Source organism: Paraburkholderia sp. J7 (genome assembly GCF_905220155.1).
In the GTDB taxonomy this organism is placed as follows: Bacteria; Pseudomonadota; Gammaproteobacteria; order Burkholderiales; family Burkholderiaceae; genus Paraburkholderia.
In genome coordinates, this window is sequence record NZ_CAJMYZ010000011.1 from 115,217 (window position 1) to 172,887 (window position 57,671).

Annotated in this window: 48 protein-coding genes and 2 tRNA genes (2 of these 50 running past the window's edge); 19 read left to right on the forward strand and 31 right to left on the reverse strand. The window is 64.9% G+C overall.

The genetic code is table 11. The annotated features are described in order from the left end of the window. Window positions 1–285, reverse strand: the 5' end (the start) of a protein-coding gene (gene uvrB / locus U5A58_RS19155; protein ID WP_321962624.1) for an excinuclease ABC subunit UvrB. Its footprint begins 1,797 nt before the window's first position; 285 of the gene's 2,082 nt are visible here — the first part of the coding sequence; the start codon lies at window positions 283–285; its stop codon lies off the left edge, out of view. Between the two features lie 337 nt (window positions 286–622). Here uvrB and U5A58_RS19160 point away from each other — a divergent pair, with 337 nt between their 5' ends. Further along, the gene (locus U5A58_RS19160) at window positions 623–1,822 is read left to right on the forward strand and encodes an amino acid aminotransferase (RefSeq protein ID WP_321912412.1); all 1,200 of its coding nucleotides are present in this window, start codon (window positions 623–625) and stop codon (window positions 1,820–1,822) included. Window positions 1,823–1,939: 117 nt separating this feature from the next. On the opposite strand, the gene U5A58_RS19165 is transcribed toward U5A58_RS19160, so the two are convergent. Next, window positions 1,940–3,217, reverse strand: coding sequence for a patatin-like phospholipase family protein (locus U5A58_RS19165; protein ID WP_321962625.1), 1,278 nt, complete (start codon window positions 3,215–3,217; stop codon window positions 1,940–1,942). A 29-nt stretch (window positions 3,218–3,246) separates the two neighbouring features. After that, complete coding sequence (locus tag U5A58_RS19170; RefSeq protein WP_233882158.1) at window positions 3,247–4,050, reverse strand: 3-hydroxybutyrate dehydrogenase; 804 nt, start codon at window positions 4,048–4,050, stop codon at window positions 3,247–3,249. 271 nt (window positions 4,051–4,321) lie between these two features. Here U5A58_RS19170 and U5A58_RS19175 point away from each other — a divergent pair, with 271 nt between their 5' ends. Then, window positions 4,322–5,293 carry an aldo/keto reductase gene (locus U5A58_RS19175; protein ID WP_321912417.1) on the forward strand — a complete coding sequence of 324 codons (972 nt, stop codon included), beginning with the start codon at window positions 4,322–4,324 and terminating at the stop codon, window positions 5,291–5,293. A 252-nt stretch (window positions 5,294–5,545) separates the two neighbouring features. Next, entirely contained in the window at window positions 5,546–6,391 is an 846-nt protein-coding gene (locus U5A58_RS19180) for a 23S rRNA (adenine(2030)-N(6))-methyltransferase RlmJ (protein WP_321962626.1), read from the forward strand. A 32-nt stretch (window positions 6,392–6,423) separates the two neighbouring features. Here U5A58_RS19180 and U5A58_RS19185 read toward each other — a convergent pair whose 3' ends face one another. The 3 genes from U5A58_RS19185 to cueR all read right to left on the reverse strand — a co-directional run bounded on the left by U5A58_RS19185 (window position 6,424) and on the right by cueR (window position 7,883). Further along, complete coding sequence (locus tag U5A58_RS19185; protein ID WP_321912420.1) at window positions 6,424–6,816, reverse strand: hypothetical protein; 393 nt, start codon at window positions 6,814–6,816, stop codon at window positions 6,424–6,426. Window positions 6,817–7,010: 194 nt separating this feature from the next. After that, window positions 7,011–7,160 (reverse strand): DUF3563 family protein, encoded by a 150-nt coding sequence (locus U5A58_RS19190; protein ID WP_321912421.1) that lies wholly within the window; start codon window positions 7,158–7,160, stop codon window positions 7,011–7,013. Window positions 7,161–7,457: 297 nt separating this feature from the next. Continuing rightward, on the reverse strand, window positions 7,458–7,883 hold the full coding sequence (gene cueR, locus U5A58_RS19195) for a Cu(I)-responsive transcriptional regulator (protein WP_321912423.1): 426 nt from the start codon (window positions 7,881–7,883) through the stop codon (window positions 7,458–7,460). A 161-nt stretch (window positions 7,884–8,044) separates the two neighbouring features. On the opposite strand from cueR, the gene U5A58_RS19200 reads away from it, so the two are divergent. Both U5A58_RS19200 and U5A58_RS19205 read left to right on the forward strand, forming a co-directional pair. Next, window positions 8,045–8,251 carry a heavy-metal-associated domain-containing protein gene (locus U5A58_RS19200; RefSeq protein ID WP_321912425.1) on the forward strand — a complete coding sequence of 69 codons (207 nt, stop codon included), beginning with the start codon at window positions 8,045–8,047 and terminating at the stop codon, window positions 8,249–8,251. An 11-nt stretch (window positions 8,252–8,262) separates the two neighbouring features. Beyond that, the gene (locus U5A58_RS19205; RefSeq protein WP_321962627.1) at window positions 8,263–9,174 is read left to right on the forward strand and encodes an SDR family oxidoreductase; all 912 of its coding nucleotides are present in this window, start codon (window positions 8,263–8,265) and stop codon (window positions 9,172–9,174) included. 76 nt (window positions 9,175–9,250) lie between these two features. Here U5A58_RS19205 and U5A58_RS19210 read toward each other — a convergent pair whose 3' ends face one another. The 5 genes from U5A58_RS19210 to U5A58_RS19230 all read right to left on the reverse strand — a co-directional run bounded on the left by U5A58_RS19210 (window position 9,251) and on the right by U5A58_RS19230 (window position 17,283). Further along, a complete protein-coding gene (locus tag U5A58_RS19210) occupies window positions 9,251–12,733 on the reverse strand; it encodes an error-prone DNA polymerase (protein WP_321962628.1) in 3,483 nt (1,160 codons plus the stop codon). A 34-nt stretch (window positions 12,734–12,767) separates the two neighbouring features. Beyond that, complete coding sequence (locus U5A58_RS19215) at window positions 12,768–14,366, reverse strand: DNA polymerase Y family protein (protein WP_321962629.1); 1,599 nt, start codon at window positions 14,364–14,366, stop codon at window positions 12,768–12,770. Further along, entirely contained in the window at window positions 14,275–15,120 is an 846-nt protein-coding gene (gene imuA, locus U5A58_RS19220; protein WP_321962630.1) for a translesion DNA synthesis-associated protein ImuA, read from the reverse strand. The genes U5A58_RS19215 and imuA overlap by 92 nt, the downstream gene beginning before the upstream one ends. 300 nt (window positions 15,121–15,420) lie before the next feature. After that, window positions 15,421–17,043 carry an NAD(P)/FAD-dependent oxidoreductase gene (locus U5A58_RS19225; RefSeq protein WP_321962631.1) on the reverse strand — a complete coding sequence of 541 codons (1,623 nt, stop codon included), beginning with the start codon at window positions 17,041–17,043 and terminating at the stop codon, window positions 15,421–15,423. A 163-nt stretch (window positions 17,044–17,206) separates the two neighbouring features. Next, window positions 17,207–17,283, reverse strand: a tRNA-Pro gene (locus U5A58_RS19230). A gap of 182 nt (window positions 17,284–17,465) precedes the next feature. On the opposite strand from U5A58_RS19230, the gene sixA reads away from it, so the two are divergent. Then, window positions 17,466–17,930: a phosphohistidine phosphatase SixA gene (sixA, locus tag U5A58_RS19235; RefSeq protein ID WP_321962632.1), complete on the forward strand. Its 465-nt coding sequence runs from the start codon at window positions 17,466–17,468 to the stop codon at window positions 17,928–17,930. Between the two features lie 205 nt (window positions 17,931–18,135). Next, window positions 18,136–18,954, forward strand: coding sequence for a GNAT family N-acetyltransferase (locus U5A58_RS19240; RefSeq protein WP_321912437.1), 819 nt, complete (start codon window positions 18,136–18,138; stop codon window positions 18,952–18,954). 96 nt (window positions 18,955–19,050) lie between these two features. Here U5A58_RS19240 and ppx read toward each other — a convergent pair whose 3' ends face one another. Then, on the reverse strand, window positions 19,051–20,652 hold the full coding sequence (gene ppx, locus U5A58_RS19245) for an exopolyphosphatase (protein ID WP_415774255.1): 1,602 nt from the start codon (window positions 20,650–20,652) through the stop codon (window positions 19,051–19,053). A 214-nt stretch (window positions 20,653–20,866) separates the two neighbouring features. Between ppx and ppk1 the strand changes: the two genes are divergently transcribed. Further along, window positions 20,867–22,930 carry a polyphosphate kinase 1 gene (gene ppk1 / locus U5A58_RS19250; RefSeq protein ID WP_321962634.1) on the forward strand — a complete coding sequence of 688 codons (2,064 nt, stop codon included), beginning with the start codon at window positions 20,867–20,869 and terminating at the stop codon, window positions 22,928–22,930. 80 nt (window positions 22,931–23,010) lie between these two features. On the opposite strand, the gene phoR is transcribed toward ppk1, so the two are convergent. The 11 genes from phoR to U5A58_RS19305 form a co-directional block, all read right to left on the reverse strand. Next, the gene (phoR, locus tag U5A58_RS19255) at window positions 23,011–24,324 is read right to left on the reverse strand and encodes a phosphate regulon sensor histidine kinase PhoR (protein ID WP_321962635.1); all 1,314 of its coding nucleotides are present in this window, start codon (window positions 24,322–24,324) and stop codon (window positions 23,011–23,013) included. A 132-nt stretch (window positions 24,325–24,456) separates the two neighbouring features. Further along, complete coding sequence (phoB, locus tag U5A58_RS19260; RefSeq protein WP_042261377.1) at window positions 24,457–25,158, reverse strand: phosphate regulon transcriptional regulator PhoB; 702 nt, start codon at window positions 25,156–25,158, stop codon at window positions 24,457–24,459. A gap of 34 nt (window positions 25,159–25,192) precedes the next feature. Next, window positions 25,193–25,897 (reverse strand): phosphate signaling complex protein PhoU, encoded by a 705-nt coding sequence (gene phoU / locus U5A58_RS19265; RefSeq protein WP_321912443.1) that lies wholly within the window; start codon window positions 25,895–25,897, stop codon window positions 25,193–25,195. A 19-nt stretch (window positions 25,898–25,916) separates the two neighbouring features. Continuing rightward, entirely contained in the window at window positions 25,917–26,771 is an 855-nt protein-coding gene (gene pstB, locus U5A58_RS19270; RefSeq protein WP_407671808.1) for a phosphate ABC transporter ATP-binding protein PstB, read from the reverse strand. Between the two features lie 20 nt (window positions 26,772–26,791). Beyond that, window positions 26,792–27,688 (reverse strand): phosphate ABC transporter permease PstA, encoded by an 897-nt coding sequence (gene pstA / locus U5A58_RS19275; protein WP_321912447.1) that lies wholly within the window; start codon window positions 27,686–27,688, stop codon window positions 26,792–26,794. Further along, window positions 27,685–28,671 (reverse strand): phosphate ABC transporter permease PstC, encoded by a 987-nt coding sequence (pstC, locus tag U5A58_RS19280; protein WP_158758209.1) that lies wholly within the window; start codon window positions 28,669–28,671, stop codon window positions 27,685–27,687. The genes pstA and pstC overlap by 4 nt, the downstream gene beginning before the upstream one ends. Window positions 28,672–28,882: 211 nt before the next feature. Next, a complete protein-coding gene (gene pstS / locus U5A58_RS19285; RefSeq protein ID WP_321912449.1) occupies window positions 28,883–29,914 on the reverse strand; it encodes a phosphate ABC transporter substrate-binding protein PstS in 1,032 nt (343 codons plus the stop codon). A 383-nt stretch (window positions 29,915–30,297) separates the two neighbouring features. Beyond that, window positions 30,298–31,650, reverse strand: coding sequence for a phosphoglucosamine mutase (glmM, locus tag U5A58_RS19290; RefSeq protein ID WP_321912451.1), 1,353 nt, complete (start codon window positions 31,648–31,650; stop codon window positions 30,298–30,300). A gap of 171 nt (window positions 31,651–31,821) precedes the next feature. Continuing rightward, window positions 31,822–32,712 (reverse strand): dihydropteroate synthase, encoded by an 891-nt coding sequence (folP, locus tag U5A58_RS19295; RefSeq protein ID WP_321962712.1) that lies wholly within the window; start codon window positions 32,710–32,712, stop codon window positions 31,822–31,824. A 119-nt stretch (window positions 32,713–32,831) separates the two neighbouring features. After that, window positions 32,832–34,718, reverse strand: a complete 1,887-nt coding sequence (gene ftsH / locus U5A58_RS19300) for an ATP-dependent zinc metalloprotease FtsH (RefSeq protein WP_321936087.1) — start codon at window positions 34,716–34,718, stop codon at window positions 32,832–32,834. Window positions 34,719–34,910: 192 nt separating this feature from the next. Continuing rightward, window positions 34,911–35,573: an RlmE family RNA methyltransferase gene (locus U5A58_RS19305; protein WP_321912454.1), complete on the reverse strand. Its 663-nt coding sequence runs from the start codon at window positions 35,571–35,573 to the stop codon at window positions 34,911–34,913. Between the two features lie 273 nt (window positions 35,574–35,846). Between U5A58_RS19305 and U5A58_RS19310 the strand changes: the two genes are divergently transcribed. Further along, window positions 35,847–36,392 (forward strand): YhbY family RNA-binding protein, encoded by a 546-nt coding sequence (locus U5A58_RS19310; protein ID WP_321912455.1) that lies wholly within the window; start codon window positions 35,847–35,849, stop codon window positions 36,390–36,392. Between the two features lie 56 nt (window positions 36,393–36,448). Here the strand turns inward: U5A58_RS19310 and U5A58_RS19315 are convergent, their stop codons facing one another. The 6 genes from U5A58_RS19315 to gloB form a co-directional block, all read right to left on the reverse strand. Beyond that, the gene (locus tag U5A58_RS19315) at window positions 36,449–36,910 is read right to left on the reverse strand and encodes a DUF4149 domain-containing protein (protein ID WP_321962713.1); all 462 of its coding nucleotides are present in this window, start codon (window positions 36,908–36,910) and stop codon (window positions 36,449–36,451) included. A gap of 87 nt (window positions 36,911–36,997) precedes the next feature. Beyond that, entirely contained in the window at window positions 36,998–37,474 is a 477-nt protein-coding gene (gene greA, locus U5A58_RS19320; protein ID WP_158758216.1) for a transcription elongation factor GreA, read from the reverse strand. Between the two features lie 219 nt (window positions 37,475–37,693). Continuing rightward, window positions 37,694–40,948, reverse strand: a complete 3,255-nt coding sequence (gene carB, locus U5A58_RS19325) for a carbamoyl-phosphate synthase large subunit (protein ID WP_321962636.1) — start codon at window positions 40,946–40,948, stop codon at window positions 37,694–37,696. Window positions 40,949–41,097: 149 nt separating this feature from the next. Beyond that, window positions 41,098–42,234, reverse strand: a complete 1,137-nt coding sequence (carA, locus tag U5A58_RS19330; protein WP_321912460.1) for a glutamine-hydrolyzing carbamoyl-phosphate synthase small subunit — start codon at window positions 42,232–42,234, stop codon at window positions 41,098–41,100. Window positions 42,235–42,793: 559 nt separating this feature from the next. Next, the gene (locus U5A58_RS19335) at window positions 42,794–44,437 is read right to left on the reverse strand and encodes a transglycosylase SLT domain-containing protein (RefSeq protein ID WP_321962637.1); all 1,644 of its coding nucleotides are present in this window, start codon (window positions 44,435–44,437) and stop codon (window positions 42,794–42,796) included. Window positions 44,438–44,591: 154 nt separating this feature from the next. Then, window positions 44,592–45,428, reverse strand: coding sequence for a hydroxyacylglutathione hydrolase (gene gloB / locus U5A58_RS19340; RefSeq protein WP_321962638.1), 837 nt, complete (start codon window positions 45,426–45,428; stop codon window positions 44,592–44,594). Window positions 45,429–45,448: 20 nt separating this feature from the next. Here gloB and U5A58_RS19345 point away from each other — a divergent pair, with 20 nt between their 5' ends. The 7 genes from U5A58_RS19345 to U5A58_RS19375 all read left to right on the forward strand — a co-directional run bounded on the left by U5A58_RS19345 (window position 45,449) and on the right by U5A58_RS19375 (window position 51,873). Continuing rightward, on the forward strand, window positions 45,449–46,324 hold the full coding sequence (locus U5A58_RS19345) for a class I SAM-dependent methyltransferase (RefSeq protein WP_321962639.1): 876 nt from the start codon (window positions 45,449–45,451) through the stop codon (window positions 46,322–46,324). Then, window positions 46,321–46,770 carry a ribonuclease HI gene (rnhA, locus tag U5A58_RS19350; protein WP_321962640.1) on the forward strand — a complete coding sequence of 150 codons (450 nt, stop codon included), beginning with the start codon at window positions 46,321–46,323 and terminating at the stop codon, window positions 46,768–46,770. The genes U5A58_RS19345 and rnhA overlap by 4 nt, the downstream gene beginning before the upstream one ends. A gap of 55 nt (window positions 46,771–46,825) precedes the next feature. Further along, a complete protein-coding gene (dnaQ, locus tag U5A58_RS19355; RefSeq protein ID WP_321962641.1) occupies window positions 46,826–47,572 on the forward strand; it encodes a DNA polymerase III subunit epsilon in 747 nt (248 codons plus the stop codon). Between the two features lie 49 nt (window positions 47,573–47,621). Beyond that, window positions 47,622–47,696, forward strand: a tRNA-Val gene (locus U5A58_RS19360). Window positions 47,697–48,090: 394 nt separating this feature from the next. Continuing rightward, window positions 48,091–49,401 (forward strand): MFS transporter, encoded by a 1,311-nt coding sequence (locus U5A58_RS19365; protein WP_321962642.1) that lies wholly within the window; start codon window positions 48,091–48,093, stop codon window positions 49,399–49,401. Window positions 49,402–49,497: 96 nt separating this feature from the next. Next, window positions 49,498–50,412, forward strand: coding sequence for a TauD/TfdA dioxygenase family protein (locus U5A58_RS19370; protein WP_321962643.1), 915 nt, complete (start codon window positions 49,498–49,500; stop codon window positions 50,410–50,412). A gap of 30 nt (window positions 50,413–50,442) precedes the next feature. After that, a complete protein-coding gene (locus tag U5A58_RS19375) occupies window positions 50,443–51,873 on the forward strand; it encodes an aldehyde dehydrogenase family protein (RefSeq protein WP_321962714.1) in 1,431 nt (476 codons plus the stop codon). 137 nt (window positions 51,874–52,010) lie between these two features. Here the strand turns inward: U5A58_RS19375 and U5A58_RS19380 are convergent, their stop codons facing one another. Then, entirely contained in the window at window positions 52,011–52,373 is a 363-nt protein-coding gene (locus U5A58_RS19380; RefSeq protein WP_321962644.1) for a BON domain-containing protein, read from the reverse strand. Between the two features lie 90 nt (window positions 52,374–52,463). Next, window positions 52,464–53,579: a porin gene (locus tag U5A58_RS19385; protein ID WP_321912479.1), complete on the reverse strand. Its 1,116-nt coding sequence runs from the start codon at window positions 53,577–53,579 to the stop codon at window positions 52,464–52,466. 342 nt (window positions 53,580–53,921) lie between these two features. On the opposite strand from U5A58_RS19385, the gene U5A58_RS19390 reads away from it, so the two are divergent. The 3 genes from U5A58_RS19390 to U5A58_RS19400 form a co-directional block, all read left to right on the forward strand. Then, a complete protein-coding gene (locus U5A58_RS19390) occupies window positions 53,922–54,518 on the forward strand; it encodes a DUF2889 domain-containing protein (RefSeq protein ID WP_321962645.1) in 597 nt (198 codons plus the stop codon). Window positions 54,519–54,692: 174 nt separating this feature from the next. After that, entirely contained in the window at window positions 54,693–57,494 is a 2,802-nt protein-coding gene (locus tag U5A58_RS19395) for a LuxR C-terminal-related transcriptional regulator (protein WP_321962646.1), read from the forward strand. A 174-nt stretch (window positions 57,495–57,668) separates the two neighbouring features. Beyond that, window positions 57,669–57,671, forward strand: the beginning of a protein-coding gene (locus U5A58_RS19400) for a feruloyl-CoA synthase (RefSeq protein ID WP_321962647.1). It continues 1,878 nt past the right edge of the window; the window shows 3 of its 1,881 coding nt (coding positions 1–3); the start codon lies at window positions 57,669–57,671; its stop codon lies beyond the right edge, outside the window.

The following is a 57,671-nucleotide window of genomic DNA, read 5'->3' on the forward strand; positions in this document are numbered from 1 at the left end:
GGCGTAGAGCTGCGCGGCGAGCGTCTTGTTCGGCGCGAACACGATGGCCGGGCGGCCCAGGCGCGCGATGGTGTTCGCCATCGTGTAGGTCTTGCCCGAGCCCGTTACGCCGAGCAGCGTCTGGAACGAGAGGCCGTCCTCCACGCCTTCCACGAGCGTTTCGATGGCCGTCGGCTGGTCGCCGGCCGGCAGGTACGGCTGGTAGAGCTGGAACGGCGAGCCTTCGTACTGGACGAATTTCGACTCGTCGAGCGCGGGCGCGTCGGCGACGGTGTGGTCGGACATGGGGGGCATCCTGTGCGCGGAGCAAACAACTATTCTAGCGTCTTGCCGAATCTTGCCGATGGGCAAGCCTGGGGCGAGACGAGGCGGGGTCAGCCATACATGGGGCGCAACGGCAGTAGTGCAAGGCCCGCGCGTCGCGGCCACGGCGAACGCCCTGGCAGACGCCCAAGCGGGCGCGCGCCAGAAATCGCCCAATCGTGCCGGAAATAGCCCTGAAAGCGGCGCGGAGAATGGCAAATCCGCGGAAATCCAGCTTGAGGATTCGTTACAATAGCGAGTTCCGTGGCCGGTGCAGCATGCGGCCCAACCGATCTTCCTTCACTTTTGCCGAACGATCATGTCCCTCTTTTCCGCTGTCGAACTCGCCCCCCGCGACCCGATCCTGGGTCTGAACGAAGCCTATAACGCCGATGCGCGCGCGACCAAGGTGAACCTCGGTGTGGGCGTGTACACCAACGAAGAAGGCAAGATTCCGCTGCTGCGCGCGGTGCGCGAAGCCGAAAAGGCGCGTGTGGAAGCCGGTCTGCCGCGCGGCTATCTGCCGATCGAAGGTCTCGGCGCGTACGACGCCGCCGTGCAAAAGCTGCTGCTTGGCGACGACTCGCCGCTGATCGCAGCGGGCCGCGTCGTGACGGCGCAAGCGCTGGGCGGCACGGGGGCGCTGAAGATCGGCGCCGACTTCCTCAAGCGCGTGAACCCGAACGCCAAGGTCGCGATCAGCGACCCGAGCTGGGAAAACCACCGCGCCCTGTTCGAAAGCGCAGGTTTTGAAGTCATCGCGTATCCGTACTACGACGCGCAGACCAACGGCGTGAACTTCGAAGGCATGCTCACCGCGCTGAACGGCTACGCCGCCGGCACCGTCATCGTGCTGCACGCGTGCTGCCACAACCCGACCGGCGTCGACCTCACGGTCGACCAGTGGAAGCAGATCATCGAAGTCGTGAAGGCACGCAACCTCGTGCCGTTCCTCGACATCGCGTATCAGGGCTTCGGCGACGGCATCGCGGAAGACGGCGAAGTCGTGCGCCTGTTCGCCGCTTCGGAACTCAACGTGTTCGTTTCGTCGTCGTTCTCGAAGTCGTTCTCGCTGTACGGCGAGCGCGTGGGCGCGCTGTCGATCCTCACGAGCAGCAAGGAAGAATCGGCGCGCGTGCTCTCGCAGCTCAAGCGCGTGATCCGCACGAACTATTCCAACCCGCCGACGCACGGCGGCTCGGTGGTCGCCGCCGTGCTCGGCTCGGCCGACCTGCGCGCCATGTGGGAAGCGGAACTCGGCGAAATGCGCAACCGCATCCGCGCAATGCGCACGGGCCTCGTCGAGCGCCTCACGGCTGCCGGCGTGGACCGCGACTTCAACTTCATCAACGTGCAACGCGGCATGTTCTCGTACTCGGGCCTGACGGCTGCACAAGTCGACCGCCTGCGCGAAGAGTTCGGCATCTATGCCGTGAGCACGGGCCGCATCTGCGTGGCCGCGCTGAACACGCGCAACCTCGACGTCGTGGCAAGCGCAGTCGCACAAGTGCTGAAGTAAAGCCGTTCGTCGGCAAGATGCGCCGCTGCAACGCGGCAAGCTGATCCGATAAAAAAGGCGTCCGTTCGAAAGAACGGACGCCTTTTTCTTTGGCGAGTGACGAAAGCCGCGAATGACTCAGATGCCGTGGCCGCGCATGTCGCGATGGATATCGTGCGTGACGAAACCCGAGTCGTTATCGGGCTTGTCGAGCCAGCCCGGCTGCGCGAGCGAGGCGCGGATGTCCAGCAAACCGCTTGCCCAGTGTTCGCGCATGGTCGAGGTGCCGAACTGGTAGTCCTTGAAATGCCCCTCGTATTCCTTCTGCCGGTAGATGAGGTGGATCACGTTGTACTTCTTCGAGCACGAAAGCTCGTCTGCCAGCGCGACCCACGGATCATTGCGATGCTCGGGCGCGACGCGATCGAGCACCTCGCGCAGCACATGGCGGTAACGCTGCGAGCGCTGCAGGATGTCGGTCACGAGACGTGTGCGGCTCGAATACTGAATGTCCTTCACGCGGCCCTGAACGTCGATGAGGTTGTCGGGCACCGGCCCGCGTGCGCTCCAGAGATCGACCTGGAACGCGAGCGTGTCGCGCCGCGGCGTGGTCTGGATCACCTCGTAGAGCGGCGTGTTCGACATCAGGCCGCCGTCCCAGTAGTACTCGCCGTCGATCTCGACCGCCGCGAAGCCCGGCGGCAGCGCGCCCGAGGCGATGAAATGCTCGGGGCGCAGCTTCGTGGTCTTGTTGTCGAAATAGACGAAGTTGCCGCTGCCCACGTTGACCGCGCCCACCGACACGCGCGTTTCGCCCGAGTTGATGCGCTCGAAGTCGCACAGACGTTCCAGCGTCGCCTTGAGCGGCTTCGTGTCGTAGTAGCTGGCCGTTTCGGGAGAGCCCGACCCATGAGGCAGCGGCGGCGGAAAGCGCGGCACGAAAAAGCCCTTCTGCCCTTCCATGATCGCGCCTGCCGCCTGCATGGCCGTGAACGTCTTGCGCACGGCGGCATTCGCATTGAAGAGCGCGTGCTCGACGAAGGACGGCAACGGGAAGCTGTAGGCCGGCTGGCAGATCGTTTCCCAGAACTCGCGCAGACGCGCCACGCGATGCTCAGGCGCATTGCCCGCGATGATGGCGGTATTGAGCGCGCCAATTGAAATGCCCGCGATCCAGTTGGGCGCAATGCCGGCCTCGACGAGCCCTTCGTACACGCCCGCCTGATACGCGCCGAGCGCCCCGCCCCCCTGCAGCGTGAGCGCGATGGTTTCCCACTCCTTGGCCTGCGGGCCGCACTGGGAAACATGCGGATGCGGTGCGTTGCCGGCATGCGCGCCGGACTGTGCACCGGCATGCGCGCCGACTTCGTCGTCGACTGCGCTCGACTGGACCTGCCCTTTCTTGCGTTGCGCCATTGCCGCGCCTCCTGCGCTCGATGCCTGCGTTATTGCATGAACCAGCCGTGGCTCACCACGAAGGACTGGCCGGTGAACGCAGCGCTCGGGAACGCCGAGAGGAACAGCACGGTTTGCGCGACGTCCTCGACGGTCGTGAAAATACCGTCCACTGTGCCGCCGAGCATCACGCGCTTGACCACTTCTTCTTCGGAGATGCCGAGTTCCTTGGCCTGCTCCGGAATCTGCTTTTCCACGAGCGGCGTGCGCACGAAGCCCGGACACACCACGTGCGAGCGCACATTGTGCTTGCCGCCCTCCTTGGCGAGTACGCGCGCGAGGCCGAGCAGCGCGTGCTTGGCCGCGACATAGGCCGACTTCAGCGGCGACGCCTCGTGCGAGTGGACCGAACCCATGTAGATCACCACGCCGCCGCGGTCGTCCTTGTACATGTGCTTGAGCACCGCCTTGGTGGTGAGGAATGCGCCGTCCACGTGGATGGCCTGCATCTTCTTCCAGTCGGAAAACGCGTAGTTCTCGATCGGGTTCACGATCTGGATGCCGGCGTTCGAGATGAGGATATCCACCGGGCCGAGTTCGGCCGCGACGCGGTCGATGCCCTGGTTCACGGCGTCCTCATTGGTCACGTCCATGGCGACGCCGATGGCCTTGCCGCCTGCGCCCTTGATCTCTTCGGCCACGGCGTCCGCGCCGCTCTGGTTCAGGTCGGCGATGGCGACCGCAGCGCCTGCCTGCGCGAGCGTGAGGGCGATCTGCTTGCCAATGCCGCTGGCCGCGCCGGTAACGACTGCGACCTTGCCATCGAGTTTCGTGTTCAGTGAGAGAGACGACATCGGGCACCTCCAGGTGAGTGAACGGGACAGGATGAAACCTCGGAGCGCGCGCCGTCAAACCTGACGAATGGCTTATGCCATCCGGCCGGATGTTGCGTCGCGGCCAACCAGGCTATTGTGCATGAACCCGTCTCGTCCAAGCATCGAGCAAGACAAGCAAAAGCGATTTTCGCCGCAGTGCAAAGCGCAATGCGGCATGCCAGCCACCGCAAGGCCGTTCAGCAACAATGGCCAAGTCGTGCTAGCTTTATCGGCTCACAAGGAGGCGTTAATGAACTATCGGCGACTGGGCCGCTCAGGCCTGCAGGTAAGCGAACTGTCCATCGGCTCGTGGGTCACCTACGGAAACCAGGTCGACGCCAGGCTCGCGCGCGAATCGCTCGCGGCGGCGCGCGACGCGGGCATCAACTTCTTCGACAACGCCGAGGCTTATGCAGGCGGCAAGTCGGAAGAGCTCATGGGCCAGGCGCTCAAGGAGCTAGCGTGGCCGCGCGTGAGCTACGTGGTCTCGACCAAGTTCTACTGGGGCTTGAACGAAGCGCCCAACCAGTACCACACGCTCAACCGCAAGTACCTCATGAACGCGATCGACGGCTCGCTCAAGCGGCTGCAGCTCGAATATGTCGATCTCGTGTTCTGCCACCGTCCCGACCCGAACACGCCGGTCGAGGAAACCGTCTGGGCGATGAGCGACATGATCACGCGCGGCAAGGCGCTCTACTGGGGCACGTCGGAATGGAGCGCCGACGAAATCCGCGCCGCGTGGGAAATTGCGGAGCGTCATCACCTGCACAAGCCGGTCATGGAGCAGCCGCAGTACAACCTGTTCCATCGCACGCGCGTGGAAGACGAATACCGCCGGCTCTACGAGGACATTGGCCTCGGCCTCACCACCTGGAGCCCGCTCGCCTCGGGCCTGCTCACCGGCAAATATCGCGGCGGCGTGCCGTCGGGCAGCCGCGCGGAACTGCAGGGCTACGACTGGCTGCGCAAGAATGTTACCGACCCTGACAAGAACGAGATCGTCGGCAAGCTCGCCGAGTTCGCGAAACAGCTCGACTGCTCGGTGGGGCAGCTGGCGCTCGCGTGGATCCTGAAGAATCCGCATGTGAGCACAGTCATCACCGGGGCCTCGCGTATCGAGCAGATCGGCGAAAACATGAAGGCGCGCGACGTGGCGGAAAAGATCACGCCGGACGTCAAGGCGCAGATCGAGGCCATCGTCGGCGACGCTTACGACTAACGTCTCGCGCATGCCCGCAACGCGCGGCGCGCTCGCCGCCGTCGGATGGGCGCACGCCTGAGCGCATCCGGGAGGTTGGCGTACTGCGGGTGACTCGCGTTGCGGCTGCGCACTCGTGGTGACGTACAATACGCGGCCTCGCTGCGCGCACCGCTGCTTCGGTAGCGGTGTGCGTATGGCGCAGGCAGGCGGCGCAGCAATCGCGCCGCCGCCGTTTTCCCCGTTCTCACCGGACTTCGTGTCCCGTCCATCATGCTGAGCTACCGTCACGCCTTCCACGCCGGCAATCATGCCGATGTCCTGAAACACGCCGTCGTCGTGCAACTGCTGCATTACCTCGGCAAGAAGGACAAGGCGTACTGGTACATCGACACCCACGCGGGCGCGGGCGCCTACGCATTGCGCGAAGGCTACGCCACGAAGAACGCCGAATTCGACACGGGCATCGGCAAGCTGTGGGGCCGCAACGACCTGCCTGCGGCGCTCGCCGAGTACGTGGACGAAGTGGCGGCGCTGAACCCCGATGGCGACTTGCGCTTCTACCCGGGCTCTCCCTATCTCGCGTGGCGTCTCATGCGCGAGCAGGACCGCATGCGGCTCTTCGAATTGCACAGCACGGAAATCGACGTGCTGCGCCACCGCTTCCACGACGCGGGGCGCCGCGTGATGATCTACGCAGGCGACGGCTTCGACGGCATCAAGGCGCTCCTGCCCCCGCCGCCGCGCCGTGCGCTGGTACTGGTCGACCCGTCTTTCGAGGACAAGCGCGACTACGCGCGCACGCTGACCTGCGTCGAGGAAAGCCTCAAGCGCTTTGCGAATGGCACTTATGCGGTGTGGTATCCGCAGGTCACGCGTCCCGAGTCGCAGCGCTTTCCGGAGCAACTCAAGCGCCTGCAGGACAAGAACTGGCTGCACCTCACGCTTTCAGTGAGCAATCCGCCCGAAGACGGTTTCGGCCTTTACGGCAGCGGCATGTTCATCCTGAACCCGCCCTACACGCTCGAAGCGGCGATGAAAGAGGCGCTGCCCTGGCTCGTGAAAACGCTCGGCCAGGACGCCGGCGCACAGTTCAAGATCGAGTCGCGCGGCGACTGAGCCGCGCGAACCGCCTCACTCCGCTTGAGGCGTCACTGCCCGGCCGGCAACGGCTGGGGAAGCGGCGGCGTTTCGCGATGAGGCGGGCGTGGCGGCCGCGGCGGCGGATTCGGCCGACCGCCGCCCTGCTGCACTTCCACATACGGCGCGACGACATAGGGCTGCGACGAATCCGGCGCAAGACCCGCCGGCTGCGCCGCCTGCACCATCGGTTCGTGCGAGAGCGGCGCGTTTTGCAGAACGATGCCCGGTTGACCGTCGCTAATCCCTCTTTGCGTATCCAGAATCAGCGGCTGCCCCGCATGCACGCTGGCGCTGGCGCACGCCATGACGACGGCGATCAGCCCCGCACGCGCAACAGAAAAACGCCGCGGCGCGCGGCGCGGCGACACCAATGTGCGATGGGAAATGCGGTCTTGCACCATGAATGGCCCCCGGAGAGATAGCGACACCATTGCTATGACGGCTTGTCGCAAAAAAGACTTTACCTTACCGCGGTGGGAAGGCTCAGACTCTGCTCCATCGGTGGCGCAGAAATGACAAAGCCCCGCCAATGCGGGGCTTGAAACTGTGCTGCTCTCACCGGGTCGACACCCGGTCAGTGGCCTGCAGCGCCGGCTTACAGCGAGCTGTAGCCGTTCGACTCGATCGAACGAATGCGCTGTTCGAGCTGGACGATATCGGCCGACGATGCGAGATACGCTTCGCGGCGACGACGTTCAGCAGTTTCAAACCAGTTGCTCAGCTTTTCAAGAAGGAATGCAAACATGATGGTGTGCTCCAAGGATTCGGTTCGGCGATCCCCGGTGAATTCGCATCAGGGATAACCCTCATTAGGGATAACCCGCATTATAACGGTTGCACCGAACTTTGCTAGTGAATTGCCCGAATACCGTGCATTCCATTTTGGAATGATGGTGGGATACGAATCGGCAACATCATGTTTTATCGACACATTTTTCAGCATTTTCGCAGGCGATTGTCAGCAATCGCGCGCAAACGCACCAACATTGTGCAATTAGTCAGTGCGGTTGCGGCAATTTGCCCATGGCGGTTGCACCTGCGCTCAGTGCGCGTGGCCGGGCTCGTGGCAGTCCGTCGCGGCAGTGTCGGCAAGCCGTTCGATGATCGGGCAATCGGGGCGGTCGTTGCCCTGGCAGTGCGAAGCCAGATGGGCGAGCGTGTCGCGCATCTGGGTCAGTTCGGCGATCCGCTGGTCGAGTTCGGCGACATGTTCGAGCGCGATCGACTTGACCTCGGCGCTCGCGCGCGAGCGGTCGTGCCAGAGCGCCAGCAGGCGCCGAATGTCGTCCACCAGAAAGCCGAGCCGGCGCGCCTGACGGATGAAGCGCAGCGAATGCACCTCCTGCGCACCATAGACCCGGTAGCCGGACTCCGTACGCCCTTTGGGCGCCAGCAGCCCGACACTTTCGTAGTAGCGAATCATTTTCGCCGTGACGCCCGATTCGCGCGCCGCTTCGCCGATGTTCACGCCGTTCTCCCGCTGTCTGGTCAAGGGTTGATCAATGGTTCGATCGTACACCTTCCCATGATGGGAAGGTCCAGCGCGACAAGCGGCCCCGGCTGGCATAATCCGCCGGCGGCCTCATATCGAGTAGTAACTAGCCTCAATCTCTGAAAAAGGAACACACGATGATCCAGTTCAACGTCGAAGGCATGAGCTGCCAGCACTGCGTAGGCGCCGTCACACGCGCGATCCACGAACACGACGCGCAAGCCAAAGTCGAGATCGATCTGGCCGCCGGCCGCGTGAAGGTCGAATCGAGCCAGAGCGCCGAAGTCCTGAAGTCGGCGATCGACGAAGCCGGCTACACCGTGGTCGGCACGGCCAGCGTCTGACAGGCCGCGCCATGTTCAAGGTTGCCGTGATCGGCGCGTCCGGCCTGCTAGGTCGCGCCATCGTCCGCGAACTCGCCGCGCAAACGCCCTGGCAGGTCGTGCCGACCGCGTTCCGCCATGGCGGCCCGCAGCAGACCGTGCTCGATGTGCGCGACGCGCAGGCCGTGAGCGCATTCGTCGAGCGCGAGGCGCCCGACGCGATCGTACTGGCCGCCGCCGAGCGCCGCCCCGACGTGTGCGAGCACGATCCGGCGGCAGCGCGCGCGCTCAATGTCGATGCCGTGCGCAGCGTCGCTGCGGCGGCGCGCCAGCGCGGCGCGTGGATGCTTTCGATCTCCACCGACTATGTGTTCGACGGCACGCAACCGCCCTACCGTATCGACGACACGCCCAATCCGCTCAACGCCTACGGTCACAGCAAGCTCGAAGGCGAACAGGCCCTGCTCGAAACCAGCGACAACGCGCTCGTGCTGCGCCTGCCCTTGCTGTACGGGCCGATCGTCGGCTGGCATGAATCGGCGGTCACGAGCCTCGTGCCGGCTATCCGCGCGTCGGCGCAGCCCGGGGCGCAGGCGGCGCCGATGGACGCGTGGGCCACGCGCTACCCCACTTTCACGCCCGACGTGGCGTTCGTGATCCGCGAACTGCTGCTGCGCTGCGCGGACGGCGCGCCCGTGCGCGGCATTGCGCAATGGTCCGGCGACGAGCCGATGACGAAGTACGACATCGCCGCGCGCATCGCGCAGGCACTGGGCGTACAAGCGCGTCTGCTCGCACAGCCGACGCCCACCGACGCCACGCCGCGCCCACGCAATTGCCATCTCGATTCGAGCCGTCTCGAAACCTTGGGCATCGGCCGCCGCACGCCGTTCGACGCGGCGATTCGCGCCGTGCTCGACGCTTTCATGAAAGACGGCGCATAGCGCCGGGCACCACCGCAGCGGCCCGTCACGAGGCCGTTGCGCGCATGGTTTCTACGTAGAAACTCGCCGCGAACATTCAATGGAAATTCCGGCTCTCCGTTGCGAGCCGCCCAAGCAGCCGGCTGTGGTCCTCCAGCCGGTGCGCCACGAGGTGCACCACCTCGCCTTCACGCTGCACCACGCCCGCCACCGCCAGCAGCGAAGACCCGAGCAGCTCCTTGCGCTGCGACTCGACGAGCGCCGCGTGCACGATCACGTTGACGGTGCCGGTCTCGTCTTCCAGAGAAACGAAGATCGTGCCATTCGCCGTGCCCGGCCGCTGCCGCACCGTGACGATGCCGCACACGCGCGCGAGCATGCCGTGCCGGCAATGCGCCAGTTGCTCCGCCGTGCGAAAACGCTGCTTGGTGAGGCCGTGGCGCAGCAGTTCAAGCGGATGGCGATTGAGCGTGAGACGCAGGCTCGCATAATCGGCGACGATTTCCGCGCCCTCGGAAGCACGCGGCAACGCGAGCGGCGCCTCGGCAACGGGCGCATCGCGCAACAGCGCAGGCACCGCGTGCTGCGCCGTCACGGCCCACCACGCCTCGCGCCGGTGGCCCGCAATGCTCGCGAGCGCGTTCGACGCCGCCAGCGCCTCCAGTTCGCGCCGCGTGAGCGCCGCGCGGCGCGCGAGGTCGTCGACATCGGCGAACGGGGCGCGCTCGCGCGCCTCCATCACCCGCCGCGCGGCATCTTCGGAAAAGCCTTTGATGAGACTGAAGCCGAGGCGCACGGCCGGGCCGTCGCGACCATAGCGCCGCGGCGCGAGCGCAATGCGTGAGCGCACGACGCGCTTCGTGCCGTCCATGAACCTGTGCCGCCGGCCGCCGCGCTTGAGCATGCCGCGCAGCAACAGCGCAGCCGCGCCCAGCAGCGCGCGATACCGCAGCACCTCGGCATGGCGCACGCGCAGCGCCTCGGCATCGAGCCGCTCGCCGGGTGCGCCGCGCCGCTCCAGCACCGATGCCCAGTCGCTCAGCGCGATATCGGGCGCACGCACCTGCACGCCGTGACGCTTCGCATCCTGCACGAGCTGCGAAGGCGAATAGAACCCGAGTGGCTGACTGTTCAGCAGTCCTGCCAGAAACGCCGCGGGCTCGTAACGCTTGAGCCACGAACTCGTGTAGACGAGCAGCGCGAAACTCGCCGCATGACTTTCCGGAAAGCCGTAGTCGCCGAAACCCTCGATCTGCTTGCAGATGCGTTCGGCGAACTCCAGCGAGTAACCTTTCTTGAGCATGCGCTGCGTAAGATCCGCCTGATACGGACGCAGATCGCCGTCACGCCGCCATGCGGCCATCGCGCGGCGCAGCTTGTCGGCCTCCTCGCCGGTGTAGTCGGCGGCGACCATGGCGAGATGCATCACCTGCTCCTGAAAGATCGGCACGCCAAGCGTGCGCTCGAGCACCGGGCGCAATTCTTCCTTCGCATACTCCACCGCTTCGTCGCCGTGCCTGCGCTTGAGGTACGGATGCACCATGTCGCCCTGGATTGGCCCCGGCCGCACGATCGCCACCTGAATCACGAGGTCGTAATACGTGCGCGGCCGCAAACGCGGCAACATGCTTTGCTGCGCGCGCGACTCGATCTGGAACACGCCGACCGTATCGGCTTTGGCGCACATGCGATACACCGCCGGGTCCTCGGCGGGAATGTCCTGCACGCGCATCTCCGGCAACCCGCGCCTTAGCGCCACGAATTCGAGCGAGCGCCGGATCGCCGAGAGCATGCCGAGCGCGAGCACGTCCACTTTCAAGAGCCGCAGCGCGTCGATATCGTCCTTGTCCCACTCGATCACGTAGCGGTCCTTCATCGCGGCGTTTTCGATCGGCACGAGCCGCGAGAGCTTGTCGCGCGCGATCACGAAACCGCCCACGTGCTGCGAGAGATGGCGCGGAAAGCCGCGCAACTCGCGCGTGAGACGAATGAGCTGCTGCGTGACGTGCGAGTCCGGCGAAAAGCCCGCCTCCTCCAGATGGCGTGCGATCGAATCGGGGCCGTCCCACCATTGATGCGCGCCCGAAAGCTTTTCGACGAGCGCATTGTCGAGGCCGAGCGCCTTGCCCACGTCGCGCAACGCGCTGCGCGAGCGATAGGTGATGAGCGTCGCGGCCAGCGCGGCGCGGCGCGTGCCGTACTTGCGGTAGATGTACTGAATGACTTCTTCGCGGCGCTGATGCTCGAAGTCGACGTCGATGTCGGGCGGCTCGTTGCGCGCACGAGAGAGAAAGCGCGCCACGAGCATGTTCATGCGCACGGGGTCGATCTCCGTGATCTTCAGGCAATAGCAGACCACCGAGTTGGCCGCCGAGCCGCGCCCCTGGCACAGGATCTTCTGCTCGCGCGCGAAGCGGACGATGTCATGCACCGTGAGGAAGTACTTCTCGTACTTCAGCTCGTCGATGAGTTCGAGTTCCTGTTCGATCTGATTGCGGCGCTTGTCGTTCAGGCCGTCGGGCCAGCGCTCCAGGGCGCCCTTCATCACGAGCTTGCGCAACCACGTTTGCGGGGTTTCGCCGGGCGGCACCAGTTCCTCGGGATATTCGTAGGCCAGCTCGCCGAGCGAAAACGTGCAGCGCCGCGCGACGTCGAGCGTCGCGTCGAGTGCCTCGCGCGGATAAATCGCGCCAAGCCGCACGCGCGAGCGCAGATGCCGCTCCGCATTCGCCTCCAGCGCGCGCCCGCAGGAAGCCAGCGGCTTGCCGATGCGAATCGCGCTCAACGTGTCCTGCAACGGCTTGCGCGAACGCGCGTGCATCAGCACGCCGCCCGCCGCGACGAGCGGCAGTCCGCTCTCCTGCGAGACGTGGCGCAGCACTTCGATCTGCGTGTCGTCGCCGCCGGTTTGCCAGAGTTCGAGCGCGAGCCACGCGCGTTCGGCCGCGAAGCCCGCGAGCCAGTGCGCGGCGCGCAGCGTTTGCGCGAGCGTGGCCGTGCGCTGCGGCACGAGCAGCAGCACGCAGTCGCGCAAGTGCTTCAGATGCTCGAAGTCCGGCTCGGGCTCGGTGAAATCGGCGGGATGCACGCGATAGCTGCCCTTCGCCGCACGCGAGCGCGCGAGCGTGATCAACTCGCACAGATTGCCGTAGCCTTCGCGATTAGTTGCGAGCGCAACGATCGTGCAGAACGGCGCGCCATGGTCATCGACGAGATTCAGCTCGCTGCCGATCAGCAAATGCAGCGACGGTTCGAACGGGCCCAGGGCCGCGGCGGCGGAGTTGCCGCCGCGTTCGCGGGCCTCGCGCACGGCTTCGTCATGCGCTTTCTTGCGCGCCTCGTCGTATTCGTTGAGCGCACTCCAGGCGCGCACGACGCCCGCGAACGAGCATTCGTCGGTGATCGCGAGCGCACGGTAGCCGTGGCGGATCGCCTGCTCGACCAGCTCACCCGGGCGCGACGCGCCGTGCAGGAAAGTGAAGTTGGTGAGGCAGTGCAGCTCCGCGTAGTCAGGCAACTGCGCGGACAACTGCGCTGGCAACTGTGATGGCGACGGCACGCCCGTCCCGCTGGTCGACATGATGGCTGAAACCCGGATGAACGACGAACAAGCGCTAGCCGAACAGGCCTTGCAAATACCACTGGCCGCCAATGCGCTCGCGATACAGCCAGAACATGCGGCCCTGGTCGTCGGCGGCGACGTAGTAGTCGCGCCCGACGCCCTCGCCGTCCCACCAGCCGGACTCGATGCGCTCGGTGCGCGTGAGCGTCTTCAGCGGCCGTCGATAAACCGGGCGGTCACCGCGCGTCGCGAGCTTGAGCGGCTTTTCGAGCAGCCACGCCGGACGCGGCTGGGCCGGCAGCGGCACCTCGGGCAGGTCGAAGGCGCTTTGCACGGGCGCGCTCGCGTCCGCTTCCTGCTGCGGCTTGCTTGCCTTGCGCGGCTTGCGCGCACGCTTCGCGCCGCTCTCGCGGTAGGGCCGCGCCGACATCGCCAGCTCGGGCCGATGATCGTCCTCGACGAAAAGCTGCAGCACGTTCTGCTCGCCAAGCCGCGCGCCGATGCGCTCGAAGAGCTGCCCGAGCGACGCCTCGGCGGCCTCGGCCATCGGAAAGAGCGTGTCGGTGGGCGCCGCGTATTCGCTCACCTGCGAGGCGACGAGCGCAAGGCCAATGACGGGCGCGGCAAGCTCGGTCTGATTCAGGCGCTCGCGCAGCAGCCACAGCAGATGCTCGGCGTCGCGCGAAGGCGACGCCCACGCGATCGCGAGCGTCGAGGTGCGCGGCGCATGCCGCGAAGCCAGTTCGTGCTCCAGACGCAATTCGAAGCCGCTCAACGCCGCGTGCTGCGCGGCAAGCCAGCCGGCCAGCTGCATCACGAGCCGGCGCGCGGCAAAGAGCAGCGCCTCGGCGCTCTCCACGCGCGCCTGCAATTCGAGCGCCGCGTGAAACGACGGCGGCGCGGCGAACCAGACACGCGGATCGGGCGCTTCGCCGCGCGCCTGCGCGAGCCAGCCGAGCACGCCGTCGCCGAAACGCCGCACGATGCCCTCGCGCGGCAGCCGCCGCAGATCGCCGAGCGTCGCGCAGCCGATCTGCGTGAGCGCGTGGTCGTGCTGCGCGGCGAACGGCGCGAGCGTGACCGGCAGCGAATCGAGCACGCGCGCGAGCGTCGTTTCCTTGAGCACGTGCCAGCGGCGCGACGAACGCGTGATGCGCGCCTGGGCGAGCGTCCACGCGCCCCACGCCGTGGGCGCGCAGGCGATGCGCGCGGTGTGTCCGCAGCTGGCCACCGTCGCCGCAACCTTCCCGAGCAGCGCGCGCACGCCGCCGAAAAGACGCAAGCCCGAGCCGACTTCGAGCAACAGCGTGTGCGACTGCGCGAACGACACCTTGGGCGTATAGGCGAGCAACGCGAGCGCGAGCGCCTCGAACGCACGGGTCTCGCGCGCCGGATCGGCTTCGAGCAGCACGAGCCCCGGCGCAAGCGCCAGCGCATGCGAGCGCGTGTTGCCGGGCTCGACGCCCAGGCGCAGCGCGTCGAGATCGGCGATCAGGATGCGCGCGTGGTCGGCGAGCGCGTAGCAGCGCGGCGCGCTGACGGCATCGGCATCGGCGCTTTCAGGCAGGCGCGCTGTTGATGGCGCCGGCGGCATCAGAGGTCTGACGGCCTCCAGCGGCAACAACGGCAAGGTGACGGCGATCCACAGCATGATTGGCCCCGGGCCACGGCATGACGACGGAGGCTGCGTCCGGCTGGGGCAGCACCGCGTCCTGCAGCGGCAATGTAATGACGAGTGGCTGGGCGGGCGGCGGCCCGCGGCGCTTGAAGATATCGACGCAGAGCGCGGCAAGCTGCATCCATTGCCGCCGGTTCAGGTTCGCTTCCTCGGGCGGCGGCACCGGCGAGCAGGTCATGCGCAGCGGCGCCGGCGACGACTGGTTGCGCGCGGCGAGCGGCCGCACGAGAAAGGCGAGCGCCTGCGAATCCTGGGCGGCGACCTGCAAACGGCGCACGGCGTCGGGGCGCGCTTTCGTCTGCCAGAGCAGCACGGCGCCCATGCCTTCCTGCTTGAGCGCCTGCTCGGCCACCCAGGCGGCCTCGTCTTCGGCCGCACGCACCCAGATCACGCGCTCGAGCGCGAGCCCCCACGCCTTGAGCGCGCAGGCGTACGGACGCCATGGCGGCGCGACGAGCAGCACGTGCCGGCCCGCCTGCGCGGTGAGCGCGCGCAGCGCTGGAGCGACGAGCCGCATCTCACCCACGCCGCCCTGCTCGACGAGCAGTTCGGTCAGGCTGCCTGCGGGCCAGCCGGCGCCGGGAAGCTGGGCGTCGAGCGTGGCGTGGCCGCTCGGCACCGAGCGCTCGCTGGCGTGCGCGAGCTGATCGCCTTGCCACACGCGGCTTTGCAGCCGGGGGGGCAAGTGCGCGGCGAGTTGCGCAGTGGTCTGGACGGCTGCTGCCATGGTTCGTAGCCTGATTGATGGGAACGCTCCGCCCTGCCCGGCAGGAAATGGGGCATCGGCAAGCAGGAGGTCGGTTCGCCTCCACCTGTATATTTATACAGTATTTTATGGGATTGGAGGAAGGCGGGAAATGGGGGATTGATTACTCCCGGACGCTGGGGCTTACGTCCGGGGCAAACGCCGCTTAAGACAGGCGAGTAGCGCGCACGCTGAAGGGCGCGCTGAGGGGGAACACTGAGGGACGAACTGGAAGACGAACTGCGAGACGCGCCGACGCATCCCGCCCGTCGTTTTCCGCTATCAGGAGGCGTGCGCCGATGTCAGACTGAGCGCCACGGCTTGCGCCACCTCGATGCCGTCGATGGCCGCCGAGTAGATGCCGCCGGCATACCCGGCGCCTTCGCCGGCCGGATACAGACCTGCGACGTTCACGCTCTGGTAATCGTCCTTGCGACGAATCCGCAGCGGCGACGATGTGCGCGTCTCGACGCCCGTGAGCACCGCATCGTGCATCGCGAAGCCTGCGAGCTTCTTATCGATCTGCGGAAGGGCTTCACGGATGGCCTCGATCACATAGTCGGGCAGCGCGGTGCTGAGATCGGTCGGATGCACGCCCGGCTTGTAGGACGGCACCACGGAGCCCAGCGACGTCGACGGCCGCCCGGCGATAAAGTCGCCCACGAGTTGCCCCGGCGCCTGGTAATTGCCGCCGCCGAGCTCGAACGCCCGCTCTTCCCACTTGCGCTGGAACGCGATGCCCGCAAGCGGGCCGCCTGGATAATCCTCCGGCGTGATGCCGACGACGATGCCCGCATTCGCGTTGCGCTCGGCCCGCGAATACTGGCTCATGCCGTTGGTGACCACGCGGCCGGGTTCGGAGGTCGCCGCGACCACCGTGCCGCCGGGGCACATGCAGAAGCTATAGACCGAGCGGCCATTGTTCGCGTGATGCACCACCTTGTAGTCGGCCGCGCCAAGCTCCTTGTGGCCCGCAAACTTGCCGAAACGGCTGCGATCGATCACCCCCTGCGGGTGCTCGATGCGAAAACCCAGCGAAAACGGCTTCGCTTCCATGAACACGCCGCGATCGTGCAGCATCTGGAACGTGTCGCGCGCGCTGTGGCCAACCGCCAGCACGACGTGGTCGCACGGCAGCGTCTCGCCGTTCGAGAGCTTGAGCGCGCGCACCTTGCCCTGCTCGATCTCGATGTCTTCGACGCGCGTTTCGAAGCGCACTTCGCCGCCCAGTTCGTGGATGGTGGCGCGCATCTTTTCCACCATGCTCACGAGCCGGAACGTGCCGATGTGCGGCCGGCTCAGATACAGGATGTCTTCCGGCGCGCCGGCCTTGACGAACTCCTCGAGCACCTTGCGGCCGTAGTGGTTCGGATCCTTGATCTGGCTGTAGAGCTTGCCGTCGGAAAACGTCCCCGCCCCGCCTTCGCCGAACTGCACGTTCGATTCAGGGTTGAGCACGGACTTGCGCCACAGGCCGAAAGTGTCCTTGGTGCGCTCGCGCACGGCTTTGCCGCGCTCGAGGATGATGGGACGAAAACCCATCTGCGCGAGGATCAGTCCTGCGAACAGCCCGCACGGCCCCATGCCGATCACCACCGGGCGGGGGCGCGTCGAGTGCTCCGGCGCCTTCGCGACAAAGCGGTAGGTCATGTCCGGCGTCGCCCCGCAATGCGGCTTGCCGGCGATCCGCTTGAGCACCTTCGCCTCGTCCTTGACTTCGATGTCGACGATATAGGTCAGCTTGATATCCGAGCGCTTGCGTGCATCGTGCGCACGGCGGAAGACGGTGTAGCGGACGAGCGCGTCTGCCGCTACGCCAAGTTCCGCGAGGCGTCCCCGAATCGCGGCTTCAAGATCGCTTTCGGCGTGGTCGAGGGGGAGTTTGACTTCGGATAAACGTAACATGGCTGCCAGGGTGCGATCGCCACGGGAAGTGTGGCCGATCCGTATTTTATAAGCTCGGCGGCTTTTCAAATGGAACGCGGCCGTACGACGAAACGCAAGCCAAGCGATGTGAGGAAAAAGAAAAGGGGCTACAGGCCAATGGCGTGTAACCCCTCGGTATTGCTGGTCGGAGCGATAGGATTCGAACCTACGACCCTCTGATCCCAAATCAGATGCGCTACCAGGCTGCGCTACGCTCCGACGAATCAGAGATTGTAGCGGTAGTGCCCCTACGCCGTCAAATCCGCGTACGACACAGCGAAAAAAGCGAGACGAAATGCGATCCGCATCACGCGCTTGCCGCTCAGCAGCGGGGCGTGCACCATGTGAGCACACGCCGCACATGCACCCAATGAGCCAATGAGCTAACAAAAGGAGACGCCATGCACCTCATCCTCTGGCGCCACGCCGAAGCCGAAGATATCGCCGCCAGCGACCTCGCCCGCCAGCTCACCACGCGCGGGCGCAAGCAGGCGCAGAACGTCGCGCGGTGGCTGCGCGCGCGCCTGCCCGACGACGCCGTGATCCTCGCCAGCCCCGCCGCGCGCACCATCCAGACCGCCGAGGCGCTCACCGATCAATATCGCGTCGTGCGCGAACTCGCGCCCGATGCGAGCGTCGAGCAGGTACTCACCGCCGTGGGCTGGCCCAAGGGCCTCTCGTCCACGGTCGTGGTGGTCGGCCATCAGCCCACGCTCGGCGAGGTCGCGGCGCGCCTGCTCTCGGGTGACACCGACTCGCGCAGCTGGGCCGTGAAGAAAGCCGGTGTGCTTTGGCTCGCCAGCCGCGACCGCAACGGCGACGATCAGGCCGTCCTGCACGCGGCCATCACGCCCGAACTCGTCTAGTCCTCCGCCCGCCTCCACCTGCCCCACCGGGCCGCCTGCAGGCGGCCCTACAGCGGTTAAACCGCGCCCGCCGCCCCGCCCATCCGGCGACCTCGTCCGTCTGCCTTACACCACGTCATCGAATCGTCATTGCGTTTTCATGGAAACGTAACCGCGTATTACTAAATTGCCGGAAAAGTTCTCTTACTTCCGACCAGGACGCCCCATGCGAGATCTGCCGACGCCCTCCCTGCCATTCGCCTCGACGTTGTTCGAGTCGAACCGACGCTTGCCGCGTGCCGAAGAAACGGTCACCGCGCAGCATCGGCTGCAGGTAGCCTGGGCTCGCACCGACGAGGAACTGCGCGAGGCCCAGCGTCTGCGCTACCGCGTGTTCGCAGAAGAAATGGGCGCACGCCTGACCGGCCCCGCCGGTCTCGACGTCGACGCCTTCGACTCGTACTGCGACCACCTGCTCGTGCGCGACCTCGACACGCTCAAGGTCGTCGGCACTTACCGCGTGCTGCCGCCGCACCAGGCGGCGCGCATCGGCCGCCTCTATGCCGAAAGCGAATTCGACGTCTCGCGTCTTGCGCACCTGCGCCCGAAAATGGTCGAAGTGGGCCGCTCGTGCGTGCACCCCGACTACCGCAGCGGCTCGGTCATCATGTCGCTGTGGGGCGGTCTGGGCGGCTATATGCAGCACAACGGCTACGAGACGATGCTCGGCTGTGCGAGCGTCGCCATGGCCGACGGCGGCCACTACGCGGCGAACCTGTACTGCGCGCTCGGCGCGAACGCACTGACCGCCCCTGAATATCGCGCGTTCCCGCACACGCCGCTGCCCGTCGAGGAACTGCGCACCGGCGCCCCCGCCGTGCCGCCGCCGCTCATCAAGGGCTATCTGCGCCTCGGCGCGAAGATCTGCGGGGCGCCCGCCTGGGACCCCGACTTCAACACCGCCGACTTCCTCACGCTCTTCCGCCTTTCGGAGATCAACGAGCGTTACGCGCGCCACTTCCTCGGCGAAGCCGTCACGCGCTAAGTCCCCATTCGCCCTTCAGCGGGCGAACACAGCGGGCGAAAAAAAGCCCGGCTCATTGGTGAGCCGGGCTTTTTTTACCAGCGAAGCGCGCAGCGCTCACTCCTCCGTATACACCACGCGATACGGAATGCCGATCTTGCCCCATTCCGCCGCTTCCTGAACGAGGTTGTAATCGGTGAGCGGATTGTTCTGGACCCACGCATTGGGCAGCAGCACTTCGTAGCCGTTGCCCTCCTGCTCCACCGTGATGTGCGGCAGACCGACGTCGGCGCGGCGCCGCGTGAGCAGTGCGGCCAGACGCAGGCAGAACAGCAGCGGCCACTCCACATCGCGCGTTTGCGAGAGCTTGCCGAGCTTGCCCACGTGGCCGAGCACGAGCGCGGCAAGGCGCGCCTGGTCGGTGCGCGAGAAGCCGGGCATGTCCGCGTTGCTGGCGATGTAGGCCGAGTGCTTGTGATACGCGCTGTGCGAAATGGACAGACCGATTTCGTGCAGCGACGCAGCCCACGTGAGGAACATGCGGTTCTCTTCGCGGCGCTCCTCGTCGGGCTCCTCGAACTGGTCGTAGAACTTCACGGCCAGCTCGCCGATACGCCCCGCCTGCGCGCGATCCACGCCGTAGCGGCGCATGAAGCCTTCCACCGTGACCGTGCGCATGTCCTCGTGCTGCGAGCGGCCCAGCAGGTCGTAGAGCACGCCCAGGCGCAGCGCGCCGTCCGTGGTGTCGACGTAGTCGATGCCCAGCTCCTCGAACACCGCGATCATGATCGAGAGGCCGCCCGCCAGCACGGGAATGCGGTCGGGCTTGAGCGCGACAAGCTTGAGCCGGTTCACGTTCTCGGCCTTGATGAGCGCGCGCTTCAGGCGCTCGAGCCCGCCGCGCGAAATACCGTGCGTGATGCCGGGATCGTTGAAGCCGTTCGCCTCGACGAGTTCCGCGAGCGCGCGCGCCGTGCCCGACGAGCCGATCGCCTGGTCCCAGCCGGTCTTGCGGTAGTCGGCGGAAATGATCTGGATTTCGCGCGTGGCCGCGAGTTCGGCCTGGCGCATGGTGTACTCGTCGACGTTGCCCGAGGGGAAGAACTGGCGGCTATGGCTCACGCAGCCGATATAGAGGCTTTCCATGCGGATCGGCGTATAGTGCGCGCCGATGATGAACTCGGTCGAGCCGCCACCGATGTCCACCACGAAGCGCTTGCCGGCGCTCGCCGGCACCGAGTGCGCGGCGCCCGCGTAGATGAGACGCGCTTCTTCGCGGCCCGCGATCACTTCGATCGGGAAGCCGAGCGCCGCTTCCGCCTCGGTGAGGAATTCCCGCGAGTTCTTGGCCACGCGCAGCGTATTGGTCGCCACCGCGCGCACCTGGTCGGGATGGAAGTCGCGCAGCCGCTCGCCGAAGCGCTTGAGCGCGTCCCAGCCACGCACCTGCGAGGCGCGGTCGAGCAGCTTGTCCTTCGACAGGCCGGCCGCGAGCCGCACGGGTTCGCGCAGGGCATCCACCGGGTAGATCTGGCTGCCGGCGTCGGTTTCCTCGACGCGGCCTACGATCAGACGAAAACTGTTCGAACCGAGGTCGACGGCGGCAAGCAGGTGGGGATTGGTGACCATCGAAGGGGCAGGCTCCATGCGTGCATACAGAGACGACCGCGCGGCCATGCGGGCTTGCTGCGCCGCCGCCGCACTGTCCAAATGCGTCATTTTAAGCGTAGCCGACTTCACCATGTCGCTCCTCGCATTGGTCATGACCATGGGTACTTTTACCCAGCGTGCATGTTCGCAACGCGACTTGTCGATTTCGTGAAAATGCGGCGTAAAATTTATGACACACCGAATGTCACAATAAAGTCATATTACTGTGAGAATTTCCGAGCGTCCGTTCGAATCACTCCCTGACATTCCGTTTTCATTGCCGATGTCCATCCGCTATCCCCTACTCAATCGCGAACTGGGCATTCTGGGATTCAATGAGCGCGTGCTCGCACAGGCGTCCGATCCCGCTGTTCCTTTGCTGGAGCGCTTGCGCTTCATCTGCATCACCAGCAGCAACCTCGACGAATTCTTCGAAGTCCGCATGGCCGGGCTTCAGGAGCAGATGCGCGACAACCCGGGCGTCCTCTCGCCCGACGGCATGTCGCTGCAGCACGTGTACGACCTCGTGGTCGAACGCGCGCAGCGTCTCGTGCATCGCCAGTACCGCATGCTGCACGACACCGTGCTGCCCGCGCTCGAACAGGAAGGCATCTATTTCCACGGCACCGACGCCTGGAACGAAGCGCAAACCGCCTGGGCGCGCAAATACTTCTTCGACGAACTGCTGCCCGTTCTCACGCCCATCGGGCTCGACCCCGCGCACCCGTTCCCGCGCGTGCTCAACAAGAGTCTGAACTTCGTGGTCGAACTCGAAGGCAAGGACGCCTTCGGGCGCCAGGCCGTCATGGGCATCGTGCAGGCGCCGCGCGCGCTGCCGCGCCTCGTGCGCATGCCGCAGGAGCTTTCCGGCTTCCAGCACGGCTTCGTGCTGCTCGGCTCGCTGCTGCAGCGCTTCGTGGGCGAGCTGTTCCCGAGCCTCGTCGTGCGCAGCTGCAACCAGTTCCGCATCACGCGCAACAGCGAACTCTTCGTCGACGAAGACGAAATTACCAACCTGCGCGTGGCGCTGCAGGGCGAACTGCCAGCGCGGCACCTGGGCAATGCGGTGCGGCTCGAAGTGTCGGCGGAAACGCCCCCGCATCTCGCGAAGCGCCTGCTCGACGAAAGCGGTCTCGACGAAAAAGACTGCTATTACGTCGATGGCCCCGTGAATCTCGTGCGCCTCATGCAGTTGCCCGAGATGGTCGATCGCCCCGACCTCAAGTTCGTGCCGCACGTGCCCGCCATTCCGCAGCGCATCGCCGCGAACAGCAACATGTTCGACGTGATCGATCAGGGCGACGTGCTTCTGCATCATCCGTACGAGAGCTTCCAGCCCGTGCTGGAACTGCTGCTGCAGGCCGCCAACGATCCGAACGTGGTCGCGATCAAGCAGACGATCTACCGCACCGGCACCGACTCGCCGCTCATGGACGCGCTCATGCAGGCCGCGCGCAACGGCAAGGAAGTGACGGTGGTCGTGGAACTGCTCGCGCGCTTCGACGAAGAGACCAACATCAACTGGGCCGCGCAGCTCGAAGCCGTGGGCGCGCACGTGGTGTACGGCGTAGTCGGCCACAAGTGCCACGCCAAGATGATGCTGATCGTGCGCCGCGTGCCCGTGAACGGCCGCATGGTGCTGCGCCGCTACGTGCACCTCGGCACCGGCAATTACCATCCTCGCACGGCGCGCCTCTACTCCGACTTCGGCCTCATGACCTCGGAGCCGAAGATGTGCGAGGACGTGCACCACGTCTTCCAGCAGCTCACGGGCATCGGCGGCGAGCTGCAGCTGCATGATCTGTGGCAATCGCCGTTCACGCTGCATCCGAAGATGATCGAGGCGATTCGCAACGAAGCCGACGCCGCGCGTGCGGGAAAGAAGGCGCGTATCGTCGCGAAGATGAACGCGCTGCTCGAGCCGACCGTCATCGACGAGTTGTACGAAGCATCGCAGGCCGGCGTGAAGATCGACCTGATCATCCGTGGCGTGTGCTCGCTGCAGCCGGGCGTGCCGGGGCTCTCCGAGAACATCACCGTGCGCTCGATCGTCGGGCGCTTCCTCGAGCACCATCGCATTTACTACTTCTATGCGGGCGGCAAGGAAGACGTCTATTTGTCGAGCGCGGACTGGATGGATCGCAACCTGTTCCGCCGCGTCGAAGTGGCGTTCCCGATTCACGACCGCAGGCTCAAGCGCCGCGTGATCGCCGAAGGGCTTTCCACGTTCCTCGGCGACAATCAATCGGCGTGGCTCATGCAAAGCGACGGCCACTATCGCCGCCGCCGCGCGGGCAAGGCCGTGCGCAATGCGCAGTTGAGCTTGCTCGCGAAGTTCTGTCCGTAATGCACTGACCGCGCCGCTCACGCTGCACGCAAAAAAGCCGCTTCGAATGAAGCGGCTTTTTCAATGGCAACTGCAGATCTTCACACCGGCGCCGGCTGCCTTCTCGTCGTGCGCACGGTCGGGAAGCGCACCGTGAACGTGCTGCCCCGCCCTTCCTCGCTCTTCACTTCGAGCGCCGCGTCGTGGCGCTGCAGCACGTGCTTGACGATCGCCAGGCCCAGGCCCGTGCCGCCCGTGTCGCGCGAGCGGCTGCGATCCACGCGATAGAAGCGCTCGGTGAGGCGCGGAATATCGGCGGCCGGAATGCCCAGGCCGCTGTCGGTGACGGAAAACACCGCGCTGCCATGCTCCGCGCGCCAGGACAGATGCACCGTGCCGCCGTCCGGCGTGTAGCGCACCGCATTGGTCGCGAGATTGCCCAGCGCGCTCATGATCTCGGTTTCGGAGCCGGTAACGCTCAGGCCGTCGTCGAAATCGGCGGTGATGCGGTGATGGCCGCCCGAAAGGCTTTCGGCGTCCTCGCGCACGTGTCCGAGCACCGCGCGCATGTCGACCATATGGTCGCCGGGCTGACGCCCCTCGCCTTCCAGTTTCGCGAGCACAAGCAGGTCGGTGACGATGTGGCGCATGCGCGAGGCCTGTTGCTCCATCAGCTCCAGGTAGCGGTTGCGCTCGGCTTCGCCAAGCGGCAGTTCGCGCATCGTCTCGAGAAAGCCCGAGAGCACCGTGATCGGCGTTTTCAGCTCGTGCGAGACATTGGCCACGAAGTCGCGCCGCATGGCGTCGGTGCGCTCGAGTTCGGTGATGTCCTGCGAAAGCACGAGCTTGCGGTTCTCGCCGTACGGAAACACCTGCACCGAGATCACGTTCTGACGCTTCGCGCCCATGCCGCGCATGATCAGCATGTCCTTGTAGTCGTGCGAATTGAGGTAGCGCACGAAGTCGGGCTGCCGCACGAGATGCGTGATGTGCTGGCGCAGGTCGCGTCTCGCGTCGAGCCCGAAGTGGACTTCGGAGATCGCGTTGCACCACTCGATCTGGTCGTGGTCATCGAGCATGGCGACGCCATTGGGCGAGGCCTGGATCGCCTGGATGAAACGCGAGTGCTGCTGCTCCACCTGGCGCACCTGGGCGTGCCAGCGCTTCGCGAGCTTGTGCAAACGGTAGTAGATTTCGCCCCAGATGCCGGGAGCGCTCGGCACTTCGCCGTAGACCGGAGCGTCGAGCAGGCGCCAGAGACGCTGCTTGTGGAACGTGCTGAAGAGCATTTGCGCGAGCAGCGCCAGCACGGCGATGCCCAGCGCGATCTTGACGCCGAAAATCGCGCCAATACCCGCGCAAATGAGCGCGAGCAAAACGATCGATACGAGGGAGCGCGCCCAGATGATGTTCATGTTCCTGCGATCGAAGAATAATACGGTCGGATGCGGGCACGCGACATCTTGTTACCGCCGCTCGATTGCCGGCGGCAGTGAAGCGGTCGCGCCGCCCGGTGACTCACCCTGCGGCGCGGCCGTTATCCCAGCTTAGGCGCTCTTGGCGAGACGGTAGCCGCTGCCGCGCACCGTTTCGATCATAGCATCGCACCCTGCCGGCTTGAGCGCGGCGCGCAGACGCTTGATATGCACGTCCACGGTGCGCTCTTCCACGAACACGTGATCGCCCCACACCTGGTCGAGCAGTTGCGTGCGGCTGTGCACGCGCTCCGGATGCGTCATGAAGAAGTGCAGCAGGCGGAACTCGGTCGGGCCGAGGTCGAGCTTGATTTCCGAGCCTTCGGCGGCGGCCGCGACGCGGTGCGTGGCCGGATCGAGCTTCAGACCGTTGATCGCCACCACGTCTTCCGTGAGCTGCGGCGCGCGGCGGCGCAGCACCGCCTTGATGCGCGCCATCAGTTCCTTGGGCGAGAACGGCTTCGTCACGTAGTCGTCAGCGCCGATTTCGAGGCCGAGCACCTTGTCCTGCTCGTCGCCACGCGCGGTCAGCATGATGATCGGAATATGCTTCGTGCGCTCGTTGTTGCGCAGATCGCGCGCGAAATTCACACCCGACTTGCCCGGCAACATCCAGTCGAGCAGGATGAGATCGGGCAGCACGTCGCTGATCAGGTTCTGCGCCTGCTCCGCGTTGTAGGCGCGGATCGGGCAGTGGCCTGCGTGCTGCAGGTTCACCGAAATCAGCTCGGAAATAGCGGGCTCATCTTCGATGACGAGAATGCTGCTAGGCATCGGCACCTCTTGACCTTGTTACCTGTGGAGTTGATTAGCTGAGTGCTTCGCGTTCGAGCGCGTCGCGCGACTTGTGCCGCACGTCGGTGCCCTTCACGATGTAAATGATGAATTCCGCGATGTTCTTCGCGTGGTCGCCGATCCGCTCGATCGCCTTGGCGATGAACAGATAGTCGAGGCCCACGGAGATCGTGCGCGGATCTTCCATCATGTAGCTCACGAGCTTGCGCACGAACGCGCGGAATTCCTCGTCGATCGCCTTGTCGTCGCGCACGATCTGCGCGGCGGCCACGGTGTCGAGGCGCGCGAACGCGTCGAGCGCGCGGCGCAGGATCGACACGGCCATCTCGCCCGAGACCTTGATCTCGGCGATGTTGACGGTGCGCGAGGCGCCGTCTTCCATCAGGCGCTTCGTGCGCTTGGCGATCTTTTCGGCTTCGTCGCCGGCGCGCTCGAGGTTCGTGATGGTCTTCGAAATGGCGAGTACGAGGCGCAGGTCGCGCGCGGCCGGCTGGCGGCGCGCGATGATGTTGCTGCACTCTTCGTCGATCTCGACTTCCATCGTGTTGAGGCGGTCTTCAGCGGCGATCACGCGCTCGGCGGCGGCGCCGTCGAACTCGTTGAGCGCCTGCATGGCCGTGATGATCTGCGATTCGACGAGGCCGCCCATTTCGAGCACCTTCGACGAAATGAGGTTCAAATCGGCGTCGAACTGGCTGGACAAGTGTTTGTCGGACATGATTTGCTCCCTGCAACGCTCAGCCGAAGCGGCCGGTAATGTAGTCTTCCGTTTCCTTGCGGACCGGCTTGATGAAGATCTTTTCGGTGTCGCCGAACTCGATCAGCTCACCCAGGTACATGTATGCAGTGTAGTCCGAGCAGCGCGCGGCCTGCTGCATGTTATGGGTGACGATCACCACCGTGTAGTCGCTCTTGAGTTCCGCGATCAGCTCTTCGATACGGCCCGTGGAAATCGGGTCGAGCGCCGAGCACGGCTCGTCGAGCAGCAGCACTTCGGGGCGGATCGCGATACCGCGCGCGATACACAGGCGCTGCTGCTGGCCGCCCGAGAGGCCGTAGCCGCTCTGGCCGAGCTTGTCCTTCACTTCGTTCCAGAGCGCGGCCTTGGTGAGCGCCCACTCCACACGATCGTCCATTTCCGGGCGCGAGAGCTTCTCGAACATCTTCACGCCGAACGCGATGTTGTCGTAAATCGACATCGGGAACGGGGTCGGCTTCTGGAACACCATGCCGATACGTGCGCGCAGCAGCGAAATATCGCGCTTGGTCGCGAGCAGGTTCTCGCCGTCCATCACGATCTCGCCTTCGGCGCGCTGCTCCGGATAGAGCGCGAACATCTTGTTGAAGGTGCGCAGGAGCGTGGACTTGCCGCAGCCCGACGGGCCGATGAACGCCGTCACCTTGCCTTCGGGAATCTGCAGGTTGATGTTCTTCAGCGCGTGGTACTTGCCGTAGAAGAAGTTCAGGTCCTTCACTTCGATCTTCGGCTTGCCCAGCGCCGGCAGGCGTGCGTTCTGGGCGGGATCCGCAGGTTCAAACCCAGCGGAGGGCGCATTGCCGTGCGCAGCGGTGTTGAGGTGACTCTCAGCCATGTTCATCGGGAACTCCGCCCTTACTTTTTCGAAAAGACCGTGCGCGCGAGGATATTCAGACCCAGCACGCCCAGCGTGATCAGGAAAACGCCGGCCCACGCAAGCGACTGCCACTGCGCAAACGGGCTCATCGCGAACTTGAAGATCGTGACCGGCAGGTTCGCGATCGGTTGATTCATGTCGGCGCTAAAGAACTGGTTCGACAGCGCGGTGAAGAGCAGCGGCGCGGTTTCGCCGGCGATACGGGCGATGGCGAGCAGCACGCCCGTCACGATGCCGGCAATCGACGCCTTCAGCGTGATGGAGAGCACCATCTTCCACTTCGGCGTGCCGAGTGCGAAAGCCGCTTCGCGCAGCGCGTTCGGCACAAGCTTGAGCATGTTCTCGGTCGTGCGGATCACGATCGGGATCTGCAGCAGCGCAAGCGCAATCGCGCCGGCCCAACCGCTGAAGTGCCCCATCTTCGCGACCACGAGTGCGTAGACGAACAGGCCCACGACGATCGAGGGCGCCGACAGCAGAATGTCGTTGATGAAGCGCGTGACGCTCGCAAGCCAGCCCTTCTGGCCGTATTCCGCGAGATAGATGCCCGCGAGAATGCCGATCGGCGTGCCGACGAACGTTGCGATCACAACGAGCAGCAGGCTGCCGACGATGGCGTTCAGAAGACCGCCGCCATCGGTGTTCGGCGGGGGCGTGGACTGCGTGAACAGCTCGACCGAAAGACCGCCGATGCCGAGCGAAATCGTCGTGTAGAGAATCCACACGAGCCACAGAAGGCCGAACCCCATGGCGGCGAGCGAGAGCGTGAGCGCGATCGCGTTGGTCACGCGGCGGCGGCGCTGCAGCTTGTCGCGCATGCGGTCCAGTTCGGGGCCGTAAATCGCACCCGGAATTTTCATCATCGGTTCGCTCATCGCGCACCCTCCGATTTTTCAAGGCGCAGCAACATGAGCTTCGAGATCGACAGCACGATGAACGTAATCACGAAGAGGATCAGGCCGAGTTCCATCAGCGCGGCCGTGTGCAGGCCCGGGCTCGCTTCCGCGAACTCGTTGGCGAGCGCCGAGGTGATGCTGTTGCCCGGCGAAAAGAGCGACACGTTGTCGAGCAGGTTCGTATTGCCGATCACGAACGTGACGGCCATGGTCTCGCCAAGCGCGCGGCCAAGGCCGAGCATCACGCCGCCGATCACGCCGGTCTTGGTGAACGGCAGCACGATCTTCCACATCACTTCCCAGGTCGTGCAGCCGATACCGTAGGCCGACTCCTTGAGCAGCACGGGCGTGACTTCGAACACGTCGCGCATGACCGACGCGATATACGGAATGATCATGATCGCGAGAATCACGCCGGCGCACAGAATGCCGATGCCGATAGGCGCGCCCTGGAACAGCGCGCCGACGATCGGCATGCCGCCCAGCAGCGTGCCGAGCGGCTTTTCGAACCACTGCGCGAAGATCGGCGCGAACACGAGCAGACCCCACATGCCGTAGACGATCGACGGGATCGCGGCGAGCAGTTCGATGGCGATACCGAGCGGACGGCGCAGCCATGCGGGCGAAAGCTCGGTGAGAAAGAGCGCGATGCCGAAGCTCACGGGCACGGCAATGATCAGCGCGATGAGCGACGTGGCGATCGTGCCGTAGATGGGCACGAGCGCGCCGAACTGCTCGCTGGGTGGATCCCAGTCGGCAGTCCAGAGGAATGCGAAACCGAACTTCTGGATCGTCGGCAACGAGGCGACGATCAACGACACGATGATGCCGCCGAGCAGCAACAGCGTGACGATGGCAGCGAGGCGCGCGAGGCCGCCAAAAATGATGTCCCCTGCCGGGCTGGGCGCTTTTTGCTGCGCGGCGTTGCCGGGCGGGTTCGACACGAGCGGGACGTCGGACATGGTGACCTGGGTTCCAGTTGCCGCGAGCTCGGAGCTCACGACGTTGATGCAGCCGTAGGACTGCAGATCGCCCGCCTTCCGGCCGTTAATACTGACGACTGAGCCGGAAGGCGGGCGGCACATCATGGACAGCGCGGAATCAGGCAAGCCACAAGCGAACAGGCCGCGCGCGTCACGCGGCGGCCTTTTTTACGCTTGCCTGACGCCTGGCTTATTCAGCGACCGGCTTGCCGCTCGCGTCCTTGACCTTCTCCTTCCACTGCGACTTGATTTCGCTCACAACCGACGGCGGCAGCGAGATGTAGTCGAGGCTGTCAGCAGCCGGCGTGCCGTTCTTGAAGGCCCAGTCGAAGAACTTGAGCGTTTCCTTGCCCTGGTCCGGCTTGTCCTGTGCCGTGTGCAGCAGCACGAAGGTCGCACCGACAACCGGCCATGCGTCCTTGCCCGGCTCGTTCGTGAGGATCTGGTAGAACGACTTCTTCCAGTCCGCGCCAGCGGCCGCTGCCTTGAACGTTTCGGTGTCCGGCTGAACCACAGCGCCCGACTCGTTCTTCATGGCAGTGTAGACCATGTGATTTTGCTTGGCGTACGCCCACTCGACGTAGCCGATCGCGCCCGGCAGGCGCTGCACGAAGGCGGCGACGCCGTCGTTGCCCTTGCCGCCCGTACCCGTCGGCCATGCCACGGTCGTGCCTTCGCCGACCTTGCTCTTCCACTCGGGGTTGACCTTCGAGAGGTAGTTCGTCCAGATGAAGCTGGTGCCCGAACCGTCGGCGCGGCGGACCACGGCGATGTCGAGGTCAGGCAGCTTGACCTTCGGGTTCAGCGCGACGATGGCCGGATCGTTCCACTTCTTGATCTTGCCGAGGTAGATGTCGCCGAGCACCGGGCCCGACAGCGTGATTTCGCCGGCCTTCACGCCCGGCACGTTGATCGCCGGCACGACGCCGCCGACCACCGTCGGGAACTGGAACAGGCCTTCCTTGGCCAGATCTTCGTCCTTCAGCGGCGCGTCCGAGCCCGCGAAGTCAACGGTCTTGGCTTGAATCTGCTTGATGCCACCCGACGAACCAATGCCCTGGTAATTCACCTTGCCGCCGCCCGACTTTTGATAGGCATCCGCCCATTTCGTATAGATCGGTGCTGCGAAGGTGCTACCCGCGCCAGTGATGTCAGCAGCCTGCGCTGCGATCGCGAAGAGCGCGCCAGCAACGCCAGCGAGCGCGGTTTGCATCAATTTCATGAGACCTCCAGTGTGTGAGCGGATGAACGACACCGCGAAGCTTAGGGGGTCTCTGTGACAGTACTGTGACGATTCATGAAGCAAACGTGACAGTACGATTACTGGCTGAAAGGCGCGTGGATATGCGTATTGGGCGGTCTGCGAGTTGCGCTCGCGCGATGGCCGGCAAGGGCGGCCGTGGCTGAAAAGCCCGCCGGATGGGCGCTCGGACGGCGTCCCGGGGTCCGATGAAAAAATTCGAGGAATTCCTCGAAAATAGTTTGCAAACGGTTATGTGAGTGTTTTAAACGTTTGCCTGCTTGCGCTTCGACGTCGAAAAAATCGCAAAAAAATGAGCGTGACGGCGGGTTGCGCCATCACGCTCATCGGCTTGTCGCTGGCGATTACGCGATCGAACGCTTGACCACGTTGGCGATCGCCTCGGCGTAGTGCACCGTGTCGCGCTCCTCGCGAGCCTCGACCATCACGCGCAGCACCGGCTCCGTGCCCGAAGCGCGGATCAGTACGCGCCCCTTACCCTTCAATTCCGCCTCGGCGGAAGCGATCGACTGCTGGATCTCGGCATTGCCCTTCCAGTCGGCGCCATGCGCGATGCGCACGTTGATGAGCTTCTGCGGAAACAGCTTCACGCCGTCAAGCAGTTGCGCGATCGTCTTGCCGCTGCGCTTCATCGCCGCGAGCACGAGCAACGCCGAGACGATGCCGTCGCCGGTCGTGTGACGGTCGAGCGAAAGAATGTGACCCGAGCCTTCGGCGCCGAGCTGCCAGCCGCGCTCGCGCAATTGCTCCAGCACGTAGCGGTCGCCAACGTTCGCGCGCACCAGCTGCACACCAAGGCCTTCGAGCGCCTGCTCGATCGCAAGATTGGTCATGAGCGTGCCGACCGCCCCTTCCACCTTGCCATCGGTCGCAATGCGGTCCTTCACGAGCACGTAGAGCAGTTCGTCGCCGTTGTAGAGGCGGCCTTGTGCGTCCACCACCTGGAGCCGGTCGGCGTCGCCGTCCAGCGCGATGCCGAGGTCGGCGTGATTCGCGCGCACGGCGCGCACGAGCGCGTCGGGCGCGGTCGCGCCCACGCCGTCGTTAATGTTGAAACCGTTCGGCGACACGCCGATCGGAATCACGTCCGCGCCCAGTTCGTGGAACACGTGCGGCGCGATGTCATAACCCGCGCCGTTGGCACAGTCGATCACGAGCTTGAGGCCGCGCAGGTTGAACGCCTGCGGGAACGTGCTCTTGCAGAACTCGATGTAGCGACCGCCCGCGTCGTGCAGGCGGCGTGCGCGGCCGAGCTGCTCTGACGGCGCGCACGCGAGCGGCTGCTCGAGCTGTTCCTCGATTTGCGTCTCCACCTCGTCGGGGAGCTTGTTGCCGTCGGCGGAGAAGAACTTGATGCCGTTGTCGTAGTAGGGATTGTGCGACGCGCTGATCACGACGCCCGCGGCAAGCCGCAGCGCACGCGTGAGATAGGCGATGCCGGGCGTGGTCATCGGCCCGGCCAGCATCACGTCGATACCCGCGGCCGACAGCCCCGCCTCCAGAGAAGCTTCGAGCATATAGCCCGAAATACGCGTGTCCTTGCCGATCAGCACGGACGGGCGCGGCCCGGATACCCCCGCCGACCCGGCGAGCACCTTGCCCGCCGCGTAGCCTAGCCGAAGCACGAAATCGGGCGTGATCGGCGCCTCGCCGACCTTGCCACGCACCCCATCAGTTCCGAAATAACGACGTCCCATCTTTCTATCCCTCGGTTTGGTGCTGCCTTGTCCTGTATTTTGGCCGCCCGGATGCGTTTGTGCATCTCGTGGCAAAGAGCGTCGCCGGTCGATCGCGCAGTTGATCGCGCAGTTGATCGCGCAGTTGGTCGCACAGTTGGTCGCGCGGTCGCTCGCTGACCCTCGCGCAGACTATGCGCCGACCGCCATCGCGTCGCGCATCGCCGCCCAGACCTTGAGCGCGTCCACAGTGGGCGCGACGTCGTGCACGCGAATGATCGCCGCACCGCGTTCCGCCGCGCATACCGCCGCCGCCACGCTCGCCGCAACACGTTCGGGCGCGGGCCGGTTCACGAGTGCGCCGAGCATCGACTTGCGCGACATGCCGGCGAGGATCGGATACGGCGCGCCACCTGCCGCGACCTCAGGCGCCGTCTCGGACAAATGCGCGAGCAGTGCGTAATTGTGCTCCACGACCGACTTGCCGAAACCAAAGCCCGGATCCACGCTAATGCGCGCCTTCGCCAAGCCCGCCGCTTCGAGTTCGGCACAACGCCCGGCAAGAAACTCACGAACCTCACGCACGACGTTCACGTAATCGGGCTCGCCGACCTGCATGGTCTGCGGCTCGCCGTGCATGTGCATCACACACAGCCCGCATGCGCTGCCGCGCACGGCTTCGATTGCGCCAGGCATCCGGAAACCCCAGATGTCGTTGATCATGTCTGCGCCTGCCGCAAGCGCCGCGCGCATGACTTCGGGCTTGTATGTGTCGATCGAGAGCGGCACGTTCGCGCCCTTGAGCTTTTCCACCAGCGGAATCACCCGCTCGAGTTCCTCGTCGAGTGGCACGGGCGGTGCGCCCGGCCGCGTCGACTCACCGCCAATGTCGATGATATCGACGCCGTCGAGCATCATCTGCTCCGCGCGGCGCACGGCGTCGCCAAAAGCGATGTACCGGCCGCCGTCGGAAAACGAGTCGGGCGTGGCGTTGAGGATGCCCATGACGAGCGGACGCTCGAAAGTCAGCGTGAAGCGGCCGCACGCGAGCGGTTCAGGTGGGAGACTACCTTGCGAGGAGATGTTGGGCACGTCAAGAAACGTCAGATGTGTAACGAGATGCGGCGGCACACAGGCGCGCCAGAAATGCAAAACGGGCCGATGTGAACATCACACCAGCCCGCAACTTTACTCGATAAGGATCACGCCGGTGCAGTGGCGCTACCGGGTTTGACCTCGGTGCCCGTGCTACCGCCCGAGGACGTGTCGCCCGGCGACGGCGAGCTCTTCGGCGAGCGCGGCGGACGGCCGGCCATGATGTCGTTGATCTGGTCGGCGTCGATCGTTTCCCACTCCATGAGTGCCGCGGTCATGGCTTCGACCTTGTCGCGGTTCTCGTCGAGCAGGCGCTTCGCGAGGTTGTACTGCTCGTCCAGCACGCGGCGGATTTCCGCGTCGACCTTCTGCTGCGTCGCTTCCGAGATCGCACGCGTGAAGCCCTTGCCGAACGGGCCGCCGTCGTTGTCGTCGTCGGCATAAACCATCGGTCCCATCGCGTCGGTCATGCCGAAGCGCGTGACCATGGCACGAGCCGTTTGCGTCGCCTTGTTGAAGTCGTCCGAGGCGCCCGTGCTGATCAGGTTCATGAACAGCTCTTCCGCCACGCGGCCGCCGAACAGGATGGCCAGACGATCCAGCAGGTAGTCCTTCGAATACGTTTCGTTGTCGTGCTCAGGCAACTGCCACGTCACGCCCAGCGCACGGCCGCGCGGAATGATCGTGACCTTGTGCACCGGGTCCGCCTTCGGCAGCAGCTTCGCGATGACCGCGTGACCCGACTCGTGGTACGCCGTAGCGCGCTTCGCTTCTTCGCGGATCACGGCCGACTTGCGCTCCGGACCCATGAAGATCTTGTCCTTCGCGTCTTCGAAGTCCTGCATCTCGACGATGCGCTTGCCGCGGCGCGCGGCGAAGAGCGCAGCTTCGTTCACGAGGTTCGCGAGGTCAGCACCCGAAAAGCCCGGCGTGCCACGCGCGATCACCGCTGCATCCACGTCGTTGGCAATCGGCACCTTGCGCAGGTGCACCTTCATGATCTGCTCGCGGCCCCGAATGTCCGGCAGGCCCACATACACCTGGCGGTCGAAACGGCCCGGACGCAGCAGCGCCTTGTCGAGCACGTCAGAACGGTTGGTTGCCGCGATCACGATGACGCCCGAGTTCGCCTCGAAGCCGTCCATCTCGACGAGCATCTGGTTCAGCGTCTGCTCGCGCTCGTCGTTGCCGCCGCCCATGCCGGCGCCACGATGACGGCCGACCGCGTCGATTTCGTCGATGAACACGATACACGGCGCGTGCTTCTTGGCCTGCTCGAACATGTCGCGCACGCGGGCCGCGCCCACGCCAACGAACATTTCCACGAAGTCCGAACCCGAGATGCTGAAGAACGGCACCTTCGCTTCGCCGGCAATGGCGCGCGCAAGCAGCGTCTTACCCGTACCCGGAGGGCCAACGAGCAGCACGCCGCGCGGGATACGCCCACCCAGCTTCTGGAATTTCTGCGGATCGCGCAGGAAGTCGACGAGTTCGGACACTTCTTCCTTGGCTTCGTCGCAGCCTGCGACGTCGGAGAAGTTGACCGCGTTGTTGTTCTCGTCGATCAGGCGGGCGCGCGATTTACCAAAGGAGAACGCCCCGCCTTTGCCGCCCCCCTGCATCTGCCTCATCATGTAGAACCAGAACACGATGATCAGTATCGTCGGTCCAAGGTAGTACAACGCCGAAACGAGCGCATTCGGCTCTTCGTCGGCCTTGCCGCTCACCTGCACGCCGTATTTCATCAGGTCGCCGACCATCCAGATATCTCCCGGAGAGACGATCTGGTATTTCTGGCCGTCAGCCGGAGTGACCGTGAGGTTCCGCCCCTGCACCACGACACTCTTGACCTTGCCGGCCTTCGCGTCGTCCATGAACTGCGAGTACGAGACGCCTTCCTGGACACGGGGCTTGTCGAACTGCTTGAACACCGTAAACAGCACCAGTGCTATCACCAGCCACACTGCTGCCTTCGAAAACATGTTGTTGTTCAAAGCACCACTCCTTCACTCATAGATGGGCGCCTACATTTGCCTTGCGACACCACCAAAGCATTCTAATCCAGTACACCGACCCCTGCCATAACGTTTCGCTACCGCAGGAATAGCCCGAGCGCCTTGTCCTGCCCGCCTCTTGCGCCCATTGTGCGGTCAGTTCGCGCCTTTTGCACGGCAATCATGCCCCGTTTAACGGGGGCGCTTCAGATGTTTGCCCAATATAAACGTTTCGGACGATTTATCGCGCGAAGCCTTCGGCTTGCGCGCCGCCACAACCTTGAACTGATCCTTGAACTTCTCGACGATCTGGCTGTAGCCGCTGCCGTGGAAACATTTGACTAAAAGGGCACCATCGGGTTTCAGATGATTCTGCGAAAACTCGAGCGCGAGATCGCACACGTGTTCGATACGCGCCGCGTCTGCCGACGCGACCCCGGAGAGATTGGGTGCCATGTCCGAAATTACAAGATCGACTGGGCGCCCACCCACCAATTCTTCCAGTTGCGCGAGCACGTCGTCCTCGCGGAAGTCACCCTGCAGGAACTGCACGTCCGAAATGGGTTCCATGGGCAGGAGGTCGAGCGCGATGATCGTGCCGTCGATACCGCCTTCGCGCTGGTCGTCGCGCTTCGTGCCTTGTGCGAGCTTGTTGCGCGCGTACTGGCTCCAGCTGCCGGGCGCGGCGCCGAGGTCCACGATCACCATGCCGGGGCGGATCAGCTTGTCCTGCTCGTCGATTTCCTTGAGCTTGTACGCGGCGCGGGCGCGATAGCCCTCCCGCTGCGCCATTTTCACGTACGGGTCGTTGATATGGTCGTGCAGCCACGACTGGTTGAAGCGATTTTTTGCCATTAAAGATGAACTCTTGCTGCGTGATTCCGCGCTTTTAGCGGATAATACGCGTTTTATTCGTGCGGCCGTCGCGGCCCGCCTGGCCGGATGTTCTTTCCTCCGCCGGCGTTTTTTTGCCCGCGCCCTGCCGTTCCCCACGGTTTTCCGTTGTTCCGACGCGCTTTGCCCGCTGGCGGCCCGCTACTCGCGGACCGCATCCACGTCTGCCAGGTTGTCAATTCATGCCTGGCGAACTGCGCGGCGCCGTCATTTTAGTCGAGTCTGCCACATCCCATGCCCGCCCTCACTCTTTCCGCCGAACAGCGCTCCGAACTGCGCTCCCAGGCTCACGCGCTCAAACCGGTCGTACTCATCGGCGCCGAGGGACTGACCGACGCCGTGCTCAAGGAAATCAAGGTTCACCTCGCCGCGCACCAACTTATCAAGGTGCGCGTGTTCGGTGACGAACGCGAAGAGCGCCTCGCGATCTACGAAGAGATCTGCGACCGCCTGAGCGCCGCCCCGATCCAGCACATCGGCAAGCTGCTCGTCATCTACAAGCCCGAGGAAGCCAAGGCGAAGGCTACGACCGCGCGCGCCGGCGCCCGCGGCACCGTGTCGCGCCCGTCGGCCGACGTCCCGAGCGCTCGCGAAGCGGGCAAGCGCGGCGCCGCACCGCGCGTCGTCAAGGTCGTCAAGGCCAGCGACAACCCGATGCGCAAGCCGAAGTCGCAAAAAGTGACGGTCAAGGGTAATGAGCGCGTCACGCAAGGCGGCAACATCAAGCGCGCCAAGAAGCGCCAAACCAGCTCGAAGCGGGCCCACCAGGGTTCGAAGTAAAAAAGCGCGGCCTTCGAGCCGCGCTTTTTTTCGGCGCCAGCGGCTGGGGCACTCGCTTACTGAGCGGAAGCTCCGAGGCGCTGCGGCAACGCGCCGCGCGCCGAAGGCAGCAGCCAGACGAGCCACGCACCAAGCAGGCTCTGCACGAGATAGAACAGGCTCGACACGCCATGCAGCAAGCCGAAGCGGCTCGCATAGGGCGAGCTGGCCACATCCATGCCCGCGCTCATGGCCTGAACGCGCAATGCGTTCATAAACGGCTGCAGCGCGAAATAGCCGATCAGCACGCACAGCAGCATGGCGGCCAGAATCCAGCGCAACCGGCGGTAACCCAGCGCGCCGCGGCGCGCGAGCACGTTCGACAGGCCGAGCAGCAGCACGCCACACACCACGCCGATCACGCCTTCAAGGCGAAATAACTGCGCGGCAAGCTCGCCGGCCACCACCCTTTCGAGCGACGCGAACAAAACGGGCGCGACCGCATAACCGATGGTCAGCTGGCTGCCGACCCACAACATGGCCAACAGCCCGAAGATCCGGTGCGGAACGAGCGAAACGGGAGCGGCGTAACTCGCCTGACTTGCGGTACTCACGTCGATATGTCCTCAGACGTAGCGAACCTCGATGACCTCGTACTCGCGCACGCCGCTCGGGGCTTGCACTTCGGCGACGTCGCCTTCGGACTTGCCAATCAGCGCGCGCGCGATGGGCGAGCTGACCGAGATCAGGCCGTGCTCGAGGTCGGCTTCGTCGTCGCCGACGATCTGATAGGTCACCGTCTTGCCCGAATCGAGGTCTTCGAGGTCCACAGTCGAGCCGAACACGATGCGGCCGTCCGCTTCGAGGGTGGACGGGTCGATGATCTGTGCTGCCGACAGCTTCGATTCGATTTCGGCGATGCGGCCTTCGATAAAGCCCTGCTTTTCCTTCGCCGCATCGTATTCCGCGTTTTCCGACAGGTCGCCTTGGGCGCGCGCTTCGGAGATCGCGTTGATGACCGCCGGACGCTCGACGGATTTCAGGCGCTGCAGCTCGCCGCGAAGTTGGTCTGCACCGCGCTTGGTCAAGGGAATCGTGCTCATAAACAACTCGTACGGCCCACAAGGGCCTAAAGAAGGCCGCGCCACGCACGCGTGTCGCGAGCGTTGCGGCCATAAAAAAAATTCCGCGGTTAAGTGCATCCTGCGAGGGCGGCTGCGCAGCCTGGCGCAGCCTGAAAACCCTGTTGGGACGCCGCTTAACCGCGGCACATTCAGCTCTTTTAGCCTGCCTCGTTGAGCGTTAGACAGACAATTGAAGCCTTAGTTTAGGCGAGCATGGAGGCCTTGTAAATCATAGACTTCCAGGTTCTTCAGGTAGCGCAGACCCTCGACGGCCGCGCGTGCGCCCGACATCGTCGTGTAGTAGGTGACCTTGTTGGCCTGCGCGCTCATGCGGATCGAACGCGAATCGGCGATCGCCGAGCGGGTTTCGTCGACAGTCGTGAACACGAGCGAAATCTCGCCGTTCTTGATCATGTCGACAATGTGCGGACGACCGTCCTTCACCTTGTTCACGACCTTCACCGGCACGCCGGCCGCCTCGATTGCGGCAGCCGTGCCGCGCGTGGCGACGATCGGGTAGCCGAGCTCGTGCAGCATGCGCGCGACTTCCACGGCCTTGGGCTTGTCGGCGTCCATCACGGTAATGAAGACGGTGCCCGACTCCGGCAGGCGCGAGCCCGCTGCGAGCTGCGACTTGAAGAGCGCTTCGCCGAACGTCTTGCCCACGCCCATCACTTCGCCGGTGGAACGCATTTCCGGTCCGAGCACCGGGTCGACGGTCGGGAACTTGATGAACGGGAACACCGCTTCCTTCACGCTGAAGTAAGGCGGCACGACTTCCTTCGTCACGCCCTGCTGCGCCAGCTTCTGGCCGACCATTGCGCGCGCCGCGATTTTCGCGAGCGGCAGGCTGGTCGCCTTCGACACGTACGGCACCGTACGCGAAGCGCGCGGGTTCACTTCCAGCACGTAGATGATGTCCTTCTTCGAACCGTCATCCTGCGGCACTTGCTGGATCGCGAACTGCACGTTCATCAGGCCGACCACGTTCAGCGCCTTGGCCATTGCGGCGGTTTGGCGCTTGAGTTCGTCGACCGTTTCCTTCGACAGCGAGTACGGCGGCAGCGAGCAAGCCGAGTCGCCCGAGTGCACGCCAGCCTGTTCGATGTGCTCCATCACGCCGCCGATGAACACGTCGGTGCCGTCGGAGATGCAGTCCACGTCGCATTCGATCGCGTCGTTCAGGAAGCGGTCGAGCAGCACCGGCGAGTCGTTCGACACCTTCACGGCCTCGCGCATGTAGCGTTCGAGGTCGCGCGGCTCGTGGACAATTTCCATGGCGCGGCCGCCCAGCACGTACGACGGACGCACGACGAGCGGGTAGCCGATTTCGTCGGCGAGCTTCAGCGCTTCGTCTTCGGCGCGCGCGGTGCGGTTCGGCGGCTGGCGCAGGTTCAGGTCCTGCAGCAGCTTCTGGAAGCGTTCGCGGTCTTCGGCCGCGTCGATCATGTCCGGCGACGTGCCGACGATGGGCACGCCATTGGCTTCGAGGTCGAGCGCGAGCTTCAGCGGCGTCTGGCCGCCGTACTGCACGATCACGCCAACCGGCTTTTCCAGGTCGACGATTTCGAGCACGTCTTCGAGCGTGAGCGACTCGAAGTACAGGCGGTCGGACGTGTCGTAATCGGTCGACACCGTTTCCGGGTTGCAGTTGACCATGATCGTTTCGTAGCCGTCTTCGCGCATGGCGAGCGCGGCGTGCACGCAGCAGTAGTCGAACTCGATACCCTGGCCGATCCGGTTCGGGCCGCCGCCCAGCACCATGATCTTCTTGTTGTTCGTCGGGTTGGCCTCGCACTCGTCCTCATAGGTCGAGTACATGTAGGCGGTCTTCGTGGCGAACTCGGCCGCGCAGGTGTCCACGCGCTTGTAGACCGGGCGCACGTTCAGCTCGATACGACGGCGGCGCACGTCGGCAGCATTCGCGCCGAGCAGCTTCGCCAGGCGGCGATCCGAGAAACCGCTCTGCTTGAGGTAACGCAGTTCGTCCTTCGAAAGGCTCTCGAGCGTGCGGCCACGGACAGCGGCTTCCTTCTTGATGATTTCTTCGATTTGCGCGAGGAACCACGGGTCGATCGCGGTTTCTTCGAAGATCTCTTCGCGCGTCATGCCCACGCGGAACGCGTCGCCCACGTACCAGATGCGGTCCGGACCGGCTTCGCCGATCTCGCGGATGATCTCGTCGCGGCTCGTGGTCTTTTCGTCCAGACCGTCCACGCCGACTTCCAGACCGCGCAGCGCCTTCTGGAACGACTCCTGGAACGTGCGGCCGATGGCCATCACTTCGCCCACCGACTTCATCTGCGTGGTGAGACGCGGGTCGGCTTCGCGGAACTTCTCGAACGCGAAACGCGGAATCTTCGTGACAACGTAGTCGATGGTCGGCTCGAACGAGGCCGGCGTCTGACCGCCCGTGATTTCGTTCTTGAGCTCGTCCAGCGTGTAGCCGACGGCCAGCTTCGCGGCGACCTTGGCGATCGGGAAGCCCGTGGCCTTCGAAGCCAGTGCCGACGAACGCGACACGCGCGGGTTCATTTCGATCACGATCATGCGGCCCGTTTTCGGGTCGATCGAGAACTGGACGTTCGAACCGCCCGTGTCCACGCCGATTTCGCGCAGCACAGCCAGCGAGGCGTCGCGCAGGATCTGGTATTCCTTGTCGGTGAGCGTTTGCGCCGGTGCGACGGTGATCGAGTCGCCGGTGTGGATGCCCATCGGGTCGAGGTTTTCGATCGAGCAGACGATGATGCAGTTATCCGCCTTGTCGCGGACCACTTCCATCTCGTATTCCTTCCAGCCGAGCAGCGATTCTTCGATCAGCAGTTCGCGCGTAGGCGACAGATCGAGACCGCGCTTGCAGATCTCTTCGAATTCTTCGCGGTTGTACGCGATGCCGCCGCCCGAGCCGCCGAGCGTGAACGACGGACGGATCACGACCGGGTAGCCGCCCGTGCCGGTGGCTTCGGAGATTTCGCCTTGCACCTTGAGCGCCTCTTCCATCGAGTGCGCCACGCCCGACTTCGCCGAACCGAGACCGATCTTGGTCATCGCGTCCTTGAACTTCTGGCGGTCTTCGGCCTTGTCGATGGCTTCCGGCGATGCGCCGATCAACTCAACGTTGTACTTCTTCAGCACGCCGTGGTGGTGCAGGTCGAGCGCGCAGTTCAGCGCGGTCTGGCCGCCCATCGTCGGCAGGATCGCGTCCGGGCGCTCCTTCTCGATGATGCGCTCCACCACTTCCCACGTAATCGGCTCGATGTAGGTGACGTCGGCCGTGTTCGGGTCGGTCATGATCGTCGCCGGATTGCTGTTGACGAGGATGACCTTGTAGCCTTCTTCACGCAGCGCCTTGCATGCCTGCGCGCCCGAATAGTCGAACTCGCACGCCTGGCCGATGATGATCGGACCCGCGCCGATGATGAGAATGCTCTTGATGTCTGTCCGCTTGGGCATAACGCTCTCGCTAAATATTCCTGTGTCTTTTTACGTCTGGCGGCTTGCTGCTTTCTTTGCCTGCCGCCCGGGTACGCGCGTGGGCCGTTCTTCAACCCGGCTCGCTGCGCACCCTGCTCTGCGCTTTCGCTTCGGCTTCAGCGCGGCGCTTACGCCTTCGCCTTGTCCATCAGCGCCGTGAAGCGGTCGAACAGATAGCCGATGTCCTGCGGGCCCGGCGACGCTTCCGGGTGACCCTGGAAGCAGAACGCGGGCTTGTCGGTCAGCTCGAAGCCTTGCAGCGTGCCGTCGAACAGCGACACGTGCGTGACGCGCGCGTTCGCGGGCAGCGTGGCGGCGTCGACCGCAAAGCCGTGGTTCTGCGACGTGATCACCACGCGGCCGTCGGCCAGATCCTTGACCGGATGGTTCGCGCCGTGGTGGCCCGTCTTCATCTTCAGGGTCTTCGCGCCGACGGCGAGGCCCATGATCTGGTGACCGAGGCAGATGCCGAACGTGGGAATGCCGCGTTCGATGAAGGCCTGCGCCGCCTTGATCGCGTAGTCGCACGGTTCCGGGTCGCCGGGGCCATTCGAGAGGAACACGCCGTCCGGGTTCAGCGCGAGCGCGTCTTCAGCCGTCGATTGCGCCGGCAGCACAGTCACATCGCAGCCGCGTTCAGCCAGCATGCGCAGGATGTTCTGCTTCACGCCGTAGTCGAACGCGACGACCTTGTATTTCGGCGCCGACTGCGTGCGGTAGCCTTCGCCCAGACGCCATTCCGTGGTGTTCCACGTGTACGACTTGTCCGTCGAAACGACCTTCGCGAGGTCCATGCCCGCGAGGCCCGGGAACGAGCGCGCGAGTTCGATGGCCTTCGCTTCGTCGTCGGAACCGGCGAGGATCGCGCCGTTCTGCGCGCCCTTGTCACGCAGAATACGCGTGAGCTTGCGCGTATCGATGCCGGCGATGGCGACCACGCCTTCGTCCTTCAGATACTGGCCGAGCGTGCGCTCCATGCGGAAGTTCGAGGCGAGCACGGGCAGGTCGCGGATGATCAGACCGGCGGCATGGACTTTCGTGGCTTCGACGTCTTCGGCGTTGACGCCGACGTTGCCGATATGCGGATACGTGAGGGTGACGATCTGGCGAGCGTAGCTCGGGTCGGTCAGGATTTCCTGATAACCGGTGATGGCCGTGTTGAACACGACTTCACCGATCGTATGACCCGGCGCGCCGATCGAGTAACCACGAAAGACCGTGCCGTCGGCGAGCGCGAGCAGAGCGGGAGAGAATGACGGCAACACGGGAGACTCCTTGGGGGAGCACCCTGTGCCGACCTGTTATCCGACGTTGCGATCTTGCGACCTGAGAGCGGCTGCGGCGTCGGCATCCTTTTCTGTGAAGATCAGGATGCGCGCGCGGCTCGCTCGCTACGCGACCCCATCAGCGGTCGACCGTTGTGGCGCCGGGCCACGAGCGCGCGTTTGTGACGCAGGATCGGGCGGCAGCCGGCCAGTTGACGATGAAGCGCGGGCGGCGGATGAACGGATGGGAAGAGGTAGGCGCTAGGGTGCGGGTTGATAAGCTCAAACCTTGAAATTATAGCGCGAAAGTCACCTTTCCTTCAAATTCCAGGATGACGCTGGCGACGGGGAGCGTGCTCGCTGCCCGGTGCACGGCCCTATCCACTATAGCGGGCGGACGCGTGGCGGCAAGCGCCGCTTCTGTTTTTGGCACCCACCAATGAAAACGCCGCCACCTGGCGGGGTGACGGCGTCAAACACAACAAAAACGGAAAAGTGATCGGAGCGAAATACCATGCGCTGCCCCCGCAACGCATGTTTGAGCACCCTTCGCCAGCCGCTATTTTGTCTGGTGCTTCTGCGCGTGGGTTTCGGCCTTCGGGCGGCTTGCCGCACCCTTCGACGCCTTGCTGGGCGCGGCGCTGACCGTCTTGGCCTTGACAGGTTCGGAAACCTTGACGACCTCGGTGCGCGCGCGACCGTGCTTCTTATCGTATCGCGACTTCGACCCGGTGTCTGCAACGCGAGTGCCAATTCGCTGCACGGCACCACCAGAAACGTTCGCTGCCAGACGTTCCGGCCCCGGTTCGCTCGGCATCGCCTTATTGACCGGCACGTGCAGCACCAGCACCTGACCCGGCGCGACGTAGTCGCGGTGAGTCTTGTTCCACGCCTTCAACTGCCCGAGCGACACGCCATAGCGGCTCGCAACCGTTTCCATCGACTGCTTGCGGCGCACGCGGATCAGCATCTTGCGCGTGTCGGGCACATCCGGCTCCATGGCCAGCACGGCGCTTTCCGCCACGTCGGCGCTGATGTCCTCGTCGTCGCCGTCGTCGGTGCGCGGCACCACGAGCGTCGAACCCGCCTTCAGGCGCATGCCCGCCGGAATCTTGTTCACCGACATCAGCGTGTCGGCGTCAACACCGATCTTCTGCGCGATCGCCGCCGGCGTGGCGCGCGAGTCGGTCGTGTAGACGGTCCAGGAGGAAAGCTGGCCGGAATAGGCCTTCAGGTTGCGCTCGAACGCGCTCGCGTTGTCGAACGGCAGCAGGATCTGCGGGTCGGTCGCGCCGAGAATGATGGGCTTCTTGAACGACGGGTTCAGCGAGCGGAACTCGTCGGTCGTCATGTTCGCGAGCTTGGCGGCGACATCCACGTCGATGTCGTGCGAGGTCGTGACCGTGACGAAATACGGATGGTTCGGAATGGACGGCAGCGTGAGCCCGTACTGCTGCGGGTTCATCACGATGTTCTTGACCGCCTGCAGTTTCGGCACGTAATTACGTGTTTCGTTGGGCATGCGCAGGCTTTGATAGTCGGTCGGCAAGCCCGCCGCCTCGTTGCGCGCAATGGCGCGCTGCACGTTCCCCTCGCCCCAGTTGTAAGCGGCAAGCGCGAGATACCAGTCGCCGAACATGTCGTGCAGGCGCGAGAGGTAGTCGAGCGCGGCGCTGGTCGAGGCCAGCACGTCGCGGCGCTCGTCCTGCCACATGTTCTGCTTGAGGTTGTAGGTGCGGCCCGTGCCCGGCACGAACTGCCACATGCCGGCGGCCTTCGCGACCGACAGCGCCTGCGGGTTATACGCGGATTCGATGAACGGCAGCAGCGCGAGCTCGGTGGGCATGTGACGCGCCTCGAGCTCTTCGACGATGTGATAGAGGTACTTCTGCGAACGCTCGGTCATGCGCGCAACGTAGTCGGGCCGCTGGGCGTACCAGTTGGCGTTCATGTCGACGAGGTCGCTCTGCAGGTCGGGCATCTGGAAGCCGCGGCGAATGCGCCCCCAGAGGTCGGCGTCGGGGCTCGTGAGCTGATCGACGGAACCTTGATCGACGTTAATGGTTTCCCTTGCTGCGGAGGTCTTACGAATGAGGTCGGCGTTGGCCTGGGCGTTGGCTGGTGCTAGAGAACTCGCAGACGGTCCCCCACTCGCACAGGCGGCGAGCATGAGGACCAGCAGCGCACTGAGTATGAATCGCATGAAAATCTACATCCGCATGGCTGGAATTTGCAGCCGATAGTACGGAACGTGCCCGTTTCCGTCAATCGGAATTATTTGAAAAAAATCCATGAAATCCGCAGCTTGGGCGTGATTCCATACGATTGGGTTGAGCATGCCCCCTAACCTGGCTGGGTCAGCGGAACCGATTCTTCCATTCACGCATCATGGCGAAAGCAGCCAGCCGGTCCGGCACCGATTCGTGCAGCGCCTCGGTGAGCGCAGCCTGCACCGACGCATCGCCCGCACGCAGGAACGGATTGACTGCGCGCTCGTGCGCGATCGTCGTTGGCAGCGTCGGCACGCCGCGCTCACGCAGCGCCGCCGCTGCGCGGCTCCACTCGCGCAAATCGGCGTTTTCGGGATCGCAGGCGAGCGCGAAGCGAATGTTTGATAACGTGTATTCGTGTGCGCAATGCACGTGGGTGTTGCCGGGCAGTGCCGCGAGCGCGTCGAGCGAGTCGAGCATCTGCGCGGGCGTGCCCTCGAAGAGGCGGCCGCAGCCGCAGGCAAAGAGCGTGTCGCCGCAGAACACGTGCGGCGTGCCGGCGGCATCCGCCGCCTGAAAATAGGCGATGTGGCCGCGTGTGTGGCCCGGCACGTCGATCACCTTCAAGTCGAGCGCGGGGGCATCCAGATGAACGGCGTCGCCACCCTTCACGCGCGTGACGAACGGGTCGAGCGGGCCGAGCGCCTCGCCGGCCGGGCCGTATACAGGTACAACGGCGTCGGCGAGCAGGTCCGCCACACCGCCGACATGGTCGTTGTGGTGATGGGTGAGTAAAATAGCGACGAGCCGCCAGCCGCGCTTCGCGAGATACGCGCGAACCGGAGCGGCGTCGCCCGGATCGACGGCAACGGCGTTCTGGCCGTCCGAAACGACCCAGATGTAATTGTCTTCAAAAGCCGGAACCGGTACGTACTCGTAGGCGCACGCATCGCTCGAACGCGCGTACTCAAGCGGACTCTTCATGGGGCGACGTATTCTTCGACATGTCTGACCGATTGATTATAGACTGGCCCGCCTGGACCGCCTCGCCCGCTGGCAGGTATGTGCTCGGCTGGGAGCAGGAGCAGCTCGACCGCGTGGTCTCGAACATATTCGGCTACCATGCGCTGCAGCTCGGCCTGCCGCAGCTCGACGCCCTGCGCGAGAACCGCATGTCGTGCCGCGGCCTCGTGCTCGACGCCGCCAGTGCCGCCAGCGCTCCCTACTCCGTACCCGGCGCGCCGGCGCATGCGCACCCGAACGGCGGGCAGACCATGCCCGGCGCGGACGGCGCAACGCCAGACCGCAGCCCGTTGCTGCACGCGCCCGCAGGCCGCAGCACCGTGTGGTGCGACTATCTCGATCTGCCGTTCGAGGCGCAGAGCGTCGACCTCATCGTGATGCCGCACACGCTCGAATTCACGAGCGACCCGCACCGCCTGCTGCGCGAAGCCGAGCGCGTGCTGATGCCCGAAGGGCAATTGCTGATCGTCGGCTTCAACTCGCTTTCGCTGTGGGGCGCGCGTCAGTCGGTCGGCAAGCTGACCGGCCATCCGTTCCTGCCGGCGCGCCAGGACCTGATCGCGTTCACGCGGCTGAAAGACTGGATCAAGCTGCTTGGCTTCGAGCTTGAACGCGGGCGCTTCGGCTGCTATCGTCCGCCGCTCTCGACCGACCAGTGGCTCGGCCGCTACGGCTTCATGGAAGCCGCGGGCGACCGCTGGTGGGCGATTTTCGGCGCTATCTATATGGTGACGGCGATCAAGCGCGTGCGCGGCATGCGCCTCGTCGGGCCACGGAAGGTCAAGAAGCCGGTGCTGGCTGCGAGCCTGAAGCCCGCGGCCACCACCCCTTCCCCAACACGCAACAAGGACTCATGAGCACACCCGACTTCGTCGAAATCTTCACGGACGGCGCCTGCAAGGGCAACCCCGGCCCCGGCGGCTGGGGCGCGCTGCTGCGTTTCGGCACGCAGGAAAAAGAACTGTTCGGCGGCGAGGCCGGCACGACCAACAACCGCATGGAACTGATGGGCGTGATCGCTGCGCTCGAAGCGCTCAAGCGCCCGTGCAAGGTGATCGTGCACACCGACTCGCAGTACGTGCAAAAAGGCATCAGCGAGTGGATTCACGGCTGGAAGAAGAAGAACTGGATGACGGCCGCCAAAACGCCGGTCAAGAACGACGACCTCTGGAAGCGCCTCGACGCGCTCGTCGCCCAGCACGAGGTGGAATGGCGCTGGGTGAAGGGTCACGCCGGCCATCCGGAGAACGAGCGCGCCGACGCGCTCGCGAACCGCGGCGTCGCCACGCTCGCCGCACTCTGAGCCCGCTTGCCGAAACCGCCTTGCGGCTGCCCCACGCTTTCACGCTTTACAAGACATGCGCCAGATCATTCTCGATACCGAAACCACCGGCCTGAACGCCCGCACGGGCGACCGCATCATCGAAATCGGCTGCGTCGAGCTGGTGAACCGCAGGCTCACCGGCAACAACCTGCACTTCTACGTAAACCCGGAGCGTGACAGCGACCCGGGCGCGCTCGCCGTGCACGGCCTCACGACCGAGTTTCTCTCCGACAAGCCGAAGTTCGCCGAAGTCGCGGACGAGATCCTCGACTTCGTGCGCGAGGCGGACATCATCATCCACAACGCGCCGTTCGACATCGGCTTTCTCGACGCCGAGCTCGCGCTGCTCGGCAAGCCGGGGTTCAAGGAGCATTGCGGCGAGGTGATCGACACGCTCGTGCAGGCCAAGCAGATCTTCCCAGGCAAGCGCAACTCGCTCGACGCCCTGTGCGATCGCTTCGGCATCAGCAACGCGCACCGCACGCTGCACGGCGCGCTGCTCGACTCGGAACTGCTCGCCGAGGTCTATCTCGCGATGACGCGCGGCCAGGAGAGCCTCGTCATCGACATGCTGGGCGAGCACGCCGCGCCCGGTGCGGCCGCCGCGCCGCGCGTGCAACTCGAGTCGATCGATCTGCCGGTGATCATGGCGAGCGACGAAGAGCTGAGCGCGCATCAAGCCGTGCTCAACGAGCTCGACAAGGCAGTCAAGGGAACGTCCGTGTGGCGCACCGAACCCGCCCCGGCCGAAGAAAATACGGCCGATGCGCAAAATGCTTAAAAAAGGGCTTTACAAGATCGGAAACGCCCTGCATAATCTCAATCTCTTCGGGTGGTTAGCTCAGCGGTAGAGCACTGCCTTCACACGGCAGGGGTCACTGGTTCGATCCCAGTACTACCCACCAGAATTCCTGGTGTTGGTAACGACAAACACCGAAGAATAAAAGGCCTCGTTGCGAAAGCAACGAGGCCTTTTGCTTTGCGCGAAAGAAAAATGCGATGTCGCCCCCGAGGATTACCCTGCCCTACCCGCCCGGGGTGGTTGCCCCGGGTAGCCATGCTCCTAAGGTAACGCCAGATACAGGCACTACCGAAGCGCGAACCACGATGCCGCGCACGGACAAGGAGACATCATGAACGCACCGCGCGTGGCCGCCCCGCTCTTCCATCTCGAATTCACGGCTTTCCCTCACTGATTCCACCGCACCGAACCCGGCGCGAAGCCGTCCTGCGCCCGCCGGTCCACGTCCTTGCGTTGCCCGCAACACCCCGGCGCCAGCCGGCACAACGAGATCGCCCATGTCCACTTCCTCTTCCTGGCAGCCGAAGTCCGCCTGGACCGTTACGGCCCTGCTCACCGTGCTCGCCATGATCAACTTTCTCGACAAGATCGTGCTCGGCATGGTCGCGGTGCCGCTCATGGCCGACATGCACCTCTCACCTGTGCAGTTCGGTTTTGTCGCCGGCAGTTTCTTCTGGCTCTTCTCGACCTCGACGGTTCTCGTCGGCTTTCTGTCGAATCGCGTCGCGACCCGCTGGATCCTGCTCGCCATGGGCGCAAGCTGGTCGATCCTGCAACTTCCTCAGGCCTTCACCACTAGCACGCTCGCACTGCTGGTCTGCCGCGTGATTCTCGGCGCGGCGGAGGGCCCTTCGTTCCCGACCTCAGTCCACTCGCTCTTCAAGTGGTTTCCGGACCAAAGACGCAGTGTGCCCGTGGCCGTCATCAACCAGGGCGCAGTCGTCGGCATGGTGCTGGCCGGCCTCGCGATTCCCGCGATCACCCAGCGCTGGGGCTGGCGCATGAACTTCCTCGTGCTCGCCGCTATCGGCGCTCTGTGGTGCGTCCTGTGGCTTGCCCTTGGCCGCGAAGGCACCCTGGACAGCGTACGCCGCGCGCCGTCCGGCTCCACCGCGCAAGCTACGGACACTGGCGGCCCCGCCCGTTTGCCCTACCGCAAGATCCTCACCGACGCTTCCGTTCTCTCCATCTTCCTGCTCGGCTTCGTCACCTATTGGCTACTCGGCCAGACCATCACGTGGCTGCCCACCTACCTCGAAAAGGGACTCGGCTTCGGCGGCATTGCATCGGGACGTCTCTTCGCGCTGGTCATCGCATTCGCTGCGCCAGTCAACATCGGACTGAGCGCCCTCTCCCAGCGCATGCTCCAGCGCGGTGCGACCACGCGCGAGGCCCGCGCACGGCTTACGAGCGTCGTCACGATCGCGGGCGGGCTGCTCTTCCTCGCGCTTGCAGCGATCGACCTCACGCCGATGCAAAAAGTGTTCTGCTATGCCGTAGCGGCCGCACTGCCCACGTTCTGCCTGACGCTCGCGCCCGCCATGCTCGCCGAAATGGTGCCGCTTGCCCAGCGCGGCTCGATCATTGCCATCAACACGGCGGTCGCTAGCCTCGGCGCGGCGATCGGGCCGGCCGTTGTCGGCCGGCTCGTCCAGGCTTACACAGCGTCCGGCGCACGCGCTTATGAAATCGCCATTGCACTAACGGCCGTGCTGCTGATCCTCGCTGCGATCGTGGCGCTGCGCTGGCTAAACCCCGAACGCTCGCTACGCACGCTTGGCGAAGCCGCCACACCGATCACCGCCTGAACGAACACGTCACGCGTTTGCCACGATGCGGCGCGCGTGAGCCGTCAATACGACGAGCATCACAACCACAAATACATATCGATACCGGAGAGTGACATGCAAGCAACCATTAGCAAACCTAACGAACCTGAATCTCATACCCGCCAGGCAGAAAGCTGGCCTTTCACGCTCACTCGCCATACCCCGGCCATCGGCGCGGAAATCGGCGACATCGACCTGCGCGATCCGCTCGACGACACAACCTGCTTCGCTTTGCGCCGCGCGCTCCTCAAGTACAAGGTCCTGTTCTTCCGCGACCAGGACATCACGCCCGCGCAGCACGTAGCCATTGCCCGGCGCTTCGGCGAACTGGAAGTCCACCCGACGTTTCCGCATCATCCGGACCACCCCGAGCTGGTCATTCTCGGGCGCAACGACGCGAAACGCGGGCGCGAGAATCTCTACCACTCCGACGTATCGTGGCGCGAGATTCCGTCGATGGGCTCGATGCTGCGCTGTGTGCAGTGTCCCGAAGTCGGCGGTGACACGATGTGGATCAACATGGCCGCGGCCTACGAAGGCCTGCCCGACGACATCAAGACGCGCATTGCCGATCTCACTGCGGTCCACGACTTTCTGCCGCTGTTCGGGATCGCGGTTCCCGAAGACCAGCATGCCGAAATGAAAAAACACTTTCCGCCTACCGCCCACCCGGTTGTACGCACGCATCCTGAAACCGGCGAGAAAATCCTTTACGTCAACGAGGCATTCACAACCCATCTGGCCAACTACGGCCATAAGACCGTCGACCAATACCGCGTGGGCTTCGACTTCAAGCTCGCCGAAATGGAACTGCTGCAGTTTCTGTTTCGTCAGGCGCAGGTGCCCGAGTATCAGGTGCGGCTCAAGTGGCGTCCGAACACGATTGCCTTCTGGGACAACCGCTCGTGTCAGCACTACGCCATTCAGGACTACTACCCGGCGGTGCGCCACATGATGCGCGCGACCGTGATTGGCGATCGGCCGGTTTGAGCCGATGGCGTCGCACTCAGGAAACGCATGATGAAAACACTGAACCGCTTCTATATCGACGGACAATGGGTCGAGCCTGCGCAGCAAGCATCGGGCGCCGCCTCATTCGACATTGTCGATCCTGCCACCGAAGAACGGATTGGCACGCTGGCGATGGGCAGTGCGCACGACGCCGATAGCGCCATCGCCGCGGCGCGCACCGCCTTTCCAACATGGTCCGAAACCCGCCGCGAGACGCGTATCGCGCTGCTCGAGCGCGTTGCCACGATCTATCAGCGGCGCCTGCCCGAGATCGCCGATGCCGTGCGCCAGGAAATCGGCGCGCCGATCTCGCTGTGCAATGCGCTGCAAGCGCCGATCGGCCTCGCCCAGCTGCGCGCGGCGATCGACACCCTGCGCGACTTCCCGTTCGAAACGACGCACGGCAAGAGCTACGTGTGCCGCGAGGCAATCGGCGTCGCCGCGCTCATCACGCCCTGGAACTGGCCGCTGAACCAGATCATGGCCAAGGTCGCGCCGGCACTCGCCGCAGGCTGCACCGTCGTGCTCAAGCCCTCGGAAATCGCGCCGCTCGACGCCATGATCTTCGCCGAGATCATGCACGAGGCTGCTACGCCGCGCGGTGTGTTCAACATGGTGTTCGGCGAAGGCCGCACGGTCGGTGCGCGGCTCGCGTCGCACCCTGACGTGGACATGGTTTCCATCACGGGCTCGACCCGCGCGGGGGTCGAGGTCGCGATCGGCGCGGCGCCTACCGTCAAGCGTGTCGCGCAGGAACTGGGCGGCAAGTCTGCCCTGCTGATTCTCGACGACGCCGATCTGCAGTCCGCCGTGGCAAGCGGCGTCGCGCAGTGCATGGCGAATTCCGGGCAGACCTGCATCGCCCCGACGCGCATGCTGGTCCCGCGCACGCACTACGACGAGGCGGTCTCGATCGCGGCGGCAGCCGCAAACGCGATCCTGGTCGGCGATCCGGCAGACCCGGCAACGCGCATGGGCCCCCTCTCGAACCGCGCACAGTACGACAAAGTGCAGCGCATGATAGAGGCCGGCATGGCGGAAGGCGCACGCGTGGCGGCAGGAGGCTTGGGGCGCCCGCCCGGCCTGACGCGCGGCTTCTACGCACGGCCGACAATCTTCGCCGGCGTGCACAACGGCATGACGATCGCACGCGAGGAGATCTTCGGCCCGGTGCTGGCGATCATTCCCTACGACGACGAAGAGGACGCCATCCGGATTGCGAACGACAGTGTCTACGGGCTCGCTGGCTACATCGCCACAAGCGACCCGCAACGCGCGCGCAAGGTGGCGGCGCGCCTGCGTGTGGGTTCGGTGCGCATCAACGGTGCGATGCTCGATGTGAGCGTGCCGTTCGGCGGTTACAAGACGTCGGGGAATGGCCGTGAATATGGCGCAGAGGGGCTGGCCGAATTCCTCGAGTGCAAGTCGGTGACGATGTAAGTCACCATCAAACGCTGCTGCGCTTCGCAAACGAGGCGGCAAGCAGCGCTTGCTGCGCACCGCCCTCATCTCCTCCCCCAAAAAAAGCGGGACCGGCTTTCCGGTCCCGTTCTGCGCTCACACCGCTTATCGACACCCTAGAAAGTCGAAAGCGTCAATGTGTTAGTCACCGAGGTCACACCGGCCACGCTCTGAACAACGCGCGTCGCCTGCTCGATCTGCGCCTGCTCCGGTACCCATCCCTCGAGCGTCACTGCGCCATTGGCCGCGCGCACGGTGATGCCGCTCGCGCGTAGCCCCTTTGCTTTCGCGAGCGCGTTCAGCACGCGCCGGCGCAGCGCGCGGTCAGCGGCCTTCGCCGAGGCCGGCGTTGCGCCGACGGAAGCCGCGGCGGCAACGGGCGCGGAAGACGACGCCTCGCCGCCTTGCGCGTGAGCCTGCAACGATGCGGCAAGCAGCATGGCCACGGCAAGCGCCCGGCCGTTGCGAATGACATTCATCCTGGTCCCTCCTTGTTGATGGTGGGTGGCGGCCGCGCCGCGCCCGTGCGTGCCGCCAACCGCGGCGCAGCGAAGCGCGGCACTGCCTGTTCAGAAGCGATGCGTCATGCCGACCACGGCGAGCACCTGCTTCGTGTCCGTGCTCGTCACCGAAACGCCCGGCCAGCTCATCGTCGCTGTGCCGTTGTTCTTCATGTAGCCCGCGCGCATATAGAACGCCGTGCGCTTCGAGAGACTGTGATCCACGCCGATCTGCACGCCGGGCGTGTTGTCGTGCGCGCCACGCACGTTGCGCTCGAACCCTGCAATCTCGAACGTATCGGCCGACGTCGCCTGAACCGTCGCGCCGAACTCCATCACGCTCGACGATTTGCCCGCGCCGAGCAGCGCCGCGAGCGAATGCGCTGGCGCGTCGTGCGGCTTGTTGTACGCATAGTTGAATTGCAGATTGACAATGCCGATGCGGTAGCTGAGCACGCCCGTGTAGTGTTCTGTGCCGAGCAGGTTGAGCGGTCCGGGCAGCCCCGCGATCGTCGCCGTGCCGGGATGCTGATACTGGTAAGCGATGCCGGCGTAGAGTCCGTAACCCGAATACGTAAGCCCCAGGTCGAGTATGTTGCCCGAGGTCTGCGGAACCGGCTGGGTGACGGTGGCCGTAAAGCCATACATGCCGTAAAACTGGACCCCCGCGAGATTCGGCGACTTGTAGAGCATGGAATTGCTCGTGCGGCCCGTTGCGGACTGACTCGCAAGCGTATTGCGATCGACCGCGAGCACCGCGGCCGAGAGCGGCGAGAGCACTTCGTTGCCACGGAACGGATCGGTCGGATACACGACCCAGAACGTCGGCTGATACTGGCGCCCAAATGTCAGCGAGCCATAGTTCTCGTGCGTGAGGCCAACCCAGGCCTGACGGTAGAAGATCGCGCTGGTATCCGCGAGCAGACCGCCGTTGTTGATGTTGTAGCCGGCTTCGGTGTCGAACACCGCCTTCAGCCCGTTGCCTAAATCTTCAACTCCCTTCAGGCCGAACATCGACCCCGTGTTCCCGCCGCTTCGTTCGGAATACGAATTCTTCGCGCCGTTGTGCAAATACTGAATGAACACATCTGCCACGCCATACAACGTCACGCTCGACTGCGCCGCGGCGCTACCGGCCACCACGGCCAGCGTCGCCCCGCAAATACCCTTGCTGATAGAACGCATGCATGTCTCCTCTTTATGATTGCCGCGTGCAACAGCGCGGCGAATGTGTAACCCGTTTGGCACAGCGAAGCACATGCGGCGCAGTGTTGCAGGGACGATGGAGGGGACAACTACCCGAACGGAGTGGGGACGGGAATACCCCAACCGTCGCATGAAACCGGATGCGCAACGCCCAGATACAGGCCTGGATGCAGGCCCACGAAACTGGCGCGCCCTGCTGCGCAACCCGCAACGTCAACGTGCGCCAACCACCCGCGCGGGGTGGTGCCGCCGTGCCCCAGTCGGCTCACGATCGCACTATCGCGCCTGGCGTTGCAGCGGCGCATTCTGGAGCGGCCTTGCATGCATCAAAATCCAACCGCAAGCGCGACGCGAAAGTTGGCGCACACGCGCCAGATCGTCTGCACCGGCTACGTGCGCGACGACGGCCTCTACGACATCGAGGCCCGCATGACGGACACGAAGGGCCACGATTCGGCGCTGTTGTTCAAGGACGTGCCGCGCGGTAGCCCGATCCACGACATGCGGTTCACGATCACGATCGACGCCCATCTCGTGATTCGCGCGGCGCACGCGCACACGGAAAGCGCGCCCACGCCCTGGTGCTCGCAGATCAACGAGGCCTACGCAAAGCTGGCCGGCATTGCGATTGGCAGCGGCTTCATGAAGGAAGTGAAGGCGCGCCTGGGCGGCGCATTGGGCTGCACGCACCTCACCGAGTTGCTCGGCCCGATGGCTACTACTGCGTTCCAGACGATCATGGGGCTGCAGGAGGGTGCGCACACGAGCCTCGCCGCAGCCGCCCAACGCGAGGGGAAGCCGCTTTTGCCCATGCTCGACGCATGCCACGCATGGCGCGTGGACGGCGAAGTCGTGCATGCACTGCGCGAGCGCGCGGGCGAGCCTGCTGCGCGCGCGCGAGTGAGCGCCGATGTCTAGCGGCCGGTATCGCCCCCTGCCGGTCCTCATTGCGCTACCGCAAAGCCGACCGGCACGCGCGGCGCGCTCGCTCGCGTGCCCGCATAACCGTGCGCGCTACAATAGCCCGATACTCGTTTCGTCATCGGGCGTGCGCAGTCGTCGCGGCGCCATGACTGCAAGGCGCACGCGAACATGCCGCAACGCTGGCCCGACTCCCCATCCGCCGCCACCGGCGCGCCGTCGCGGGTGATGGCGCCGCGCAACAAAACGCGCGTCGTCGCACGCGAGCGTGTGGTCAGCCAACTCATCGAGGCCCGGCGCAAGCGTTGCATTGTGCTCCAGGGGCCGGCCGGCTGCGGCAAGACCACCACGCTGCTCGCCTGGCGCGAGGCGCTGCTGCCGCTAGGCTTCAATCTCGCGTGGCTCACGCTCGCGCCGGAAGACGACGATCTCGCGAGCTTCGTCGACGGTCTCGTGGCAAGTCTCGCCCAGGTCGACCCGGCCATTTGCCGCGAGGCGGCCCTCCTCGGCGGCCGCGGCGTGGACGACGAAGCGGTCGAGCGCACCGTGATCGCGCTCGTGCGCGCCATCGCCGCTCGCACAGCCGACCTTGCGCTCGTCGTCGACGATCTCGACCACGTCACCAATTCACGCAGTCATCGTGCCCTCCAGTGGCTGATCGATTACGCGCCGTCGAACCTGCACATCGTGCTGGTGTCGCGCGGCAGCTTTCCGGTGTCGCTCGGCCGCCTGCGCGATCGGGATCTGGTGCTGGAGCTCAACATGCGCGACCTGCGCTTCACCTTCGCCGAATCCGCAACATATCTGCGGGCGCAGCTTGGCGAAGTCAGCGACAAGGATGCGCGCGAGATGCACGAGCTGACCGATGGCTGGGTGGCCGGCCTGCAGCTTTTCTCCATGCATCTGAAGCGCCGCCGCTCGGCGGACGTCGTCCCGCCCCTCGCGAGCATGCAGCTTCACGACGCGAGCGCTTTTGGAAACTACTTCGAACGGGCGGTGCTCTCCCGCCTTTCGGCAACCGAGGTCGAGCTGCTCGTGCGCACTTCGGTTTGCGCGCGCCTGTGCTCGTCGCTGTGCGTCGCGCTCGTCGGCGACGAGCAGCCGCCAGAGGAAGTCCTCGCGCTGCTCGCACGCCTCGAAGCGGACAACCTCTTCATCATGCAGGTAGAACGCGTCGGTAATGAGACGTGGTACCGGCTCAATCCGCTCTTTCGCGAGACCCTGCTCGATCGCATGCGCACGCGAAGCGAGGCCCTGCAGCACGCGGTGCATCACGCGGCCTGGTGCTGGTTCCGCGACCAAGGGCTACCTGAAGAAGCCGTGCGCCACGCGCTGCAGGCCGGCGAAGCGGCCGCTGCTGCCGAGCTCGTACTGTCGGTGGCGCGCGATCTGCAGTTGTCCGGCGATTTGCGCAAGCTCGTCTCGCTCATTCACCTGCTGCCGCACGCCGAGATCGAGGCGCGCATCGACCTGCGACTGTGGCGTCTGCAGCTCGAACTGTATGCGCGCGACTTCGAAGCCTGCGCCGCAAGCATCGCGCGCCTCGACACCGCGATTCCCGCCGAAAACACCCAGGCGCGGTACCGCCTCTTGCTGCTGCGCGCGGCCGTCGACGTGCAACGCGACGACGCCGACAGCGCGGCGGCCATCCTGCCCGCGATTCTCGCCGCCCCGGTCGACGCCACGAGCCAGTCGATCGGCGCGCGCAGCAACCTGCTTTCCTGGCTCTACATGCGGCGCGGGGAATACGAAGAGGCACGCGCCGCGCAACACGACACCCCACGCCCGCTGCACGCCGGCTCCCCGTTGATGGGCACTTCCGCGGGCGTGCTCAACGGGCGCTGCCTGGTCGGCTTCAGCTACGCGCTCGAAGGGCAGTTCCTGCAGGTCGAGCGCATTAGCCGCGACGTCCTCGCGGAGGCCGACGAACGTGGCAGCAGCACGGCGGAGGCCGCGTGCTTCGCGGCGGCGCTGCTTGGCGAGGCGCTCTACGAGTTCAACGACATCGCCGGTGCGAGACGGCTGCTCGAAGATCGCGTCGATGTGCTCGAGCGCGTATCCATTCCGGACTCCGTACTACGTGTGCACACCGTGCTCTCTGCCGCGCATTGGGCGGAGGGTCACCGGCTCGATGCATTCGCGTATCTCGATCGGCTCGAGGAGTACGCAAGCCGGCACGGCCTGCCGCGGCTCCTCGCGCACAGCCTCGCCGCGCAAGTCCGCCAGCATCTGCATTGCGGCCAGTTCGAAGACGCCGAAACCGATCTCGCGCGACTCGACATGATCGCGGCACGTTTGCGGCCCACGCGGCCGAATGCGTGGCACGACGTCCACGCGCTCGCGGAGCGCTCCCATGTCAACTGGTGCCTCGCACACGAAGACTTCGAGGGCGCGGCCTTGCGCCTGCCCGAACTCATTGCGCATTGCAGCGAGCGCGGCTGGCAGCACCACATGGTGCAGTTGCGCATGCAGTCGGCGCTCGTGGATCACCGCCGCGGTCGTCTGGAAGTTGCCCGAGAAACCGCGCTCGCCGGCTTGCGCCTCGCCCACCGGCTCGGCCTCGTGCGCAGCGTGCTCGACGTGGACGCGGGGATCGTTGCCTTCGCGGACCAGGTTGTGCATGGCATGGCGGGCGAAACGGACGAAGCAGACACTGGCGCCGATCCCGTGCTGGCGTTTTACGTCGACCGGTTGCGCGCCGCGCAGGACACGGCAGCCGCACTCGCCAGCACAACGAACGAAGCTTCGCTCCAGCGCGACGCAACGCCAAACGGGGCCGAAACCCTCAGCGAGCGCGAGACCAAGGTCGTGAGTCTGCTGGCGCAGGCGCTGCCGAACAAGAAGATCGCCCGCACGCTCGGCATCTCGCCCGAAACGGTCAAGTGGCATCTCAAGAACATCTACGGCAAGTTGGGCGTATCGAGCCGTGATGAAGCGGTCGCGCGCGTGCGCGATCTGGGCATCGATCCCTGACGGGCGCCCCGCCCGGGCACGGGCGCGCATGCGCCACCCGGTACGGGTGGTACGACTGCCGGCACCACCCGCTATGCTTGTTTTCAAGGGGTTTCGCCCGACGAAACCCCTCCCGGAAAAATCAACGTGGTGCACCTCAAGGGTTGCACGCAAACGTTCAGGAGACACGGCTTAATG

Excerpts from the sequence above, each read along its gene's own strand:
- U5A58_RS19160 (WP_321912412.1), top strand. The coding sequence starts at position 623 with ATGTCCCTCTTTTCCGCTGTCGAACTCGCCCCCCGCGACCCGATCCTG.
- U5A58_RS19165 (WP_321962625.1), bottom strand. The coding sequence starts at position 3,217 with ATGGCGCAACGCAAGAAAGGGCAGGTCCAGTCGAGCGCAGTCGACGAC.
- U5A58_RS19170 (WP_233882158.1), bottom strand. The coding sequence starts at position 4,050 with ATGTCGTCTCTCTCACTGAACACGAAACTCGATGGCAAGGTCGCAGTC.
- U5A58_RS19175 (WP_321912417.1), top strand. The coding sequence starts at position 4,322 with ATGAACTATCGGCGACTGGGCCGCTCAGGCCTGCAGGTAAGCGAACTG.
- U5A58_RS19180 (WP_321962626.1), top strand. The coding sequence starts at position 5,546 with ATGCTGAGCTACCGTCACGCCTTCCACGCCGGCAATCATGCCGATGTC.
- U5A58_RS19185 (WP_321912420.1), bottom strand. The coding sequence starts at position 6,816 with ATGGTGCAAGACCGCATTTCCCATCGCACATTGGTGTCGCCGCGCCGC.
- U5A58_RS19190 (WP_321912421.1), bottom strand. The coding sequence starts at position 7,160 with ATGTTTGCATTCCTTCTTGAAAAGCTGAGCAACTGGTTTGAAACTGCT.
- U5A58_RS19200 (WP_321912425.1), top strand. The coding sequence starts at position 8,045 with ATGATCCAGTTCAACGTCGAAGGCATGAGCTGCCAGCACTGCGTAGGC.
- U5A58_RS19205 (WP_321962627.1), top strand. The coding sequence starts at position 8,263 with ATGTTCAAGGTTGCCGTGATCGGCGCGTCCGGCCTGCTAGGTCGCGCC.
- U5A58_RS19210 (WP_321962628.1), bottom strand. The coding sequence starts at position 12,733 with ATGTCGACCAGCGGGACGGGCGTGCCGTCGCCATCACAGTTGCCAGCG.
- U5A58_RS19215 (WP_321962629.1), bottom strand. The coding sequence starts at position 14,366 with ATGCTGTGGATCGCCGTCACCTTGCCGTTGTTGCCGCTGGAGGCCGTC.
- imuA (WP_321962630.1), bottom strand. The coding sequence starts at position 15,120 with ATGGCAGCAGCCGTCCAGACCACTGCGCAACTCGCCGCGCACTTGCCC.
- U5A58_RS19225 (WP_321962631.1), bottom strand. The coding sequence starts at position 17,043 with ATGTTACGTTTATCCGAAGTCAAACTCCCCCTCGACCACGCCGAAAGC.
- sixA (WP_321962632.1), top strand. The coding sequence starts at position 17,466 with ATGCACCTCATCCTCTGGCGCCACGCCGAAGCCGAAGATATCGCCGCC.
- U5A58_RS19240 (WP_321912437.1), top strand. The coding sequence starts at position 18,136 with ATGCGAGATCTGCCGACGCCCTCCCTGCCATTCGCCTCGACGTTGTTC.
- ppx (WP_415774255.1), bottom strand. The coding sequence starts at position 20,652 with ATGACGCATTTGGACAGTGCGGCGGCGGCGCAGCAAGCCCGCATGGCC.
- ppk1 (WP_321962634.1), top strand. The coding sequence starts at position 20,867 with ATGTCCATCCGCTATCCCCTACTCAATCGCGAACTGGGCATTCTGGGA.
- phoR (WP_321962635.1), bottom strand. The coding sequence starts at position 24,324 with ATGAACATCATCTGGGCGCGCTCCCTCGTATCGATCGTTTTGCTCGCG.
- phoB (WP_042261377.1), bottom strand. The coding sequence starts at position 25,158 with ATGCCTAGCAGCATTCTCGTCATCGAAGATGAGCCCGCTATTTCCGAG.
- phoU (WP_321912443.1), bottom strand. The coding sequence starts at position 25,897 with ATGTCCGACAAACACTTGTCCAGCCAGTTCGACGCCGATTTGAACCTC.
- pstB (WP_407671808.1), bottom strand. The coding sequence starts at position 26,771 with ATGGCTGAGAGTCACCTCAACACCGCTGCGCACGGCAATGCGCCCTCC.
- pstA (WP_321912447.1), bottom strand. The coding sequence starts at position 27,688 with ATGAGCGAACCGATGATGAAAATTCCGGGTGCGATTTACGGCCCCGAA.
- pstC (WP_158758209.1), bottom strand. The coding sequence starts at position 28,671 with ATGTCCGACGTCCCGCTCGTGTCGAACCCGCCCGGCAACGCCGCGCAG.
- pstS (WP_321912449.1), bottom strand. The coding sequence starts at position 29,914 with ATGAAATTGATGCAAACCGCGCTCGCTGGCGTTGCTGGCGCGCTCTTC.
- glmM (WP_321912451.1), bottom strand. The coding sequence starts at position 31,650 with ATGGGACGTCGTTATTTCGGAACTGATGGGGTGCGTGGCAAGGTCGGC.
- U5A58_RS19305 (WP_321912454.1), bottom strand. The coding sequence starts at position 35,573 with ATGGCAAAAAATCGCTTCAACCAGTCGTGGCTGCACGACCATATCAAC.
- U5A58_RS19310 (WP_321912455.1), top strand. The coding sequence starts at position 35,847 with ATGCCCGCCCTCACTCTTTCCGCCGAACAGCGCTCCGAACTGCGCTCC.
- U5A58_RS19315 (WP_321962713.1), bottom strand. The coding sequence starts at position 36,910 with ATGTTGTGGGTCGGCAGCCAGCTGACCATCGGTTATGCGGTCGCGCCC.
- greA (WP_158758216.1), bottom strand. The coding sequence starts at position 37,474 with ATGAGCACGATTCCCTTGACCAAGCGCGGTGCAGACCAACTTCGCGGC.
- carB (WP_321962636.1), bottom strand. The coding sequence starts at position 40,948 with ATGCCCAAGCGGACAGACATCAAGAGCATTCTCATCATCGGCGCGGGT.
- U5A58_RS19335 (WP_321962637.1), bottom strand. The coding sequence starts at position 44,437 with ATGCGATTCATACTCAGTGCGCTGCTGGTCCTCATGCTCGCCGCCTGT.
- gloB (WP_321962638.1), bottom strand. The coding sequence starts at position 45,428 with ATGAAGAGTCCGCTTGAGTACGCGCGTTCGAGCGATGCGTGCGCCTAC.
- U5A58_RS19345 (WP_321962639.1), top strand. The coding sequence starts at position 45,449 with ATGTCTGACCGATTGATTATAGACTGGCCCGCCTGGACCGCCTCGCCC.
- rnhA (WP_321962640.1), top strand. The coding sequence starts at position 46,321 with ATGAGCACACCCGACTTCGTCGAAATCTTCACGGACGGCGCCTGCAAG.
- dnaQ (WP_321962641.1), top strand. The coding sequence starts at position 46,826 with ATGCGCCAGATCATTCTCGATACCGAAACCACCGGCCTGAACGCCCGC.
- U5A58_RS19365 (WP_321962642.1), top strand. The coding sequence starts at position 48,091 with ATGTCCACTTCCTCTTCCTGGCAGCCGAAGTCCGCCTGGACCGTTACG.
- U5A58_RS19370 (WP_321962643.1), top strand. The coding sequence starts at position 49,498 with ATGCAAGCAACCATTAGCAAACCTAACGAACCTGAATCTCATACCCGC.
- U5A58_RS19375 (WP_321962714.1), top strand. The coding sequence starts at position 50,443 with ATGAAAACACTGAACCGCTTCTATATCGACGGACAATGGGTCGAGCCT.
- U5A58_RS19380 (WP_321962644.1), bottom strand. The coding sequence starts at position 52,373 with ATGAATGTCATTCGCAACGGCCGGGCGCTTGCCGTGGCCATGCTGCTT.
- U5A58_RS19385 (WP_321912479.1), bottom strand. The coding sequence starts at position 53,579 with ATGCGTTCTATCAGCAAGGGTATTTGCGGGGCGACGCTGGCCGTGGTG.
- U5A58_RS19390 (WP_321962645.1), top strand. The coding sequence starts at position 53,922 with ATGCATCAAAATCCAACCGCAAGCGCGACGCGAAAGTTGGCGCACACG.
- U5A58_RS19395 (WP_321962646.1), top strand. The coding sequence starts at position 54,693 with ATGCCGCAACGCTGGCCCGACTCCCCATCCGCCGCCACCGGCGCGCCG.